This is a genomic window from Pseudomonas sp. AP42 (assembly GCF_001728935.1).
Taxonomy (GTDB): domain Bacteria; phylum Pseudomonadota; class Gammaproteobacteria; order Pseudomonadales; family Pseudomonadaceae; genus Aquipseudomonas; species Aquipseudomonas lactis.
The window spans coordinates 1-57,308 of the sequence record NZ_LYSO01000031.1 but is presented as its reverse complement, the minus strand read 5'-3'; the positions used below and the strand labels follow the sequence as shown (position 1 = coordinate 57,308).

At 60.1% G+C, this 57,308-nt stretch carries 52 protein-coding genes; 18 read left to right on the top strand and 34 right to left on the bottom strand.

The annotated features are described in order from the left end of the window. The first annotated feature begins 285 nt into the window (after positions 1-285). The 9 genes from A7K61_RS13925 to pdeM all read left to right on the top strand — a co-directional run bounded on the left by A7K61_RS13925 (position 286) and on the right by pdeM (position 10,615). Positions 286-1,290: a ligase-associated DNA damage response exonuclease gene (locus tag A7K61_RS13925; RefSeq protein WP_044272627.1), complete on the top strand. Its 1,005-nt coding sequence runs from the start codon at positions 286-288 to the stop codon at positions 1,288-1,290. Beyond that, complete coding sequence (locus A7K61_RS13920) at positions 1,287-2,921, top strand: ATP-dependent DNA ligase (RefSeq protein WP_069557788.1); 1,635 nt, start codon at positions 1,287-1,289, stop codon at positions 2,919-2,921. The genes A7K61_RS13925 and A7K61_RS13920 overlap by 4 nt, the downstream gene beginning before the upstream one ends. Before the next feature lie 227 nt (positions 2,922-3,148). Next, on the top strand, positions 3,149-3,928 hold the full coding sequence (locus tag A7K61_RS13915) for a transporter substrate-binding domain-containing protein (RefSeq protein WP_033902768.1): 780 nt from the start codon (positions 3,149-3,151) through the stop codon (positions 3,926-3,928). A gap of 57 nt (positions 3,929-3,985) precedes the next feature. Then, positions 3,986-4,714 carry an ABC transporter permease gene (locus A7K61_RS13910; protein WP_003189227.1) on the top strand — a complete coding sequence of 243 codons (729 nt, stop codon included), beginning with the start codon at positions 3,986-3,988 and terminating at the stop codon, positions 4,712-4,714. Further along, positions 4,711-5,421, top strand: a complete 711-nt coding sequence (locus A7K61_RS13905; RefSeq protein ID WP_069557787.1) for an ABC transporter permease — start codon at positions 4,711-4,713, stop codon at positions 5,419-5,421. The genes A7K61_RS13910 and A7K61_RS13905 overlap by 4 nt, the downstream gene beginning before the upstream one ends. A gap of 9 nt (positions 5,422-5,430) precedes the next feature. Continuing rightward, positions 5,431-6,549 (top strand): succinylglutamate desuccinylase/aspartoacylase family protein, encoded by a 1,119-nt coding sequence (locus A7K61_RS13900; RefSeq protein ID WP_069557786.1) that lies wholly within the window; start codon positions 5,431-5,433, stop codon positions 6,547-6,549. Between the two features lie 13 nt (positions 6,550-6,562). Then, positions 6,563-7,327: an ABC transporter ATP-binding protein gene (locus A7K61_RS13895; protein WP_069557785.1), complete on the top strand. Its 765-nt coding sequence runs from the start codon at positions 6,563-6,565 to the stop codon at positions 7,325-7,327. A gap of 157 nt (positions 7,328-7,484) precedes the next feature. Continuing rightward, on the top strand, positions 7,485-9,965 hold the full coding sequence (locus tag A7K61_RS13890; RefSeq protein ID WP_069557784.1) for a ligase-associated DNA damage response DEXH box helicase: 2,481 nt from the start codon (positions 7,485-7,487) through the stop codon (positions 9,963-9,965). Beyond that, positions 9,965-10,615, top strand: coding sequence for a ligase-associated DNA damage response endonuclease PdeM (gene pdeM, locus A7K61_RS13885; RefSeq protein ID WP_069557783.1), 651 nt, complete (start codon positions 9,965-9,967; stop codon positions 10,613-10,615). The genes A7K61_RS13890 and pdeM overlap by 1 nt, the downstream gene beginning before the upstream one ends. A gap of 23 nt (positions 10,616-10,638) precedes the next feature. Here the strand turns inward: pdeM and A7K61_RS13880 are convergent, their stop codons facing one another. Both A7K61_RS13880 and dcd read right to left on the bottom strand, forming a co-directional pair. Continuing rightward, entirely contained in the window at positions 10,639-10,836 is a 198-nt protein-coding gene (locus A7K61_RS13880) for a hypothetical protein (protein WP_005785769.1), read from the bottom strand. 108 nt (positions 10,837-10,944) lie between these two features. Beyond that, a complete protein-coding gene (gene dcd, locus A7K61_RS13875; RefSeq protein ID WP_003189215.1) occupies positions 10,945-11,511 on the bottom strand; it encodes a dCTP deaminase in 567 nt (188 codons plus the stop codon). A 388-nt stretch (positions 11,512-11,899) separates the two neighbouring features. Between dcd and A7K61_RS13870 the strand changes: the two genes are divergently transcribed. After that, positions 11,900-12,109: a cold-shock protein gene (locus A7K61_RS13870; protein ID WP_002554837.1), complete on the top strand. Its 210-nt coding sequence runs from the start codon at positions 11,900-11,902 to the stop codon at positions 12,107-12,109. A 211-nt stretch (positions 12,110-12,320) separates the two neighbouring features. Here the strand turns inward: A7K61_RS13870 and rpoS are convergent, their stop codons facing one another. The 8 genes from rpoS to A7K61_RS13830 form a co-directional block, all read right to left on the bottom strand. Further along, on the bottom strand, positions 12,321-13,328 hold the full coding sequence (gene rpoS / locus A7K61_RS13865) for an RNA polymerase sigma factor RpoS (protein ID WP_032893168.1): 1,008 nt from the start codon (positions 13,326-13,328) through the stop codon (positions 12,321-12,323). 106 nt (positions 13,329-13,434) lie between these two features. Beyond that, positions 13,435-14,271, bottom strand: coding sequence for a peptidoglycan DD-metalloendopeptidase family protein (locus A7K61_RS13860; RefSeq protein ID WP_044272608.1), 837 nt, complete (start codon positions 14,269-14,271; stop codon positions 13,435-13,437). A gap of 209 nt (positions 14,272-14,480) precedes the next feature. Further along, positions 14,481-15,116: a protein-L-isoaspartate(D-aspartate) O-methyltransferase gene (locus A7K61_RS13855; protein WP_169850588.1), complete on the bottom strand. Its 636-nt coding sequence runs from the start codon at positions 15,114-15,116 to the stop codon at positions 14,481-14,483. 41 nt (positions 15,117-15,157) lie between these two features. Then, positions 15,158-15,907 (bottom strand): 5'/3'-nucleotidase SurE, encoded by a 750-nt coding sequence (gene surE, locus A7K61_RS13850; RefSeq protein ID WP_069557782.1) that lies wholly within the window; start codon positions 15,905-15,907, stop codon positions 15,158-15,160. Continuing rightward, a complete protein-coding gene (gene truD / locus A7K61_RS13845; protein ID WP_032893171.1) occupies positions 15,895-16,953 on the bottom strand; it encodes a tRNA pseudouridine(13) synthase TruD in 1,059 nt (352 codons plus the stop codon). The genes surE and truD overlap by 13 nt, the downstream gene beginning before the upstream one ends. Then, positions 16,950-17,423 carry a 2-C-methyl-D-erythritol 2,4-cyclodiphosphate synthase gene (gene ispF / locus A7K61_RS13840; RefSeq protein WP_032893173.1) on the bottom strand — a complete coding sequence of 158 codons (474 nt, stop codon included), beginning with the start codon at positions 17,421-17,423 and terminating at the stop codon, positions 16,950-16,952. The genes truD and ispF overlap by 4 nt, the downstream gene beginning before the upstream one ends. Positions 17,424-17,478: 55 nt before the next feature. Then, entirely contained in the window at positions 17,479-18,324 is an 846-nt protein-coding gene (gene fghA, locus A7K61_RS13835) for an S-formylglutathione hydrolase (RefSeq protein ID WP_044272599.1), read from the bottom strand. An 8-nt stretch (positions 18,325-18,332) separates the two neighbouring features. Then, positions 18,333-19,445: an S-(hydroxymethyl)glutathione dehydrogenase/class III alcohol dehydrogenase gene (locus tag A7K61_RS13830; protein ID WP_003189203.1), complete on the bottom strand. Its 1,113-nt coding sequence runs from the start codon at positions 19,443-19,445 to the stop codon at positions 18,333-18,335. A gap of 109 nt (positions 19,446-19,554) precedes the next feature. Between A7K61_RS13830 and A7K61_RS13825 the strand changes: the two genes are divergently transcribed. After that, entirely contained in the window at positions 19,555-20,451 is an 897-nt protein-coding gene (locus A7K61_RS13825; protein ID WP_044272593.1) for a LysR substrate-binding domain-containing protein, read from the top strand. Positions 20,452-20,849: 398 nt separating this feature from the next. Here the strand turns inward: A7K61_RS13825 and ispD are convergent, their stop codons facing one another. From ispD to rpsB, 23 genes are all read right to left on the bottom strand, one after another. Beyond that, positions 20,850-21,557 (bottom strand): 2-C-methyl-D-erythritol 4-phosphate cytidylyltransferase, encoded by a 708-nt coding sequence (gene ispD, locus A7K61_RS13820; protein WP_044272541.1) that lies wholly within the window; start codon positions 21,555-21,557, stop codon positions 20,850-20,852. Beyond that, positions 21,554-21,832, bottom strand: a complete 279-nt coding sequence (ftsB, locus tag A7K61_RS13815) for a cell division protein FtsB (RefSeq protein WP_003189195.1) — start codon at positions 21,830-21,832, stop codon at positions 21,554-21,556. The genes ispD and ftsB overlap by 4 nt, the downstream gene beginning before the upstream one ends. 171 nt (positions 21,833-22,003) lie before the next feature. After that, entirely contained in the window at positions 22,004-23,293 is a 1,290-nt protein-coding gene (eno, locus tag A7K61_RS13810) for a phosphopyruvate hydratase (RefSeq protein ID WP_003189193.1), read from the bottom strand. A gap of 157 nt (positions 23,294-23,450) precedes the next feature. Further along, the gene (gene kdsA, locus A7K61_RS13805; RefSeq protein WP_003189190.1) at positions 23,451-24,296 is read right to left on the bottom strand and encodes a 3-deoxy-8-phosphooctulonate synthase; all 846 of its coding nucleotides are present in this window, start codon (positions 24,294-24,296) and stop codon (positions 23,451-23,453) included. Between the two features lie 5 nt (positions 24,297-24,301). Further along, positions 24,302-25,933 carry a CTP synthase gene (locus tag A7K61_RS13800; protein ID WP_047712743.1) on the bottom strand — a complete coding sequence of 544 codons (1,632 nt, stop codon included), beginning with the start codon at positions 25,931-25,933 and terminating at the stop codon, positions 24,302-24,304. Positions 25,934-26,206: 273 nt separating this feature from the next. Continuing rightward, entirely contained in the window at positions 26,207-27,526 is a 1,320-nt protein-coding gene (gene tilS / locus A7K61_RS13795) for a tRNA lysidine(34) synthetase TilS (RefSeq protein WP_069557781.1), read from the bottom strand. Between the two features lie 161 nt (positions 27,527-27,687). After that, positions 27,688-28,635 (bottom strand): acetyl-CoA carboxylase carboxyltransferase subunit alpha, encoded by a 948-nt coding sequence (locus A7K61_RS13790; protein WP_003189182.1) that lies wholly within the window; start codon positions 28,633-28,635, stop codon positions 27,688-27,690. A gap of 129 nt (positions 28,636-28,764) precedes the next feature. Next, entirely contained in the window at positions 28,765-32,286 is a 3,522-nt protein-coding gene (dnaE, locus tag A7K61_RS13785) for a DNA polymerase III subunit alpha (protein WP_032893179.1), read from the bottom strand. 76 nt (positions 32,287-32,362) lie between these two features. Further along, a complete protein-coding gene (rnhB, locus tag A7K61_RS13780) occupies positions 32,363-32,989 on the bottom strand; it encodes a ribonuclease HII (protein WP_161794314.1) in 627 nt (208 codons plus the stop codon). 2 nt (positions 32,990-32,991) lie between these two features. Further along, on the bottom strand, positions 32,992-34,131 hold the full coding sequence (gene lpxB, locus A7K61_RS13775) for a lipid-A-disaccharide synthase (protein ID WP_044272531.1): 1,140 nt from the start codon (positions 34,129-34,131) through the stop codon (positions 32,992-32,994). 2 nt (positions 34,132-34,133) lie between these two features. Continuing rightward, on the bottom strand, positions 34,134-34,910 hold the full coding sequence (lpxA, locus tag A7K61_RS13770) for an acyl-ACP--UDP-N-acetylglucosamine O-acyltransferase (RefSeq protein ID WP_032893181.1): 777 nt from the start codon (positions 34,908-34,910) through the stop codon (positions 34,134-34,136). After that, positions 34,907-35,347 (bottom strand): 3-hydroxyacyl-ACP dehydratase FabZ, encoded by a 441-nt coding sequence (gene fabZ / locus A7K61_RS13765; protein WP_003172281.1) that lies wholly within the window; start codon positions 35,345-35,347, stop codon positions 34,907-34,909. The genes lpxA and fabZ overlap by 4 nt, the downstream gene beginning before the upstream one ends. A gap of 111 nt (positions 35,348-35,458) precedes the next feature. Beyond that, on the bottom strand, positions 35,459-36,514 hold the full coding sequence (gene lpxD, locus A7K61_RS13760) for a UDP-3-O-(3-hydroxymyristoyl)glucosamine N-acyltransferase (protein ID WP_047712739.1): 1,056 nt from the start codon (positions 36,512-36,514) through the stop codon (positions 35,459-35,461). Positions 36,515-36,517: 3 nt separating this feature from the next. Next, positions 36,518-37,021 carry an OmpH family outer membrane protein gene (locus A7K61_RS13755; RefSeq protein WP_003189173.1) on the bottom strand — a complete coding sequence of 168 codons (504 nt, stop codon included), beginning with the start codon at positions 37,019-37,021 and terminating at the stop codon, positions 36,518-36,520. Between the two features lie 45 nt (positions 37,022-37,066). Next, positions 37,067-39,454, bottom strand: a complete 2,388-nt coding sequence (gene bamA, locus A7K61_RS13750) for an outer membrane protein assembly factor BamA (RefSeq protein WP_044272528.1) — start codon at positions 39,452-39,454, stop codon at positions 37,067-37,069. A gap of 74 nt (positions 39,455-39,528) precedes the next feature. Then, entirely contained in the window at positions 39,529-40,881 is a 1,353-nt protein-coding gene (gene rseP / locus A7K61_RS13745; protein ID WP_069557780.1) for a sigma E protease regulator RseP, read from the bottom strand. 53 nt (positions 40,882-40,934) lie between these two features. Continuing rightward, a complete protein-coding gene (gene ispC / locus A7K61_RS13740) occupies positions 40,935-42,125 on the bottom strand; it encodes a 1-deoxy-D-xylulose-5-phosphate reductoisomerase (RefSeq protein ID WP_069557779.1) in 1,191 nt (396 codons plus the stop codon). Further along, positions 42,122-42,928, bottom strand: coding sequence for a phosphatidate cytidylyltransferase (locus tag A7K61_RS13735; RefSeq protein WP_032903249.1), 807 nt, complete (start codon positions 42,926-42,928; stop codon positions 42,122-42,124). The genes ispC and A7K61_RS13735 overlap by 4 nt, the downstream gene beginning before the upstream one ends. After that, on the bottom strand, positions 42,929-43,684 hold the full coding sequence (gene uppS, locus A7K61_RS13730; RefSeq protein ID WP_003189167.1) for a polyprenyl diphosphate synthase: 756 nt from the start codon (positions 43,682-43,684) through the stop codon (positions 42,929-42,931). It lies immediately after the preceding gene. A 16-nt stretch (positions 43,685-43,700) separates the two neighbouring features. Then, positions 43,701-44,258 carry a ribosome recycling factor gene (frr, locus tag A7K61_RS13725; protein WP_044272521.1) on the bottom strand — a complete coding sequence of 186 codons (558 nt, stop codon included), beginning with the start codon at positions 44,256-44,258 and terminating at the stop codon, positions 43,701-43,703. Further along, complete coding sequence (gene pyrH / locus A7K61_RS13720; protein WP_003189161.1) at positions 44,255-44,998, bottom strand: UMP kinase; 744 nt, start codon at positions 44,996-44,998, stop codon at positions 44,255-44,257. Before pyrH ends, frr begins: the two co-directional genes overlap by 4 nt. Before the next feature lie 211 nt (positions 44,999-45,209). After that, positions 45,210-46,073: a translation elongation factor Ts gene (gene tsf / locus A7K61_RS13715; protein ID WP_003189160.1), complete on the bottom strand. Its 864-nt coding sequence runs from the start codon at positions 46,071-46,073 to the stop codon at positions 45,210-45,212. A gap of 191 nt (positions 46,074-46,264) precedes the next feature. Further along, positions 46,265-47,002 carry a 30S ribosomal protein S2 gene (gene rpsB / locus A7K61_RS13710; RefSeq protein WP_003189158.1) on the bottom strand — a complete coding sequence of 246 codons (738 nt, stop codon included), beginning with the start codon at positions 47,000-47,002 and terminating at the stop codon, positions 46,265-46,267. Positions 47,003-47,390: 388 nt separating this feature from the next. Between rpsB and map the strand changes: the two genes are divergently transcribed. The 3 genes from map (at position 47,391) to dapC (ending at position 52,283) form a co-directional block, all read left to right on the top strand. Then, positions 47,391-48,173, top strand: a complete 783-nt coding sequence (gene map, locus A7K61_RS13705) for a type I methionyl aminopeptidase (RefSeq protein ID WP_003189156.1) — start codon at positions 47,391-47,393, stop codon at positions 48,171-48,173. 64 nt (positions 48,174-48,237) lie between these two features. After that, positions 48,238-50,940 (top strand): [protein-PII] uridylyltransferase, encoded by a 2,703-nt coding sequence (locus tag A7K61_RS13700; RefSeq protein ID WP_034134914.1) that lies wholly within the window; start codon positions 48,238-48,240, stop codon positions 50,938-50,940. 143 nt (positions 50,941-51,083) lie between these two features. Further along, on the top strand, positions 51,084-52,283 hold the full coding sequence (gene dapC, locus A7K61_RS13695; RefSeq protein WP_069557778.1) for a succinyldiaminopimelate transaminase: 1,200 nt from the start codon (positions 51,084-51,086) through the stop codon (positions 52,281-52,283). Between the two features lie 11 nt (positions 52,284-52,294). Here dapC and A7K61_RS13690 read toward each other — a convergent pair whose 3' ends face one another. Beyond that, positions 52,295-53,938, bottom strand: a complete 1,644-nt coding sequence (locus A7K61_RS13690; protein ID WP_047712734.1) for a Na+/H+ antiporter — start codon at positions 53,936-53,938, stop codon at positions 52,295-52,297. Between the two features lie 188 nt (positions 53,939-54,126). Here A7K61_RS13690 and A7K61_RS13685 point away from each other — a divergent pair, with 188 nt between their 5' ends. The 4 genes from A7K61_RS13685 (at position 54,127) to A7K61_RS13670 (ending at position 57,256) form a co-directional block, all read left to right on the top strand. After that, entirely contained in the window at positions 54,127-54,513 is a 387-nt protein-coding gene (locus tag A7K61_RS13685; protein WP_171905475.1) for an ArsC family reductase, read from the top strand. Positions 54,514-54,544: 31 nt separating this feature from the next. Continuing rightward, a complete protein-coding gene (gene dapD, locus A7K61_RS13680) occupies positions 54,545-55,579 on the top strand; it encodes a 2,3,4,5-tetrahydropyridine-2,6-dicarboxylate N-succinyltransferase (protein ID WP_044272510.1) in 1,035 nt (344 codons plus the stop codon). A 67-nt stretch (positions 55,580-55,646) separates the two neighbouring features. After that, the gene (locus tag A7K61_RS13675; RefSeq protein WP_069557777.1) at positions 55,647-56,852 is read left to right on the top strand and encodes an aminotransferase class V-fold PLP-dependent enzyme; all 1,206 of its coding nucleotides are present in this window, start codon (positions 55,647-55,649) and stop codon (positions 56,850-56,852) included. Further along, positions 56,849-57,256, top strand: a complete 408-nt coding sequence (locus A7K61_RS13670) for a SufE family protein (RefSeq protein WP_069557776.1) — start codon at positions 56,849-56,851, stop codon at positions 57,254-57,256. Before A7K61_RS13675 ends, A7K61_RS13670 begins: the two co-directional genes overlap by 4 nt. Positions 57,257-57,308 lie beyond the last annotated feature (52 nt).

Here is a 57,308-nt window from a genome sequence, read left to right as displayed (position 1 = left end):
GGGCGGAACCCTAAGTGGCCGTTACCTAAATAACGGATATGTACCCGGTCCAACTGTGTTGACTGTTAGGCCGCCTTCGCGAGCAAGCCCGCACAGTTGGATTGTGGGGTATCAGGTAGATAGGTGTCGGCTGGGAGGCCGTCATCGCAGGCCCCCCCCCAGTTGGATCGCGGGACATCAGGCCAACATCGAAGGCAAACCCACCTTTGCACTGCCCGCATTCAAATAGAACTTCTAGACCCAGCCCCGCCTCATAAGTAACAAGCCCACCGCCCCGGCCACCCCATGGACCTCGTCATCGCCCGCCCCGAAGGCCTCTACTGCCCTGCCGGTGATTTTTACATCGACCCCTGGCGCCCAGTGGAACGCGCAGTCATCACCCACGCCCACGGCGACCACGCCCGCACCGGCAATCAACACTACCTGGCCGCCGCCCCCGGCGAAGGCATCCTGCGCTGGCGCCTGGGCCAGGACATCAACCTGCAAACCCTGGCCTACGGCGAACGGTTGGTGCATCACGGCGTGACCTTGAGTTTTCATCCGGCCGGGCATGTACTGGGTTCGGCCCAGGTACGCCTGGAATACCAGGGCGAAGTCTGGGTGGCGTCTGGCGACTACAAGGTCGAGCCCGATGGCACCTGTGCGCCTTTCGAACCGGTGCCCTGCCACACCTTTATCACCGAATCCACCTTCGGCCTGCCGATTTACCGCTGGCAGCCCCAGGCGCAGATTTTTGCCGGGATCAATGACTGGTGGCAGGCCAATATCGCCAACGGCAAAGCCAGCGTGCTGTTCTGTTACTCATTCGGCAAGGCTCAACGCATCCTCCATGGGCTGGACGCCAGCATCGGCCCGATCCTCAGCCACGGCGCGGTCGAGCCGTTGAACCGGGTGTATCGCGAAGCGGGCATCTACATCCCCGAGACCCTGTATGCCGGCGACTTCAAAAAAACCGACCCACTGCTGCGCCAAGCCCTGATCATCGCCCCGCCCTCTGCCGGAGGCAGTACCTGGATGCGTCGTTTTGGCGACTACAGCGACGCCTTCGCCAGCGGCTGGATGCGCCTGCGCGGTACACGGCGGCGGCGCGGTGTGGACCGTGGCTTCGTGCTCTCGGACCACGCCGACTGGCCTGGCTTGTTGTGGGCCATCGAACAAACCGGCGCACACCGGGTGATGGTCACCCATGGTTCGGTGGGTGTGTTGGTGCGTCACCTGCGGGAAAAGGGCTTGGATGCCCAAGGTTTCAGCACCGAATACGGCGATGACGAAGAAGAGGTCACGGCATGAAAGCCTTCGCCGAGCTGTACGCCAACCTCGACGCCACCACCTCCAGCAATGCCAAGCTCGCGGCCCTGCAAGCCTACTTCCTGCAGGCGCCACCGGCCGATGCGGCCTGGGCCGTGTACTTTCTCAGCGGTGGGCGGCCACGGCAATTAGTGCCGACACGTCTGCTACGGGACATGGCCACCGAAGCGGCCGGTATCGAACCCTGGCTGTTCGAAGAGAGCTACCAGTCGGTGGGTGACCTGGCCGAGACCATCTCCCTGCTCCTGCCAGAATCCACCTACACCTCCGAAGACGGCTTGGCCGTATGGCTGGAAGAAAAACTGCTGCCCCTGCGCAGCCTACCGCCCATGGACCTGGCAGAACGGCTGCCCGCGCTCTGGGCGCAATTGGACCAACCGAGCCTGATGGTGTGCATCAAGTTGATCACCGGCAGCTTCCGGGTCGGGGTGTCCAAACTGCTGGTGACCCGCGCCCTCGCTGCCATGGCCGACCTCGACAGCAAGCGCGTGGCGCAGCGGCTGGTGGGCTACACCGACCTGTCGAACCGTCCGACAGCCGAAGGCTACCTCAAGCTGATCGCCGCAGAATCATCCGACGAGCACGCGCAACGTGGCGGGCAACCCTATCCGTTTTTTCTGGCTCACGGGCTGGCGCAACCGGTGGAGCAATTCGACACCCTGCTCGGTCCGCCCGCCGACTGGCAGGTGGAATGGAAGTTTGATGGCATTCGCGCACAACTGGTCAAGCGCGAGGGGCGCCTGTGGGTCTGGTCTCGCGGTGAAGAGTTGCTGACTGAACGTTTCCCTGAACTCCACAGCCTGGTCAGTGGCCTGCCCGACGGTACGGTGATTGATGGCGAAATCGTGGTGTGGAAAGACTCGGTGCAACCCTTCGCGCTGCTGCAACAGCGCATTGGCCGCAAGACCTTGAGTAAAAAAGTGCTGGATGATGCGCCAGTGGCGGTGCTCGCCTACGACCTGCTGGAATATCAGGGCGACGACTGGCGCAACCACACCCAGGCCGAACGTCGTACCCAATTGGAACAGGTGATCGCGGGGTGCAACCAACCGGTGTTATTGCCCTCGCCCTTGCTGGAAGGCAAGACCTGGGCAGCCTTGGCCGCGCAGCGCGAAGCCTCTCGCAGCCTGGGGGTGGAAGGCATGATGCTCAAGGATCGAAAGGGCCTCTACGGCGTGGGCCGCACCAAGGACATGGGCCTGTGGTGGAAGTGGAAGGTCGACCCCTTCAGCGTCGACGCCGTGTTGATCTACGCCCAGCGCGGCCATGGTCGGCGCGCCAGCCTCTACAGTGACTACACCTTCGCCGTATGGGACGGCCCGCCGGGCAGCGAGCGCACCCTGGTGCCGTTCGCCAAGGCGTATTCCGGGCTGACCGACGAGGAAATGCGCAAGGTCGACGCCATTGTGCGCAAAACCACGGTGGAGAAATTCGGCCCGGTCAGCAGCGTGACGCCGAGCATGGTGTTTGAGCTGGGTTTCGAGGGGATTGCCCTGTCCAAGCGGCACAAGAGCGGGATTGCCGTGCGGTTTCCGCGGATGCTGCGCTGGCGCCAGGACAAGGCGGTGGAAGAAGCGGACAACCTGGCCACGCTACAAGACCTGCTGACCTGATATAGCCAGCTCCCACCTTTTGATCAGCGACCGATCCAGAATGGTGCACTGGAAATTCCATGCCCACTTTCGGGCACCGCCTACACTTGAAACTGCCTTATCCCACCTTTTAAAAAGCCCATCCGGAACTATGGTGCAGAAATTGCTACTTGTGATGGGTCTGACACCGTTCAGTAACAGTCCTAATCGCGCCACAAGCGCTTATCTTGGTTTCCAGGGATTACCTAATGAAAAAAGCATTGCTGACCCTTTCTGCACTGGCTCTGTGCATGGCTGCTGGTGTTGCTACAGCCAAGGAATACAAGGAATTGCGTTTTGGTGTCGACCCTTCCTACGCACCGTTCGAATCCAAGGCCGCCGACGGCAGCCTGGTGGGCTTCGATATCGACCTGGGCAATGCGATCTGCGCGGAGCTGAAGGTCAAGTGCAAGTGGGTCGAAAGTGACTTCGACGGCATGATCCCGGGCCTGAAAGCCAATAAATTCGATGGCGTGATTTCGTCAATGACCGTGACCCCAGTGCGCGAGAAGGCCATCGACTTCTCCTCCGAGCTGTTCTCCGGCCCGACTTCACTGGTGTTCAAGAAAGGCGCTGGCTATTCGACGCCAGAATCTCTCAAGGGCAAATCCGTCGGCTACGAGCAAGGCACCATCCAGGAAGCCTACGCCAAGGCTGTGCTGGATAAAGCCGGGGTGACCACCAAGGCTTACGCCAACCAGGACCAGGTGTACGCCGACCTGACCTCCGGGCGCCTCGACGCTTCCGTGCAGGACATGCTGCAAGCCGAACTGGGCTTCCTCAAGTCGCCAGCCGGTGCCGGCTATGAAGTGAGCGCCGCGATTGACGACCCGCTGCTGCCGTCGAAAACCGCGGTCGGTATCAAAAAAGGTAACACTGAACTCAAGGCGCTTTTGGATAAAGGTATCAAAGCGTTACACGATGATGGCACCTACGCCACTATCCAGAAGAAACACTTTGGCGATCTGAACCTGTACAGCGGCAAATAATGCCTGGGGCGCCCTGCTTCGGGCGGGGCGCTTTTTTATCGCCATAGGTCCTGATTTATGTTCGAAGATCTGTTGCAAACCCTCGGGCTGAGCGCATTCAGCCTGAAGGGTTTCGGCCCGCTGTTGCTGCAAGGTACCTGGATGACCATCAAGTTGTCGGTGCTGTCCCTGGCCGTCAGCGTCTTGCTGGGCCTGCTCGGCGCCAGCGCCAAACTGTCCAGCCTGGCCATTGTGCGTATCCCCGCCCAGCTCTACACCACCCTGATTCGCGGGGTGCCGGACCTGGTGCTGATGCTGCTGATTTTCTACAGCCTGCAAACCTGGCTCAGCGGCTTTACCGACTTTATGGAATGGGAATACATCGAGATCGACCCGTTCAGCGCCGGGGTGATCACCCTGGGCTTTATCTATGGGGCGTATTTCACCGAAACCTTTCGCGGCGCGATCCTCGCCGTGCCCCGTGGCCAACTCGAAGCCGCCACTGCCTACGGGCTCAAGCGCGGGCAGCGGTTTCGCTACGTGACCTTCCCGCAGATGATGCGCTTTGCGCTGCCGGGCATCGGCAATAACTGGATGGTGATGCTCAAGGCCACCGCGCTGGTGTCGATCATCGGCCTGGCAGACCTGGTGAAAGCCGCCCAGGATGCCGGCAAGAGCACCTATCAACTGTTTTATTTTCTGGTGCTGGCGGCGCTGATCTACCTGTTGATCACCAGCGCCTCCAACTTTGTCTTGCGCCGACTTGAACGTCGCTACTCCGCAGGCGCCCGGGAGGCAGTGCGATGATCGAGCTATTGCAGGAATACTGGCGCCCGTTTCTTTATAGCGACGGCCAGCACATCACCGGCCTGGCCATGACCTTGTGGTTGCTCAGTGGCTCACTGGTTATCGGCTTTCTGGTGTCGATCCCGCTGTCCATCGCCCGCGTCTCGCGCAAGCGCCTGGTGCGTTGGCCCGTGCAGTTCTACACCTACCTGTTTCGCGGTACGCCGCTCTATATCCAATTGCTGATCTGCTACACCGGCATCTACAGCCTTGCCGCCGTGCGGGCACAACCGGTGCTGGATGCGTTCTTTCGCGATGCGATGAACTGCACCCTGCTGGCCTTCGCCCTCAACACCTGCGCCTACACCACGGAGATTTTCGCCGGGGCGATCCGCAGCATGGCCCACGGCGAAGTCGAGGCGGCCAAGGCTTACGGCCTCAGCGGCTGGAAGCTGTACGCCTATGTGATCATGCCTTCGGCGTTGCGACGCTCGTTGCCCTACTACAGCAACGAAGTGATCCTGATGCTGCACTCAACCACTGTGGCCTTTACCGCAACGATCCCGGACATCCTCAAAGTGGCGCGGGATGCCAACTCCGCCACCTTCATGACCTTCCAGTCGTTCAGTATTGCCGCACTGATCTATCTGACGGTGACCTTTGCCCTGGTCGGCCTGTTTCGCCTGGCGGAACGTCGTTGGCTGGCCTTCCTCGGGCCGAGCCACTAAGGAGTTTGCATGCGCCACCAGCTACATGACCTGATCGCGCCCGTGCCCGGCACGGCGCGGCAGATCCACAGTTTTCACTTCGGCCCGCAGCAGCCCGATGGCAAGGTGTACATCCAGTCCTCTCTGCATGCCGATGAGTTGCCCGGCATGCTGGTGGCGTGGCATTTGAAGGCGCGCCTGGCAGAGCTTGAAGCGAACGGGCGCTTGCGCAGCGAAATCGTGCTGGTGCCGGTCGCCAACCCGGTGGGCCTCGAACAGGTGTTGATGGACATCCCCTTGGGCCGCTACGAACTGGAAAGCGGGCAGAACTTCAATCGCCTGTTCGTCGACCTCAGCGAAGACGTCGGCAACCAGGTCGAAGGCCTGCTGGGCGATGATCCTCAGCGCAATGCCCAATTGATCCGCAGCGCACTGTCCCACGCCCTGGCCGCGCACACCGCCCAGACCCAGTTGCACTCCCAACGCCTGGTGCTGCAACGCCTGGCCTGTGATGCCGACGTGGTGCTGGACCTGCATTGCGACTTCGAAGCCGTGGCGCACCTGTACACCACGCCCGACGCTTGGCCGCAGGTAGAACCCTTAGCGCGCTACCTGGGTTCGGAGGCCAACCTGCTGGCTACCGATTCCGGCGGGCAGTCTTTTGACGAATGTTTCACCTTGGTGTGGTGGCAGTTGCAGCAACGCTTCGGCGAACGCTACCCGATCCCCATGGGCAGCTTGTCAGTCACCGTCGAATTGCGCGGCCAGGGCGATGTCAACCACGGCCTCGCCGCGCTGGACTGCCAGGCCATCATTGATTATTTGATCCACTTTGGCGCCATTCACGGCGATACAGCCCCCTTGCCTGCCCTGGCCTACCCGGCTACGCCGCTGGCGGCGGTGGAGCCGGTGACCACCCCGGTGGGGGGCTTGCTGGTATTCAACGCTTTGCCAGGCGAATACCTGGAAGCCGGGCAATGGGTCGCCGACATCATCGACCCCATTACAGACCGCGTAACGCCTGTGCACTGCCAGCACGCCGGGCTGCTTTACGCCCGCTCGCTACGTCGCATGGCCACGGCCGGCATGGTGATCTGCCATGTCGCCGGCACACAGGCCTACCGCAGCGGTTATCTACTTTCGCCTTGAGGATGCACGCCCCATGTACAAACTGACCGTTGAAGGCCTGCACAAAAGCTATGGCGACAATCAAGTGCTCAAAGGTGTGTCGCTCAAGGCCAAGACCGGTGATGTGATCAGCCTGATCGGCGCCAGTGGCTCAGGCAAGAGTACCTTCCTGCGCTGTATCAACTTTTTGGAAACCCCCAACGATGGCGCCATGACCCTGGACGGCCAAGCGATCCGCATGGTCAGCGATCGCCATGGCATGCGCGTGGCCGACGACGCCGAGCTGCAACGCCTGCGCACACGGCTGGCGATGGTGTTCCAGCACTTCAACTTGTGGAGCCACATGAGCGTGCTGGAAAACATCACCATGGCCCCGCGCCGCGTGCTCGGTTGCAGCAAGAAGGACGCCGAAGACCGCGCCCGCCGCTACCTGGACAAAGTCGGGCTGCCGGCGCGCGTGGCTGATCAATACCCGGCGTTCCTCTCAGGTGGCCAGCAGCAGCGCGTCGCCATCGCCCGCGCCCTGGCGATGGAGCCGGAGGTGATGCTGTTCGATGAACCCACATCAGCCCTGGACCCGGAGCTGGTGGGCGAAGTGTTGAAGGTGATCCAAGGCCTGGCCGAGGAAGGCCGCACCATGATCATGGTGACCCACGAGATGAGCTTTGCACGCAAGGTCTCAAGCCAAGTGCTGTTCCTGCACCAAGGCCTGGTGGAGGAGCAAGGCCTGCCAGAGGATGTGCTGGGCAGTCCAAAGAGCGAACGCCTGCAACAATTTTTGAGCGGCAACTTGAAGTAGGAGCGAGCTTGCTCGCGAAAATCGTCAACGATAACGCGGGCATCCTGGATAAACGCGGTGCCTGAACCTTTTTCGCGGGCAAGCCCGCTCCTACAGTGGAACGTCAGCGCTGCCTCAGGGGTCTTTGAACTAACCCCTCCAGAGCGTCCGCTGCCGCATGGCAAAAAACCACGACTTCGCCAAGCAATGGTTTGCCACCCAAGGCTGGAAGCCATTCGCCTTTCAGAAAGAGGTATGGGCCGCGGTCAAGGCCGGCCAGTCGGGGTTGCTGCATGCCAGCACCGGGGCGGGTAAAACCTATGCCCTGTGGTTTGCCGCCCTCAACCGTTTCGCCATCACCCGCCCGCCCGCCACAGGCAAACGCAAACCGCCTGCCGAGCCGCTGAGCGTGCTGTGGATCACGCCGATGCGCGCGTTGGCCGCCGACTCCGCACGCGCCCTGCAAGCCCCACTGGAGGCGTTGCAGATCCCCTGGAGCGTGGGCCTGCGCACCGGTGACACCAGCAGCAGTGAACGCGCGCGCCAGACCCGTCGCCAACCCACCGCCCTGGTCACCACCCCGGAAAGCCTGACGTTGATGCTGGCCCGTGCCGACAGTGAGACCAGCCTGGCGCACCTGCGCATGGTCATCGTGGATGAATGGCATGAACTGATCGGCAATAAGCGCGGCGTGCAGTTGCAACTGGCGCTGGCACGCTTGCGGCGCTGGCATCCGCAATTGATGGTGTGGGGCATTTCAGCGACCTTGGGTAATCAGGCTCACGCGTTGGAGGTTTTGGTCCCACAGGGTGGCGGGGTCAATGTGCAGGGGCAAACGGCGAAGGCGCTGAAGGTCGACACCCTGTTGCCGGCGGTCACCGAGCGTTTCCCTTGGGCCGGGCATATCGGTTTGAAGATGTTGCCGCAGGTGGTCAATGAGGTGGAGGCCAGCAGCAGTTGCCTGGTGTTTACCAATACCCGGGCGCAGTCGGAGATCTGGTACCAGGCGATTCTGGACGCGCGTCCGGACTGGGCCAGCTTGATTGCCCTGCACCACGGTTCGTTATCGCGCGAGACCCGCGACTGGGTGGAGCGGGCGTTGAAAGACGGGCAGCTCAAGGCGGTGGTGTGCACCTCCAGCCTCGACCTGGGCGTGGACTTCCTGCCGGTGGAACGGGTGCTGCAAATCGGCTCCGCCAAGGGCGTAGCGCGGTTGATGCAACGCGCCGGGCGTTCCGGCCACGCGCCAGGGCGGCCCTCACGGGTAACCCTGGTGCCAACCCACAGCCTCGAGTTGGTGGAGGCGGCGGCCGCCCAGGATGCAATCGCCCAACGGCGCATCGAAGCGCGGGAATCACCTTACAAGCCGTTGGATGTGCTGGTACAACACCTGGTCAGCATGGCCTTGGGCGGCGGCTTTACCCCGGCGGCACTGTTGGACGAAGTGCGCGGCGCCTGGGCCTATCGCGACCTCACCGAAGCGGATTGGGCCTGGGCCCTGGGATTCGTGCGCCATGGTGGCCTGTCACTCACCGCTTATCCGGATTACCGCCGCGTGGAGCCCGATGAACAGGGCATCTGGCGTGTCCCGGATGCACGCCTCGCACGCCGCCATCGCATGAGTGTCGGCACCATCGTCAGTGATGCCAGTATCCAGCTCAAGTTCTGGAGCAAAGGCGGCGGCGGCAAGAACCTGGGCAGTGTCGAGGAAGGCTTTATTGCAAGGCTCAAGCCGGGGGATGGGTTTCTGTTTGCCGGACGCTTGCTGGAGCTGGTGCGTGTGGAAAACATGACCGCCTATGTACGCCGCAGCACCGCGAAAAAAGCCGCCGTGCCACGCTGGAACGGCGGGCGCATGCCGCTTTCCAACGAACTGGCCCAGGCGGTGGTCGAGCGTTTTGATGCCGCCGCGCATGGGCACTTCGACGGCCCGGAAATGCAGGCGGTGCAACCGCTGCTGCACACCCAATTGCGCTGGTCCGGCCTGCCGACCCGTGAGCATTTGCTGGCTGAAACCCTGCGGTCGCGGGAAGGCTGGCACCTGTTTCTGTACCCCTTCGCTGGCCGCCAGGTACACCTGGGCTTGGCCAGTTTGCTGGCCTGGCGGGTCAGCCAACAGCAGCCGCTGACCTTCTCGATTGCGGTGAATGATTATGGCCTGGAGCTGTTGAGCGCCACCGAGGTGCAGTGGCCACGACTGTTGAATACCCAGTTGTTGAGCCCCCAAGACCTGCTGGCTGACGTGATCGCCAGCCTCAATGCCGGCGAACTGGCCCTGCGCCGCTTTCGCGAGATTGCGCGAATCGCAGGGCTGGTATTTGCCGGGTATCCCGGCGCGCCAAAAAGCACGCGACAAGTGCAGGCCTCCAGCGGTTTGTTCTTTGAGGTGTTCAAGCAATATGACCCACGGAACCTGCTGCTGGCCCAGGCCGGTGAAGAAGTTCTGCGTGATGAATTGGATATTCGCCGGCTGGAACAGACGCTGAATCATCTGTCGACGTTGAAGTTGGACCTGCACACGATCCAGCGGCCCACGCCCTTGGCCTTTCCGCTGCTGGTAGAACGGATGCGCGAAAGCATGAGCTCGGAAAAACTCTCGGAGCGCATCGCGCGGATGGTCAAGGACCTGGAAAAAGTCGCCGACAAAGGGCAAGGCTGATGCATTACCCACTGATGCTGGAAGGCGAAGAGCTATGGCTATTGCCGGACAAGGCCGTTTATTGGCCCGCACGTCGATGCCTGTTGATTGCCGATGCGCATTTTGGCAAGGCGTCGGCCTATCGCAGCCTGGGGCAACCGGTGCCACAGGGCACGACTACGGCCAACCTGGAACGCCTGGACAGGCTGTTAACGGCCCTGCCCTGCGCGCAGTTGATCTTTCTCGGCGATTTCCTGCACGGCCCCGGCTCTCACGCCAGCGGCACCCTGAACGCAATCCGGGCCTGGCGTGAGCGCAATCGCCCACTGGCCCTGACCTTGATTCGCGGCAATCACGACAAACGCGCCGGCGACCCACCGCTGGATTTGGGCATCGAGGTGGTCGCGGAGCCTCTGCTGATGGGCCCTTTCGCCTTGCAACATGAGCCAGACGCACACGCCAGCCACCATGTACTGGCGGGGCATGTGCATCCGGTGTACCACCTGCGAGGCAAAGGGCGCCAACGGCTGCGCTTGCCGTGCTTCCAGATCGGCGCTCAGGTTAGCCTGCTGCCAGCCTTTGGCGCGTTTACAGGGGGTTATGCCGTGGAGCAGGCCCAGGACCACCGAATCTTTGTGATCGGCGATCACCAAGTCTGGCCGATTCAATGAATCGATAAAGGCCCACTCAGGTATCAGGCAACAGGCGCGGGTGGTGGCTCGTCCGGTAAGGTCGGCTCACCCGGCTCGGTAGGCTGCGGGTAATCAGGTTCGGGTTGACCGGGGATGCCACCCGCGTGCGCGGGGTTGGCCATCAAGGACCAGGCCAGAACACCAATCTGGTTGGGTTCAAGCCGGGCGAGTTCTGCGCTGATTCGCGGGTCGATCTTCATAGGGTACTCCTCAAGTATGGCCCGGCGCGTTTCACACGCGCCGAAGCAGTACACCTAGATAGAGTCACTTTCTGCAGACAAATTCCCTTTGCCCGTAGGAGCTTTAGATCAAGCGCGTGGGAGAGTGACGCCGCGTTGGCCCTGATACTTGCCCGCACGGTCTTTGTAGGACACTTCACAGGCCTCGTCGGACTGCAAGAACAGCATTTGTGCCACGCCTTCGTTGGCGTAGATTTTCGCCGGCAAGGTGGTGGTGTTGGAGAATTCCAGGGTCACGTGGCCTTCCCACTCAGGCTCAAGCGGCGTGACGTTGACGATAATGCCGCAGCGGGCGTAGGTGCTTTTACCCAGGCAGATGGTCAGCACGTCGCGAGGAATACGGAAGAACTCCACGGTGCGCGCCAGGGCGAAAGAGTTGGGCGGGATGATGCACACGTCGCTCTTGACGTCGACGAAGCTCTTTTCGTCGAAGTTTTTCGGATCGACGATCGCCGAATTGATGTTGGTGAACACCTTGAATTCATCGGCGCAACGCACGTCGTAGCCATAGCTGGAAACGCCGTACGAAATCACGCGCTCGTCGCCTTCACCACGAATCTGGCGTTCGACGAACGGCTCGATCATGCCGTGTTCCTGCGCCATGCGGCGAATCCACTTGTCCGATTTGATGCTCATGGCGGTGTCCTGAATAGCGAGGCGAAAAAAATCTGTGGGCCATCTTACCGGGGCCGGCGTTGGGGTTCAAAGGCCGCACGGGTTTTCTTGATGAATGCACCGCCAGCTATAAGCCGCAGCCAGCGTGGCCGGGGCCCGGATGGCCGGCGGCAATGACTGTAAATACCACCGCCAGTCACGAAAATAGAGAAACCTTCGGAAATACCATTGGCACGTTCCGGAAAAAGGGTTAAGGTGGCGCCACTGTGCTGCTTGTGTCACTGAGAATCTCTACACGATATGTTGAATTTCGATCCAACCATCTCCAAGAATTTTTCCTGCTCTTTGCACTCAGTCTCGGCCAGGGCTTTTCCTGAGTCGCAGTTAACTTTGTCCAAGGAGATACACCATGTCTAATCGCCAAACTGGTACTGTTAAGTGGTTCAACGATGAAAAAGGCTTCGGCTTCATCACTCCACAATCCGGTGACGACCTGTTCGTTCACTTCAAAGCTATCCAATCCGACGGCTTCAAAAGCCTGAAAGAAGGCCAACAGGTTTCTTTCATCGCTACCCGCGGTCAGAAAGGCATGCAAGCTGAAGAAGTTCAAGTTATCTAACTTGTACTGACTTAGTCGAAAAAACCCCGCCCTTAAAAGCGGGGTTTTTTTATGCCTGGAATTTGGTGCGCTACACCGATGAATGTCGGACACAAAAAAATGTGGGAGGGGGCTTGCTCCCGAATGCAGTGTGACAGTCGCTGATGTGTTGACTGATGCACCGCATTCGGGAGCAAGCCCCCTCCCACATTCAAACCTTCAAGCTGCGTTGTTACTGGAACAACGACTCACTCGACAAGCCATTCTTCTCCAGGATCTCGCGCAAGCGCTTAAGGCCCTCTACCTGGATCTGCCGCACCCGCTCACGGGTCAGGCCAATCTCCAGGCCTACATCCTCCAGGGTGCTGCTCTCATGGCCGCGCAGGCCGAAGCGGCGAATCACCACTTCACGCTGCTTGTCCGTGAGCTCTGACAGCCACTGGTCAATACTTTGGGAAAGATCATCGTCCTGCAACAGCTCGCAAGGGTCTGTTGGACGATCATCGGTCAGGGTGTCCAGCAGGGTCTTATCCGAATCCGGCCCCAGCGAGACATCCACCGAAGACACACGCTCGTTAAGGCCCAGCATGCGCTTGACCTCCCCTACCGGCTTTTCCAGCAGGTTGGCGATCTCTTCAGGCGAGGGTTCATGATCGAGTTTTTGCGTCAGCTCACGCGCTGCCCTCAGGTAGACGTTGAGCTCCTTGACCACATGGATCGGCAACCGGATCGTGCGGGTCTGATTCATGATCGCCCGTTCGATGGTCTGGCGAATCCACCAGGTGGCGTAGGTGGAGAAACGGAAGCCCCGCTCAGGGTCGAACTTCTCCACAGCCCGGATCAAGCCCAGGTTGCCCTCCTCGATCAGGTCCAGAAGGGACAGCCCACGATTGACGTAGCGTCGGGCGATTTTCACCACCAGGCGCAGGTTGCTTTCAATCATGCGCTTACGCCCGGCCGGATCACCCTTCTGCGACAAACGCGCAAAATGGACTTCTTCTTCGGGGGTCAACAGAGGGGAAAAGCCGATTTCATTGAGGTACAGCTGGGTCGCGTCGAGCGCCCGCGTGTAGTCAACGTACTTGTGCTGCTTCAACGCAGCAGCATTTTTGGATTTGGTGCGAACTGAAGGTGGTGATACCCCTTCATTATCTGACATCGTTTCCAAATCGATGCTGGCCTCCATAAGGAGAACCTCATCGTCGATGTCAAACTCCGGCACTTCTTTACTGAGAGCCATTGTTATAGTCCTTTGGTGAGTTCGACCTCAAGCTCAAGCGACGCCTCTATCCTTGGCAACGCTGGAGCCTGTTCCTTCTACGTGAGGGAACAGGCTGTGCAACACATCAACGACGGGGCAGGAATTGCAGCGGATCTACAGGCTTCCCTTGGCGGCGAATCTCAAAGTGCAGTTTCACCCGGTCTGTGCCCGTTGACCCCATTTCGGCAATCGTCTGTCCGACCTTGACCTGCTGCCCCTCCCGAACCAACAACCTGCGGTTATGACCGTAGGCACTGACGTAGGTATCGCTGTGCTTGATGATGACCAGCTCGCCGTAGCCCCGCAAACCACTCCCGGCGTACACCACTGTCCCATCAGACGCAGCTAAAACAGGCTGTCCCAAATCCCCGGCGATATCAATGCCTTTATTCAAACTACCGTTTGAAGAGAATTTTCCAATCAACACTCCGTTTGAAGGCCATCCCCAACCGGTCGGCGCAGGCCCGGCGGGTGGCAACGGCGCGGGTGCCGGCTTGCTCGCAACCGCAGGCGCGGCGCTGCCTGCAGGCCGGGTAATGATGGTGGTCTTGCTGGAGGACGATGGCGAAGATCCCGACTTTGTCACAACTGCCGTAGGTGCAGAACCTGAGCGGCCATCGAAACGAATGGTCTGCCCTGGATGGATCGTATACGGCACAGGAATGTTGTTACGGGCGGCCAGCGCTTTGTAATCCCAGCCATAACGGAAGGCAATCGAGAACAGGGTGTCGCCTTTGCGCACCACGTATTGGCCAGTGGTCACCGTGGGTCTTTGTGGGGTTGCGTTGGTACGGTCAACGACCCGCGCACCACCGGATGGCGTGCTCGAGCAGGCTGCCAATAAGGAACTCAAGACAAGGCCAAGCACCAGTCGCTGAAAGCTTGTTTTACTCATTCGCTGCGCAGGACCTGTGAGACTCACCCGCCGCTCCCTTTGTGGTGGCTGAACGTTAACGCCTGGATCAGGCTTGAAATATGACGCAAGTATAACTGGGCATTGGCTTTTTACTGGCACATGACTGAAAGGAAAAATTCATCATGTTTAATCGTGGCTGCCAGGCATGTTGATTCAATAGACCCCGCCGTAAGACACATCCCCGCTTACAGAATTCACTGCGCGCGAATAAATGATCAGGCCAGCGGGCCGTTGAGCAAAGGTACGAAACGCACGGCACCGAGTACATGCCGGGAAAAACCTTCGTCCTCACGGATAATAAGCATCAACTGTTGCACTTCGCCGGAGCCCACCGGGATGACCAACCGCCCGCCAGGTGCCAATTGATCCAGCAAGGCTTGCGGCACATCGGTGGCCACGGCGGTGACGATGATACCGTTGTAGGGCGCCAGCGCCGGCCAGCCCTCCCAGCCATCGCCCCAGCGGAATACCACGTTGCGCAGGTTCAGCTCCACCAGACGCTCTTTGGCCCGGTCCTGCAGCACCTTGATGCGCTCGACCGAAAACACCCGCTCTACCAATTGCGACAGCACGGCCGTCTGGTAACCGGAGCCGGTGCCAATCTCCAACACCTTGTCCAAAGGCCCCGCCGCCAGCAGCAGCTCGCTCATGCGCGCGACCATGTAGGGCTGGGAGATGGTCTGGTTGTGGCCGATGGGCAACGCCGTGTCTTCATAGGCGCGATGCGCCAGGGCCTCATCGACAAACAGGTGCCGCGGCGTGCGCCGGATCACTTCCAGCACCTGCGCGTTGGACAAGCCTTCTTCATACAGGCGCTGGATCAACCGCTCCCGGGTGCGCTGGGAGGTCATCCCGATGCCACGGCGCAACAAGTCGTCTTGTTCACGAGCCATCAACGCAGTCCCTCCAGCCAGCCATCAAGGCCACTGAAGGCATCACTGAAGGTGCGATCAAACAGCAACGGGGTAACGGAGACATAGCCTTGCATCACCGCATGAAAGTCCGTGCCCTCGCCGCCATCTTCGGCGTCGCCGGCCGCGGCGATCCAATAGCCTTCCTTGCCGCGTGGGTCGACCACCTTCAAGGGCGCGGCCGCACGGGCGCGATGGCCCAGGCGTGTGAGCTGGATACCGCGAATGTGGTCAAGGGGCAAGTTGGGGATATTGACGTTGAGCACTGTACGCGGCGGCAGGTCCAGGGAAGCATGGGCCTCCACTAACTTGCGCGCGTAGAAGGCCGCCGTCGCCAGGTTATCCAATTGCCGCGAGGCAAAGGAAAAGGCAAAGCCGGTGCGGCCCAGGAAGCGCCCTTCAAGGGCCGCCGCCACGGTACCGGAATACAGCACGTCATCGCCCAGGTTGGCGCCCAGGTTGATTCCCGAGACCACCAGGTCTGGCTGGTGCTCCAGCAAACTGTTGATTGCCAGGTGCACGCAGTCGGTGGGAGTGCCGTTGACACTGATAAAGCCATTGGCCAGGACCCGCGGGTGCAGCGGACGGTCGAGCGTCAGCGAACTGCTGGCGCCGCTCTTGTCCTGGTCGGGGGCAACCACCACGCACTCGGCGTAATCCTGCAGCGCAGCATGGAGCGCGGCAAGACCGGGTGCGGTGGCACCGTCATCGTTTGATATCAGAATACGCATGGGCTGTCCGTCTGCCCCACCGGCACCAGATCAACAAGCTCGCGCACCAAGACAGTGGCGAAGCATCCGGCCGGCAGGACGAATTCCAATTGCAGAATGTCAGGCCCGGGATAATGCCACGTCAACCCGCCAATGGGCAGTCGCAGAATGCGACGTTCCTGGCTCATTCCCGCCTTCACCAGCCAATCACGTAGGTCAGCTTCGCCAGCAGCGACAGATTGTTCCAGCTCATATGTAAGACCTTTCGCCGGCGAATCGCCTTCGCCCCACTGCGGGCCGGTGGGATGCAGGTCCAGGATCGCCAGGCGCGGGTCACTGCATTCAGCTTCCCCGGCCGGAAAAAAACTGCGACTGTCGGTAAATGCCAGCAGATCGCCGACTTGCGCTCGCTGCCATGAACCATCGGCGACGCGGGCCGCCAATACTTTGTTGAACAGGTAACTGCGAGCCGTGGACAGCAAGCGCGAGCGCACGTTGCGCTGCTCGGGCAGGGCCTTGCGAGCAGCCCACTCGCGAGCGTCTACTACGTTGCCGCCGTTGTGGCCAAAACGCTGGGTGCCGAAGTAATTGGGGATGCCGTGCCGGGCAATCAACTGCAGACGTGCGTCGATGGCAGCGGTGTCGCCGGCCAGTTGGGTCAGGCGCAGGGTGAAGCCGTTGGCCGAATGGGCACCACGCTGCAGCTTGCGCTTGTGACGGGCGGTTTTCAGGATCTTGAGGGTGTCGTTTTCTGCGCCGCTCATGTCCGGGTCGGCCTTGCCGGGCAATTGCACGCTGAACCACTGGCGGGTCAGGGCCTGACGGTCCTTGAGCCCGGCATAGCTGACGGTGCGCAACGGTACGCCAGCAGCCTTGGCGATACGCCGTGCGGCCTCCTCGGTGTTCAAGCCGCGCTTTTCCACCCACAACCACAGGTGCTCGCCATCGCCGGTCAGCGGGATGTCCAGCACCTCATCAACCTGGAAGTCTTCGGCCGTGGCCTTGAGTACCGCGCTGCCCAGGGCCTCGCCATAGGCCCGCGGGCCCAGCAGTTGCAGGTCGTTCATGCGCGCAGCAACAAGGCGACGGAGTGCACTGCGATGCCCTCTTCACGACCGGTAAACCCGAGTTTTTCGGTGGTGGTGGCTTTCACGTTGACTTGATCCAATTCAATTTGCAGGTCTGCGGCGATCGCTGCGCGCATCGCTTCGATATGGGGGGCCATTTTTGGCGCCTGGGCGACGATGGTGTTATCGACGTTGCCGACCTTCCAACCCTTGGCGTGGATCAGACCGACCACATGGCGCAGCAACACACGGCTGTCCGCGCCCTTGAAGGTGGGATCAGTGTCCGGAAAGTGCTTGCCGATATCGCCCAATGCCGCCGCGCCGAGCAAGGCATCGCTCAAGGCGTGCAAGACCACGTCGCCGTCGGAATGAGCCAGCAACCCATGGTGGTGTGCAATGCGCACGCCGCCCAGGGTGATGAAATCGCCTTCAGCGAAACGGTGCACATCGTAGCCGTGGCCAATACGCATAAAAAAAACGCCCCGATTTAATTCAGGGCGTGATTCTACCTACTTTTGCCTCGGATTAACCGAGCAAAGCACGACCATGATGCCGCAAATGGTCTTCGATGAAGCTGGCGATGAAGAAGTAGCTGTGGTCGTAGCCAGGCTGCAGGCGCAGTTCCAGCGGATGGTTGGCCGCCTTGGCCGCTTGCTGCAAGGCTTCGGGCTTGAGTTGAACCTCAAGGAAATCGTCGCGATCGCCTTGGTCCACCAAGAGCGGCAACTTTTCCGAGGCTTCGCTGATCAGCACGCAGGCATCCCATTCGCGCCATTTCGAACGCTCTTCCCCCAAATAACGGGAAAAGGCTTTCTGGCCCCACGGACAGTCCATCGGGTTGTTGATCGGCGAAAACGCCGACACCGACAGGTAACGTCCAGGATTGCGCAATGCACAGACCAGCGCACCGTGCCCCCCCATGGAGTGGCCGCTGATACCGCGCTTATCGGAGGCAGGGAAATGCGCCTCTACCAATGCCGGCAATTCCCGCACCACGTAGTCATGCATCCGATAGTGCTTGGCCCAGGGTTCCTGGGTGGCATTGAGGTAGAAGCCCGCGCCGAGGCCGAAGTCCCAGGCATTGTCCGGGTCGCCCGGCACGCCAGGGCCACGGGGGCTGGTATCTGGCGCGACGATGATCAAGCCCAGTTCGGCAGCCATGCGCTGGGCGCCGGCCTTGTGCATGAAGTTCTCGTCAGTACAGGTCAACCCGGACAGCCAATACAACACCGGCAGCTTGCCGCCCTGCTCCGCTTGCGGCGGCAGGTAGACGGCAAAGGTCATGTCGCAACCCAGCACATCGGAATGATGCTTGTAACGTTTATGCCAGCCGCCGAAGCTCTTCTGGCATGACAGGTTTTCCAGACTCATGGCCGACCTCAGAAGTGAATGACGGTACGAATGCTCTTGCCTTCATGCATCAGGTCAAACGCTTTGTTGATATCTTCCAGGCCCATGGTGTGGGTGATGAAGGTATCCAGCGGGATTTCACCGGTCTGGGCCATTTCCACGTAGCTTGGCAATTCGGTACGACCGCGCACGCCACCAAACGCCGAACCACGCCAGACGCGCCCGGTGACCAGTTGGAACGGACGTGTAGCGATTTCCTGGCCAGCACCGGCCACACCGATGATCACCGATTCGCCCCAGCCTTTGTGGCAGCACTCAAGGGCCGCACGCATCAGTTGCACATTGCCAATGCATTCAAAGGAAAAGTCCACGCCGCCATCAGTCAGGTCGACAATCACGTCCTGGATCGGGCGGTCGTAGTCTTTCGGGTTGATGCAATCAGTGGCGCCCAGTTGCTTGGCGATTTCGAACTTGGCCGGGTTGATATCAATGGCGATGATGCGACCGGCCTTGGCCTTGACCGCGCCGATAATCGCCGACAGACCAATGCCGCCCAGGCCGAAGACGGCCACGGTATCGCCCGGCTTGACCTTGGCGGTGTTGATCACCGCACCGATGCCGGTGGTGACACCGCAACCGAGCAGGCAGACTTTTTCCAGCGGCGCTTCTTTAGGAATCTTGGCCACGGAGATTTCCGGCAGCACGGTGTACTCGGAGAACGTCGAGGTGCCCATGTAGTGGAAAATCGGCTGGCCCTTGTAGGAGAAACGCGTGGTGCCATCCGGCATCAAGCCCTTGCCCTGCGTGGCGCGAATGGCCTGGCACAGGTTGGTCTTGCCACTCAGGCAGAACTTGCACTTGCCGCATTCCGGGGTGTACAGCGGGATCACATGATCGCCCACAGCCACCGAGGTCACGCCCTCGCCGATGGCTTCGACCACTGCGCCGCCTTCATGGCCCAGGATCGACGGAAAGATGCCTTCCGGATCAGCGCCCGACAAGGTGTAGGCGTCGGTGTGACACACGCCGGACGCGACCACCCGCAGCAACACCTCGCCAGCCTTGGGCATGGCGACATCCACTTCAACAATCTCAAGGGGCTTCTTGGCTTCGAAGGCTACGGCGGCGCGGGACTTGATCATCCGGGTTTCTCCATCGGGTTAAAAACTAAGGCTGTGAGTGTAAAACATCGCCCTTTGATGAATAATCCAGGCAAAAGCAAAACATTATTGCTGTACAGGGATAATCAACATGCTGGAGAACCGCTGGGAAGGCATTGACGAGTTCGTTGCGGTGGCCGAATGCAGCCAGTTCACGGCGGCGGCCGAGCGACTGGGGGTATCCTCCTCCCACGTCAGCCGGCAAGTGGCGCGCCTGGAAGAACGCCTGCAAACCCGATTGCTGTACCGCAGCACACGCAAGGTGACGCTGACCGAAGCCGGCCAGACCTTCCTGCAACACTGCCAACGCCTGCAGGACGGTCGCGAGGAGGCCTTGCGCGCGGTGGGCGACTTGACCAGCGAACCCAAGGGCATGTTGCGCATGACCTGCGCCGTGGCCTATGGCGAGCGTTTTATCGTGCCGCTGGTGACACGCTTTATGGCGCACTATCCGCAACTGCGCGTGGACATCGAGTTGACCAATCGCTCGCTGGACCTGGTCCACGAAGGCCTCGACCTGGCCATCCGCCTGGGACGTTTGCAAGACTCGCGCATGGTTGCCAGCCGCCTGGCGCCTCGGCGCATGTACCTGTGTGCGTCGCCCTCCTACCTCGAACGGTACGGTCGGCCACACAGCTTGTCGGAGTTGAGCCGGCACAACTGCCTGATTGGCAGCTCGGATATCTGGCAAATGGCCCAGGACGGGCGGGAATTTTCCCAGCGGGTACAAGGCAATTGGCGCTGCAACAGTGGGCAAGCGGTGCTGGATGCGGCATTGCAAGGCATGGGCTTGTGCCAGTTACCGGACTACTACGTGCTGGAGCATCTGCACAGCGGGGCGTTGGTGTCGTTGCTGGAGGCTCATCAACCGCCGAATACTGCGGTGTGGGCGTTGTATCCGCAGCAGCGGCATTTGTCGCCGAAGGTGAGGAAGCTGGTGGATTTCTTGAAGGTGGGATTGGCTGAAAGGCCGGAGTACAAGCATTGAATTGAGGTGGCATGCACCGGCCTCATCGCGGCATAGGTATCGACACAACTACGGCACAACGTTAAATCTGTGGCGAGGGACTGACAGCCGACGCTGATCTGGCTGAGGCACCGCGATCTAAATGTGGGAGCTGGCTTGTCTGCGATAGCGGTCTGACAGCCGATACCTATCTACCTGACACCCCAATGATCCCACTGTGGGGTGTCAGGTAGATGGGTGTCGGCTGGGAGGCCGTCATCGCAGGCAAGCCAGCTCCCACAGTTGGATCGTGGGGTGTCAGGTAGATAAGCGTCGGCAGTCAGGTCGTCACCAGAGCAAGCTCCCTCGCCACAGGTCCAGCGTCGGCTCTAAGTTGTGTCGATATCTATACTGCGATGAGGCCAACTCGGTCTGACAAGTTACCGCCGGTTAGCCCAGCGCAACTTCAACCACTCCAGATCTTCCGGCCGAGTCACCTTGATATTGTCCGACCGCCCTTCAACCAGGCGCGGCGCTTGCCCGGACCACTCCATGGCCGAGGCTTCATCGGTGATCAGCGCATCGGCCACCAGGCTGTCCGCCAAGGCGCGATGCAAGGCGCCCAGGCGGAACATCTGTGGTGTGTAGGCCTGCCAGATCAAGCTGCGATCGATGGTGTCCACCACACGGCCATGCTTGTCGACACGCTTGAGGGTGTCGCGCGCTGGCACTGCCAGCAGGCCGCCTACCGGATCATCGGCCAGTTCCGCCAGGAGCTTGTCGAGATCATCACGGCTCAGGTTAGGCCGCGCAGCATCATGCACCAAGACCCAGTCTTCATCACTGGCGCCCAGGGCATTGAGTTGCAGCAGCGCATTGAGAACCGAGCCGGAACGTTCCGAGCCGCCGTCGGCACGCTGGATACGCGGGTCGTTGGCGCACGCCAAGCTGGGCCAATAAGGATCATCAACTGCAAGACTGACCACCAGGCCCTTGAGGGAGGGATGGTCGAGAAAACAGCCGAGGCTGTGTTCGAGAATAGTGCGCCCGCCCAGTTGCAGGTACTGCTTGGGACGGTCCGCGGCCATACGGGCACCGACGCCCGCGGCAGGAATCACGGCCCAGAAGGCCGGTAAATCGTGGCTCATTGGGCCAACTGGTAGAGGGTTTCGCCCTCCTTGACCATGCCCAACTCATGACGAGCCCGCTCTTCAACGGTCTCCGTGCCTTTTTTCAGCTCAAGCACTTCAGCGTCGAGGACGCGGTTGCGCTCCAGCAGGCGTTCGTTTTCGGCACGCTGGTCGGCAATTTGCTGGGTCAACTCTTCTACCTGCGCAAAGCTGCCATTACCGACCCATAGGCGGTACTGCAGGCCAGCCAGCAACAAGAGCAAGACGAGGAACAACCAATTGGGACTGCGCATCGAAATCCGGGTATCCAGTGAAAAAAGACAGTCATGCAAACCTTTTGCAGCAACTGATAGCACAAAGCCTGGTAAAACCAGGCTTGCGCTTGTCAGTCAGCAGATTAGCGCCGAAATTCACACTTTCGTGAGATTTCTGACGTAATCCGCCGACTTTTTACCATTTACTGCTTAGCCGCGAAACTCGCCGCGACCGTTGTACTTAGCTTTACCTGCCAATTGCTCTTCGATGCGCAGCAATTGGTTGTACTTGGACACGCGATCGGAACGGCACAGGGAACCGGTCTTGATCTGGCCCGCCGAAGTACCCACGGCCAGGTCGGCAATGGTGGAATCTTCGGTTTCGCCGGAGCGATGGGAGATCACGGCAGTGTAGCCCGCAGCCTTGGCCATCTGGATGGCTTCCAGGGTTTCGGTCAGGGTGCCGATCTGGTTGAACTTGATCAGGATAGAGTTGGCGATCTTCTTGTCGATGCCTTCTTTCAGGATCTTGGTGTTGGTCACGAACAAGTCGTCGCCCACCAGCTGGATTTTCTCGCCGATCTTGTCGGTGAGGATTTTCCAGCCATCCCAGTCGGACTCGTCCAGGCCGTCTTCGATCGAGATGATCGGGTAGCGCTGGGTCAGGCCCTTGAGGTATTCAGCAAAACCTTCGGAGTTGAACACCTGGCCTTCGCCGGACAGGTTGTACTTGCCGTCTTCATAGAATTCGCTGGCAGCGCAGTCCAGGGCCAGGGTCACGTCGGTGCCCAGCTTGTAGCCAGCGTTGGCGACGGCTTCGGAGATGACTTTGAGTGCATCTTCGTTGGAGGCCAGGTTCGGCGCGAAACCACCTTCGTCACCCACGGCAGTGCTCAGGCCACGGGCCTTCAGTACAGCCTTGAGGTGATGGAAAATCTCGGTGCCCATGCGCAGGCCTTCGGAGAAGGACTTGGCGCCAACCGGCTGCACCATGAATTCCTGGATGTCGACGTTGTTATCCGCGTGCTCGCCACCGTTGATGATGTTCATCATCGGCACCGGCATCGAGTAGACGCCAGGGGTGCCGTTCAGGTTGGCAATGTGTGCGTACAACGGCAGGTCCTGGTCCTGCGCGGCCGCCTTGGCAGCTGCCAGGGACACCGCGAGGATGGCGTTGGCGCCGAGGCTGCCTTTGTTTTCAGTGCCGTCGAGCTTGATCATCGCGTGGTCCAGGGCTTTCTGGTCCAGCGGGTCCTTGCCCAGCAACAGGTCACGAATCGGACCGTTGATGTTGGCTACAGCCTTGAGTACACCCTTGCCCAGGTAACGGCTCTTGTCGCCATCACGCAGTTCCAGCGCTTCGCGCGAACCGGTGGAAGCACCGGACGGCGCGCAGGCGCTGCCGATGATGCCGTTATCGAGAAGCACGTCGGCTTCGACGGTGGGGTTGCCACGGGAGTCGAGAACTTCACGACCTTTGATGTCGACGATTTTTGCCATTGTTGTAAACACTCCAAAGTTGACGAAAACGACGCAGCTGAAGGAAATCTTTTGACCGACCGCAAGGGTGGAACAACGGGGCAGGCTTGCAGACGACAAGGCTCAGGCCCGGGGGCCTGAGCGTAAAGCGTGGGAAATTCTACCGGAGAAATGCCAGTTACGCGGTCTCTACCGTCGGAAAACTCTTGACCAGCTCGTCCAACTGCTTGAGCTGGGCCAGGAATGGCTCCAGCTTGTCCAGGCGCAGGGCGCATGGGCCATCACATTTGGCGTTGTCCGGGTCTGGGTGAGCTTCAAGGAACAGGCCCGCCAGCGACTGGCTCATGCCCGCCTTGGCCAGGTCCGTCACCTGGGCACGTCGCCCGCCAGCGGAGTCCGAACGACCACCGGGCATTTGCAGCGCGTGGGTCACGTCGAAGAACACTGGGTATTCGAACTGTTTCATGATGCCGAAACCGAGCATGTCCACCACGAGGTTGTTGTAGCCGAAGCTTGAACCCCGCTCGCAGAGGATCAACTGGTCGTTACCCGCTTCCACGCACTTGCTCAGGATGTGTTTCATCTCCTGGGGGGCGAGGAACTGGGCTTTCTTGATATTTATCACAGCGCCGGTCTTGGCCATGGCGACCACGAGGTCGGTCTGGCGCGACAGAAAGGCCGGCAACTGGATGATGTCGCACACCTCGGCGACCACGGCAGCCTGCTCAGGCTCGTGGACGTCGGTGATGATCGGCACGCCGAAGGCTTGCTTGATGTCCTGGAAGATCCGCATGCCTTCTTCAAGGCCCGGGCCGCGATAGGAGGTCACGGACGAACGGTTGGCCTTGTCGAAGCTGGCCTTGAAGACATAAGGGATACCCAGTTTCTGGGTGACCCGCACGTACTCCTCACACACCTGCATCGCCATGTCGCGGCTTTCCAGCACGTTCATGCCGCCAAACAGCACCATGGGCTTGTCGTTGGCAATCTCGATGTCGCCTACGCGAATGATCTTCTGGGCCATCTGATTTACGCCTTCTTCTGGTGTTGCGTCAGTGCTGCTTTGACGAAACCACTGAACAACGGGTGACCGTCGCGCGGCGTCGAGGTGAACTCAGGGTGGAACTGGCAGGCCACGAACCATGGATGATCCGGTGCTTCGACCACTTCAACCAGCTTGCCATCATCGGAGCGACCGGAAATCTTCAGGCCGGCTTCCTTGATCTGCGGCAGCAGGTTGTTGTTCACTTCATAACGGTGGCGGTGGCGCTCGACGATCACGTCCTTGCCGTAGCAGTCATGAACCAGCGAACCCGGCTCCAGCAAGCAGTTTTGTGCGCCAAGGCGCATAGTGCCACCCAGGTCGGAGCTTTCGGTACGGGTTTCAACGGCGCCAGTGGCGTCTTCCCACTCGGTGATCAGGCCCACGACTGGATGGCCGCTGCTGTGATCGAACTCGGTAGAGTTGGCGTCTTTCCAGCCCAGCACGTTACGGGCGAACTCGATAACGGCCACTTGCATGCCCAGGCAGATACCCAGGTACGGCACCTTGTTTTCACGGGCGTACTGCACGGCAGTGATCTTGCCTTCCACGCCACGCAGGCCGAAACCGCCGGGAACGAGGATCGCGTCAACACCTTCGAGCAGCGCGGTGCCCTGGTTCTCGATGTCTTCGGAGTCGATGTAGCGCAGGTTGACCTTGGTACGGTTGCTGATACCGGCGTGGCTCATGGCTTCGATCAGCGACTTGTACGCGTCCAGCAGCTCCATGTACTTACCGACCATGGCGATGGTGACTTCATGCTCAGGGTTGAGCTTGGCGTCGACAACCGCGTCCCACTCGGACAGGTCGGCGCCGCCGCACTGCAGGCCGAAACGCTCGACCACAAAATCATCCAGCCCTTGCGAATGCAGAATGCCTGGGATCTTGTAAATGGTGTCGGCGTCTTCCAGGGCAATTACCGCACGTTCTTCAACGTTGGTGAACTGCGCGATCTTGCGGCGCGAGGAAATGTCGATCGGGTGATCGGAGCGGCATACCAGCACGTCCGGCTGCAGGCCGATGGAGCGCAGTTCCTTGACCGAGTGCTGGGTAGGCTTGGTTTTGGTTTCGCCGGCAGTGGCGATGTAGGGCACCAGTGTCAGGTGCATCAGCATCGCGCGCTTGGCGCCAACTTCGAAACGCAACTGGCGGATGGCTTCGAGGAACGGTTGGGACTCGATGTCACCCACGGTGCCACCGATCTCGACCATCGCCACGTCGGCATCGCCTGCACCCTTGATGATGCGGCGCTTGATTTCGTCGGTGATGTGCGGGATCACCTGGATGGTTGCACCCAGGTAGTCACCACGGCGCTCTTTGCGCAGCACGTGCTCGTAGACACGGCCGGTGGTGAAGTTGTTGTTCTGGGTCATGGTCGTGCGGATGAACCGCTCGTAGTGGCCCAGGTCCAGGTCGGTCTCGGCGCCGTCGTGGGTGACGAACACTTCACCGTGCTGGAACGGGCTCATGGTGCCCGGGTCAACGTTGATGTACGGGTCCAGCTTGAGCATGGTGACCTTAAGTCCCCGCGCCTCCAGGATGGCCGCCAATGAAGCGGAGGCAATGCCTTTCCCCAATGAAGAAACAACACCGCCCGTGACGAATATGTAGCGCGTCATGAAAAACCCTAGAAGTCTGCGTTAAAGCGGTCCGAGCCGCCGGGGAAAGCGAAGGAAGGCCGAAGCCCCCGATCACCTGCATTAATCACAGTGCACCTTTCAAAAAAACCGCCGCGTTGTGACAGACCAGCAATGAAACACCGGTACGTTGATCGCTACACATTTTTTGGAATCGCCCAGCAAAGACTGCTTGGTAATCGGCAACGACTGCGATTCAGGCGAATCCACAGAAGTTGTATCAAGAAGGGAGCGTAGTCTACCGGAAAGACGCTATCAGCTCAAACCTTGATCGCAGGTCTGTGGCAACCAATCCAACTGCACCTCACCCACCGACCGGGCCCATGCCCCCGCAACGCTTGGCACAGCCAGCAATTGCTCGCCCCGATAGACCAGCGGCAATCTGCCACGGACGAAGCCCGGCATGCCGCTTTCATTCAGCAGACGCTTGAGATCACGCCGGCCTCGGCCCGGTACGTCGATGATTTCGCCACCTTGGCGATAACGAACCTGCAGCGGGCCTTCGGGCGCCTTGCCGATAAACTTCAGTTGACCATTGCCCGTTAACTCTAGTGGATTTTGCGCATCGGGCCAGCTCACCGATGCGTCGGAAAACTCCGACCATGTTGAGGGCAACCACCAGATGCGTTCACCGCTACGCTGCATTTGACCGTCGGCCAGCCGCCACAGGGGCTGTGCGTCACCCTTGGCATCGCGCAGGGCATGCCAACCGGCCCAGTGGTCGCTGTCGGGTAAACGGGTCAGTGGCATCAGCCAATGCCGCAGGGCGTTGCGCTGGCGGGCATCGGATAGTTCGCGCAATGGTTCAAGCGCCAGAGACGGCAGAGGCAACCAGGGAAACGTAGAAGGCTGATCGGCGCGCTGCAGGTCCATCAGCGCCAACTCGTCGAGCAGCCCTTGCGCCTCAGCCATATGCTCAGCCGTGCGAGCCAGGTGGGTGATCGCGTGGGGCCAGCGTTCCGTCAGGGTTGGGAATACGCGGTGACGCAGGTAATTGCGGGAAAACCGTGGATCAGCATTGGAGGGATCTTCGATCCACTGCAACTGATGCTGATGGGCGTAGGCTTCCAGTTCGCGACGGGAGAACGCCAGCAACGGCCGCACCAAGTGGCCCTGCGCTAAGGGACGATGCTCAGGCATAGCTGCCAACCCTCGCACGCCGGCACCACGCAGCAGGCGAAACAGCAGGGTTTCGGCTTGATCGTCGCGGTGTTGGCCGGTGAAAAGCACCTCCCCTGCCCCCATGACCTGCATGAATGCTTGGTAGCGCGCATCGCGGGCCGCACGTTCAAGACTGGCGCCAGGCTGCACCTGCACGCGCATGGTCCGCAGGGGCACGCCCAGGCTGTCGCAGACCGCTTGGCAATGAGCAGGCCATACCTCTGCGGCAGCCTGCAGGCCATGGTGAATATGGACAGCGCTGAGGGGAGGTAATGTTTCGGACTTTGCCAGAGTGACCAGAAGATGCAGCAGCACAGTGGAATCGAGGCCACCCGAGAACGCGACGTGCCAGGCCGGGGCGTTACGCCAAGGGGCTAGGGTTTGCAGGAGGTTGGCGGATAAGCTGGGCGTCATGACAAAGTACCGCCATTCATCTGGAATGAAATAAACCAGCTTACACAAAACAAATGTGGGAGCGGGCTTGCTCGCGAATACGGATTATCAGCCACTGTATATGTGTCTGATACACCGCTTTCGCGAGCAAGCCCGCTCCCACATTTGGGTACCGCGTCGGCTTAGAGGCCGTAGCTCATCAGGCGCTCATAACGACGAGCCAGCAGCGCTTCGTTATCCAGCTTCTTGAGCATCGCCAGTTGCGAACCCAACTCGGCACGGATGGTCGCAGCAGCCGCAGCCGGGTCACGGTGGGCACCGCCCAATGGCTCGGCGATGACTTTGTCGACGATACCCAGGCCTTTGAGGCGATCGGCGGTGATGCCCATGGCTTCGGCAGCGTCCGGCGCCTTTTCGGCGGTTTTCCACAGGATCGAGGCACAACCTTCCGGCGAGATCACTGCGTAGGTCGAGTACTGCAACATATTCAGTTGGTCGCAGACACCAATGGCCAGCGCACCGCCAGAACCACCTTCACCGATCACGGTGGCGATGATCGGGGTTTTCAGGCGGGCCATGACGCGCAGGTTCCAGGCAATCGCTTCGCTCTGGTTGCGCTCTTCGGCGTCGATACCTGGGTAGGCACCCGGCGTGTCGATGAAGGTCAGGATCGGCATCTTGAAACGCTCGGCCATTTCCATCAGGCGGCACGCCTTGCGGTAGCCTTCCGGGCGCGGCATGCCGAAGTTGCGGCGTACTTTCTCGCGCACTTCACGGCCTTTCTGGTGACCGATCACCATCACCGGCTGGTCGTCCAGGCGAGCGATGCCGCCCACGATGGCCGCGTCGTCGGAGAAGTGACGGTCGCCATGCAACTCGTCGAACTCGGTGAAAATGTGCTCGATGTAGTCCAGGGTGTAAGGACGGCGCGGGTGGCGAGCCAGGCGCGCGATCTGCCAGCTGGTCAGCTTGCCGAAGATGTCTTCGGTGAGCGTGCTGCTCTTGTCTTGCAGGCGAGCGATCTCATCGCCGATATTCAGCGAATTGTCATTGCCGACCAGGCGCAGCTCTTCGATCTTGGCTTGCAGGTCAGCGATCGGCTGTTCGAAATCAAGAAAATTCGGGTTCATAAGCGTCCGTCTTGGGTCGACGGCCAAGGGGTGCCTGGCCAGCCGGTTGTCTATTCGCGCCCTACCTTAAGGGAGAGGCGCGTTTAGGTCGAGATTAAATGTTTAGTCGAGATCAGACTCATCTGACCGTCAACGGTATTGGAGGAAGACGTTGTCTCGCCCGAACTGGTCACGCAAAGCTTGAATCAAGCCATCAGCGGGATCAATTCGCCACGTCTCACCAAACTGCAACATGGCCTTGGCATCGCTACCGGTGTACTCCATGGTCACCGGGCATGCGCCACGGTGGCGTTTGAGCAAGTCCCCCAACCAGCGTAGCTGATCGCCTTTAAGCGCTTCGGTCTTGACCTTCAGGCGCAGGCTCTCGGCCAGGTTGGTGCGGGCATCTTCCATGCTCATCACCCGCTTGATACGCAGGCGCAGACCACCGGAGAAGTCATCATTGCTGACCTCCCCTTCCACCACCACCATGGCGTCGGTTTGCAGCAGCGACTGGGCGGAGTGGAACGCGTCGGCAAACAATGACGCTTCGATGCGGCCCGAGCGGTCATCGAGGGTGATGAAGCCCATCTTGTCGCCCTTCTTATTTTTCATCACCCGCAGGGCGATGATCATGCCGGCGACGGTCTGGGTATCCCGCGCCGGTTTCAGGTCGATGATGCGCTGACGGGCGAAACGGCGGATTTCGCCTTCGTACTCGTCAATCGGGTGGCCGGTGAGGTAGAGGCCCAAGGTGTCTTTCTCACCTTTCAGACGTTCCTTGAGGGTCAGTTCCTTGGCCTTGCGGTGGTTGGCATAGACATCCGCATCCTCTTCGACGAACAGCCCACCAAACAGGTCGGCGTGGCCGCTGTCATGGGTACGGGCAGTCTGTTCGGCAGCCTTGATCGCCTCTTCCATGGCGGTCAGCAGCACCGCGCGGTTGCGGTCGATATTAGCCTGGTAAGCCTTCGGCTCATCATGGAAGTACGGGCCAAGACGGTCGAGTGCGCCGCTGCGGATCAGGCCATCGAGGGTACGCTTGTTGATGCGCTTGAGGTCCACCCGCGCACAGAAATCGAACAGGTCTTTGAACGGCCCGTCCTGACGCGCTTCGGTAATGGCCTCCACCGGGCCTTCGCCCACGCCCTTGATCGCGCCGAGGCCATAGATGATGCGGCCTTCGTCGTTCACCGTGAACTTGAACTCCGAAGCGTTCACGTCCGGCGCGTCGAGACGCAGCTTCATGGTGCGCACTTCCTCGATCAAGGTCACAACCTTGTCGGTGTTGTGCATATCCGCCGAGAGTACCGCCGCCATGAACGGCGCCGGGTAGTGGGCTTTCAGCCAGGCGGTCTGGTACGACACCAGGCCGTAGGCGGCGGAGTGGGATTTGTTGAAGCCATAACCGGCGAATTTTTCTACCAGGTCGAAGATGTTACCGGCCAGGTCGGCATCGATGTTGTTAGTCGCGCAGCCTTCAATGAAACCGCCGCGTTGCTTGGCCATTTCCTCGGGCTTTTTCTTACCCATGGCGCGACGCAGCATGTCCGCACCGCCGAGGGTGTAGCCGGCCATCACCTGGGCGATCTGCATCACCTGTTCCTGGTACAGGATGATGCCGTAGGTCGGCGCCAGTACGGGCTTGAGGCCCTCATACTGGTAGTCGGAGTGCGGATAAGCCAGCTCGGCGCGCCCGTGTTTACGGTTGATGAAGTCATCCACCATGCCCGATTGCAGCGGGCCCGGACGGAACAGGGCCACCAGTGCGATCAAGTCTTCCAGGCAGTCGGGCTTGAGCTTTTTGATCAGCTCTTTCATGCCCCGGGATTCAAGCTGGAACACCGCGGTGGTTTCGGCTTTTTGCAGCAGGCTGTAGGTCGGTTTATCGTCCAGCGGGATAAACGCGATATCCAGCGGTTCTTCGCCGACCTTGGCACGGTCGCGGTTGATGGTCTTGAGCGCCCAGTCGATGATCGTCAGGGTCCGCAGGCCGAGGAAGTCGAACTTCACCAGGCCGGCCGCCTCCACGTCGTCCTTGTCGAACTGAGTGACCAGGCCGTCGCCTTCTTCATCGCAATAGATCGGCGAAAAGTCGGTGAGCTTGGTCGGCGCGATAACCACACCGCCGGCGTGTTTACCGACGTTACGCACCACGCCTTCGAGCTTGCGCGCCATGTCCCAGATTTCGGCGGCTTCTTCATCGACCTTGATAAAGTCACGCAGGATTTCTTCCTGCTCGTAGGCTTTTTCCAGGGTCATGCCGACTTCGAACGGGATCATCTTCGACAGGCGGTCCGCCAAACCGTAGGACTTGCCCTGCACCCGCGCCACGTCGCGGATTACCGCTTTGGCGGCCATGGAACCGAAGGTGATGATCTGACTTACCGCGTTGCGGCCATATTTCTCGGCCACGTATTCAATCACGCGGTCTCGGCCATCCATGCAGAAGTCAACGTCGAAGTCGGGCATGGAAACCCGTTCCGGGTTCAGGAACCGTTCGAACAGCAGGTCATATTCCAGCGGGTCAAGGTCGGTGATCTTCTGTACATAGGCCACCAGCGAGCCAGCACCTGACCCCCGGCCCGGACCTACCGGTACGCCGTTGTTTTTGGCCCACTGGATAAAGTCCATTACGATCAGGAAGTAACCGGGGAATCCCATCTGGATGATGATATCCAGCTCGAAATTCAACCGATCGACATACACCTGGCGCTTGGCTTCGTAGTCCTCGGTGGTGTCCTTGGGCAGCAGGACGCTCAGGCGTTCTTCCAGGCCATCGAACGACACTTTTCGAAAATATTCGTCGATGGTCATGCCATCGGGAATCGGGAAGTTGGGCAGGAAGTGCTTGCCCAGCTTTACTTCAATGTTGCAGCGCTTGGCGATCTCGACGGAGTTCTCAAGGGCCTCGGGCAAATCGCTGAACAGCTCCGCCATTTCATCGGCGCTTTTGAGGTACTGCTCTTCGCTGTAGTTCTTCGAACGGCGCGGGTCGTCCAGGGCCCGGCCTTCGCCGATGCACACGCGGGTTTCGTGGGCTTCGAAATCTTCTTTCTTGATAAAGCGCACATCGTTGGTCGCCACCAGCGGCGCACCCAGCTTGTCGGCCAGGGCTACGGCAGCGTGCAGGTGCTCTTCATCATTGGGGCGATTGGTACGCTGCACTTCCAGGTAGAAACGGCCCGGGAATACCTGCATCCACTCGCGCGCCAGCACCTCGGCTTCCTGGGGGTTGCCGCCCAGCAGCGCGATACCGATTTCACCCTCTTTGGCCGCCGAGAGCATGATCAGGCCCTCGCTGGCTTCGGCCACCCACTCGCGTTCGATGATGATCGAGCCGTTGCGCTGGCCGTCGATAAAGCCACGGGAGATCAGTTCGGTGAGGTTGCGATAACCCACACCGTTCATCGCCAGCAGGCTGATGCGGCTCAGGGGGTTATCCGGGTCTTTGTTGGACAGCCACAGGTCGGCGCCGCAGATCGGCTTGATGCCGGCGCCCATGGCGTTCTTGTAGAACTTGACCAGGGAACACATGTTGTTCTGGTCGGTAACCGCGACCGCAGGCATGTTCATGCCCACCAGGGTTTTGACCAGCGGTTTGATCCGTACCAGGCCGTCGACCAGGGAGTACTCAGTGTGCAGGCGTAGATGAACGAATGAAGCCGGCATAGTGATCCTGTCTTGATACATGAAAACAACAAGGCCCGGATTGTACCGGGCCTGGGTAAAAACATCAGCCTTGCTGCTAAACCTCGATCAGGCTTTCACGGGCCTCATAAGCCTGGCGTACCGGGGCAAACGAGCGGCGATGGATCGGGGTGGGGCCGAGCCGAGCCAGGGCTTCCAGATGAACGGGCGTCGGGTAGCCCTTATGCCCGCCAATCCCGTAGCCGGGATAGATCAATTCGAACGCGGCCATTTCACGGTCGCGGCTGACCTTGGCCAGGATCGAGGCGGCGGCAATGGCGGGAACCTTGCTATCGCCCTTGACCACCGCTTCGGACGGCATCGTCAGCTTGGGGCAACGGTTGCCGTCGATCATCGCCATTTTCGGGGTGATGTGCAGCCCTTCCACTGCGCGCTGCATCGCCAGCATGGTGGCGTGCAGGATATTCAGCGCGTCGATTTCTTCGACTTCAGCCCGGGCGATATGCCAGCTCAGGGCCTTTTCACAGATCTCGTCATAGAGTTTTTCGCGGCGCGCTTCGGTGAGTTTCTTCGAATCGTTGAGCCCCAGGATCGGGCGGTTCGGATCAAGGATCACCGCCGCCGTGACCACAGCGCCACACAGCGGGCCGCGCCCGACTTCGTCAACACCCGCCACCAGTTCGTGGGCTTGGGCAACGAGGCTGAAATCCAGGCCCATTTGCATGGTCATAAGGCGTCCTGTTTATGGCCGATCAAGGTCAGTACGGCATCGGCCGCCTGGTTCGAGGCATCACGGCGCAACGTGCGGTGAATGTCGTCGAAACCACGGGTCTGCTCTTCGCCGCCCTCGATCAAGGGTAGTAGAGTTTGCGCAAGCGCTTCGGGCGTTGCATCGTCCTGCAACAACTCCGGCACCAGCAGGCGCTGTGCCAGCAGGTTGGGCAAGGAAATGTAAGGGCTCTTGACCATGCGCTTGAGAATCCAGAAGGTCAGTGGCGCCAGGCGATAGGCCACGACCATCGGCCGCTTGTACAGCAAGGCCTCCAGCGTGGCAGTGCCCGAGGCGATCAACACCGCATCGCAGGCTGCCAGCGCCAGGTGGGACTGGCCATCGAGCAGGGTCAACGGCAGGTTGCGACCTTCCAGCAGGGTTTCGATCTGCGCACGGCGTTGCGGGCTGGCACAGGGCAGCACAAAGCGAATCCCCGGCTTTTGCGCTTGCAGACGTTCGGCAGCATCAAAGAACAACGCACCCAAGCGCCCCACCTCGCCGCCACGACTCCCTGGCATCAACGCAACCAAGGGGCCATCGGGCAAACCCAGCTCAGCGCGCGCGGCAGCACGGTCAGCCTGCAAGGGAATGGCGTCAGCCAAGGTGTGGCCGACAAACCGCACCGGCACGCCCTTCTCTTCGTAGAACCGGGCTTCGAACGGCAGCAACGTCAACATCAGGTCGCAGCCTTCGCGGATTTTCAACACGCGCTTCTGGCGCCACGCCCATACGGATGGGCTGACGTAGTGCACGGTCTTGATCCCGGCCTGACGCAACTTGAGTTCGATATTGAGAGTGAAATCCGGCGCATCGATGCCGATAAAGACGTCAGGCTTTTCTTCGATCAGCGTCTTGATCAGCAGCTTGCGGCGAGCCAGCAGCTCACGCAGGCGTCCCAAGACTTCTACCAGCCCCATGACCGACAGGCGCTCCATGGGGAAGTAGGAGGTCAGGCCTTCGGCCTGCATCAACGGGCCGCCGACCCCGATAAATTCCACCGCCGGATGCTGGGCCTTGAGCGCCCGCATCAAGCCGGCACCCAGGATATCGCCGGAAGCTTCACCGGCCACGAGCGCAATACGCAGAGTGGCCATGATCAGCGGGTGATGCCGCGAGTCGAGGTCTGGATAGAGTCACGGAACACCGCGACTTCCGGAAACTGCGTGGCAGGCTCTGCCAGCTCGGCCAGGGCCTGCTCCACGGTCAACCCTTGGCGGTAAACCGTCTTGTAGGCACGGCGCAGGGCGTGGATGGCCTCTTCGCTGAAACCGCGGCGACGCATGCCTTCAAAATTCATGCTACGGGCTTCGGCAGGGTTGCCGAATACCGTCACGAACGCCGGGACATCCTTGCCAATGGCGGTGCCCATGCCGGAAAAGCTGTGGGCGCCGATATGGCAGTACTGATGCACCAGGGTAAAACCGGAGAGGATCGCCCAATCGTCAACGTGCACATGGCCTGCCAACGCGGTGTTGTTGACCAGGATGCAATGGTTGCCGATCACGCTGTCATGGCCGATATGCGCATAGGCCATCACCAGGTTGTGATCGCCCAACGTGGTTTCAGCGCGATCCTGCACGGTGCCGCGGTGAATGGTGACGCCTTCACGAATGATGTTGTGGTCACCGATGACCAGGCGTGTTTCTTCACCCTTGTACTTCATGTCCGGGGTGTCTTCGCCTACCGAGGAGAACTGGTAGATACGATTGTGTTTGCCAATACGGGTCGGACCTTTAAGGATCACGTGTGGCCCGATGACAGTCCCCTCGCCGATTTCCACACCTGCGCCGACGATCGACCAAGGGCCGACCTCAACGTCGGCGGCCAGTACGGCCGACGGATCGATGATTGCGCGAGGGTCAATCAAACTCATAGTTTGCGTTCCGCACAGATGATCTCGGCAGAGCACACCGGCTTGCCATCTACCGAGGCCTGGCATTCGAACTTCCAGATCTGGCGCTTGCAACTGATGAACTTGGCTTCCAGGATCAACTGGTCACCCGGGGTGACCGGGTTGCGAAAACGCAGCTTGTCGGAACCCACGAAATAGTAAAGCGTGCCGTCGGCAGGCTTGAGGTCGAGCATTTTGAAACCAAGGATACCGGCAGCCTGGGCCATGGCTTCGATGATCAACACACCCGGCATGATTGGATGCGCAGGAAAGTGACCGTTGAAGAATGGTTCGTTGATGCTGACATTCTTGTAGGCACGAATGCGCTTTTCCTCGACGTTGAGGTCCACTACGCGGTCCACCAGCAGGAACGGGTAACGGTGAGGCAGGTATTCGCGAATCTCGTTGATGTCCATCATTTCGGGGGGAAGCCTGTAATAAAGATTGGGGGCGGGCGCACCAGGCGCACGCCCCGCTAGCAAATCAAGGAGGCCGTCTAGCGGCTGCGCACACTTGATATGGAAATGGTATCAGCCTTCTGATGAAGCATTACCGCCGGGGGTCACGTCCCCGACACGCTTTTCAAGCTGTTTGATACGTCGTGCCATGTCGTCGATCTTCCTCAAACGCGCGGCACTCTTGCGCCATTCGGCCGCAGGTTGCATCGCGGTACCGGACGAATAGGCCCCTGGCTCTGTGATCGAGTGGGTCACCATGGTCATGCCGGTGATGAAGACGTTGTCGCAAATGTCGATATGCCCCACCAGCCCTACGCCACCGGCGAGCATGCAATGCTTGCCGATCTTGGTGCTGCCGGAAATACCCACGCAGGCGGCCATGGCGGTGTGATCGCCAATCTGCACGTTGTGGGCGATCTGGATCTGGTTATCGAGCTTCACACCGTTACCGATCACGGTATCGGCCAGGGCCCCGCGATCCACAGCAGTGTTCACGCCGATCTCCACATCATCGCCGATCAATACGCCACCGACCTGGGCGATCTTGTGCCAGATGCCCTTGGCATTGGCAAAGCCGAAGCCCTCACCGCCGATCACGGCGCCCGACTGGATGACCACACGCTGACCGATACGCACATCGTGGTACAGGGTTACGCGAGGAGCCAGCCAGCCATCGGCACCAATTTCGCAGCGCGCGCCGATGAAACAGTGGGCACCCACGGTGACGCCTGCACCAATACGCGCTCCACTCTCGATCACGGCAAACGCGCCGATGCTGGCCGTCGGGTCAACCTGGGCATCCTCGGCGATCACGGCAGACGGGTGAATACCGCCAGCCGCCTTCGGCTTGGGATCGAACAGGTGCGACGCCTTGGCGTACGACAGATACGGGTCGGCTACCACCAGCGCATCCCCAATAAACCCTTCGGCGTCAGCGGCCTTCAGCAACACGGCTGCGGCCTGGCAGTCGACCAGGTATTTACGGTATTGAGGATTTGCGAGGAAGCTCAACTGAGCTGGGCCAGCCTCCTGCAAGGTGGCTAGCCCAGTGATTTCTTTCTCCTTGGAGCCACGCAAGGTGGCCCCCAGGAACTCGGCCAACTCGCCGAGTTTGATAGTCGCTGTCATGGTTTACTTCAGCTGGTTCATGCGCTCGATCACCTGGCGGGTGATGTCGTATTGAGGCTTGACGTCGATCACGGCGCCACGCTCGAACACCAGGTCAAAGGCACCTTTCTTGATGACTTCTTCCACAGCGCTGTCCAATTTCGGCTTGAGCTGCTTGAGCATTTCGCGGTCGGCCACAGCCTTGGCTTCGTTCAGCTCCTTGGATTGGAACTGGTAGTCACGGGCCTTTTGCTTGAATTCAAGCTCCAGACGCTCGCGCTCGCCTTGCTGCATCTTGTCGCCACCGGCTACCAGGCGGTCCTGGATACCCTTGGCGCTGCTTTCCAGCGTCTTGAGCTTGGTCAGCTGCGGACCGAATTTCTTCTCGGCATCCACGGCGTATCGCTTGGCCGCATCGGACTCCAGCAGGGCCATCTGATAGTTCAGGACCGCGATTTTCATTTCGGCGAAGGCCGGGGTGGTGACCAGCACAGTGGCCAGCAAGACCAATTGAGTCAACTTACGCACGATGTACTCCTACAGAATCCGTTGTCGTTATCTTAGGTCAGACGCTTAGAACGTCTGGCCGAGGGAGAATTGGAAAATCTGGGTTTCAGCGTTATCCGGTTTCTTGATCGGCATGGCCAGAGCAAAGCTCAACGGGCCCAGCGCAGTCACCCAGGTCACACCCACGCCGACGGAGCTTGCCAGGTTGCTGAGGCTCACGTCGTTGCATTGGGTGTTGGACTTCACGCCACTCGGGTTGGTGATCTGATCGCACTTGGAGTCGAACACGTTACCCACGTCCCAGAAGACCGAAGTACGCAGGGAACGCTGGTCCTTGACGAACGGCAGCGGGAACAGAATCTCCGCACCACCCTGGATCAGCACGTTACCACCGAATGGCAGCGGGTCGTTGTCCGAATCAGCAGTTGTGCCTCGGTTACCCGTCACGCCAACACCACGGCTTGGGGTACCACGCGGGCCCAGGGTACTGTCCTTGAAGCCACGTACCGAGTTGAAGCCACCAGCATAGTAGTTTTCATAGAACGGCAAGCCATTGGTCGAACCATAACCGTCGCCATAGCCCAGCTCTGTGTGCAGGCGCATGGTGTAGTTATCGCTCAACGGTTGGAACAACTGGCCGCGGTAGTCGAGCTTGAAGAACGACAGGTCGCTGCCCGGCGTGGTGACTTCCGCAGTCAGGCTCTGGGAGTGGCCGCGGGTTGCCAGTACGCCTTTGTTCAGGGTCGACTCGGACCAGCCGGCAGACGCCTTGAAGTTCAGGAACTTGTCGCCTTCACGACGGGTGAAGTCAAAGATTTCGTCCACGGTGTACACACCGGTCTTGATCTCATCCTGCTGTGCGGTGAGGCCGAAGGTCAGGCGCGACGTCTCGCTGATCGGGTAACCCACGTTGACACCAGCACCCAGGCTGTCGATCGCATAGCTTGCAACGTCAACATCGAGGTCTTTGTAGTCGGTGGTGCGGTAGAAGGCGTTGTAGCCCAGGCTCACACCGTCTGCAGTCCAGTAGGGGTCGGTGTAGCCGAAGTTGTATCGGCTCTGGTATTCGCTGCGGGTCAGGCCGATGGACACACGGTTACCGGTACCCAGGAAGTTGTTCTGCGTGATGGAACCACCCAGGATCAAACCGGCGCTCTGAGCGAAACCGACGCTGGCGGTGATCGAACCCGAGGCTTGTTCTTCAACGGCGTAGTTCACGTCAACCTGGTCATCCACACCCGGTACAGCCGGGGTTTCGACGTTGACTTCCTTGAAGAAGCCCAGGCGCTCAAGACGGGTCTTGGACTGGTCGATCAGGTAGGTCGAAGCCCAGCCACCTTCCATCTGACGCATTTCACGACGCAGCACTTCGTCCGCAGACTTGGTGTTGCCACGGAAGTTGATGCGGTTGACGTAGGCACGCTTGCCTGGATCGACGACGAAGGTGATGTCCACCGTGTGGTCTTCATCATTCGGGGTCGGCACGCCGTTGACGTTGGCGAAGGTATAGCCTTCGTTACCCAGGCGACGGGTGATCAGTTCAGAGGTGGTGGTCATCAGCTTGCGCGAGAACACCTGGTCCTTCTGCACCAGCAGCAGGGACTTGACCTGGTCTTCAGGCACTTTCAGGTCGCCGCTGAGCTTGACGTCACGAACCTTGTACTTCTCGCCTTCGTTGACGTTGACGGTGATGTAGACGTGCTTCTTGTCCGGGGTGATGGACACCTGGGTCGAAGCGATGTCCATGTTGATGTAGCCACGGTCCAGGTAGTAGGAGCGCAGGCGTTCCAGGTCACCGGAGAGTTTTTCACGGGCGTACTTGTCATCGTTCTTGAAGAACGACAACCAGTTGGTGGTCTTGAGTTCGAACAGGTCAACCAGGTCTTCATCAGGGAACTTGGTGTTACCCACGACGTTGATGTGCTGGATGGCGGCCACGGTACCTTCGTTGATGTTGACCTTCAGGCCCACACGGTTACGAGGCTGGGGGATCACTTCGGTTTCCACCGTCGCGGAGTAGCGGCCCTGGGCAACGTACTGGCGTTGCAGCTCGTTACGCACACCCTCAAGGGTCGCGCGCTGGAAGATCTCGCCCTCGGCCAGGCCCGATTGCTTCAGGCCCTTCATCAGGTCTTCAGTGGAGATGGCCTTGTTACCTTCGATCGCGATACTCGCGACGGAAGGTCGCTCGACGACCGTGATGACCAGGACGTTGCCTTCGCGACCCAGTTGGATATCTTGAAAGAACCCGGTTTTGAACAGCGCACGAGTGGATTCCACCAGGCGACGATCATCCGCCTGTTCCCCGACGTTCAACGGCAAGGCACCAAAGACGCTACCCGCGGAAACCCGCTGGAGGCCGTTGACGCGAATATCGGAGATGGTGAAGGACTCGGCGTGAACTTCGGCGATCATCAATACGGTGAGAACCGCAGTTAGCAGCAGACGTTTCATGAAGTCCTTTCTTATTCCAACTGGCAATAAACAAACTGCCGCAAAATGCGGCAGATTCGCAATTCAGCGAAGCGTTACAGACGTCCCAGATCGTTGACCAGGGCTAACAACATCACCCCGACCACCAAACTGATACCGATCTGTATCCCCCAACCCTGCACCCGATCCGACAAGGGGCGACCACGCACCCACTCGACCAGATAAAACAGCAGATGCCCCCCATCCAATACTGGAATGGGCAGCAAATTCAGAACCCCAAGGCTAATACTCAGATAAGCCAGGAAATTCAGGAAATCCGCGACACCCGACTGGGCAGAAGCGCCCGCCACTTTAGCAATGGTTATCGGTCCACTCAAGTTTTTTACCGAGAGCTCACCGAACAACATTTTCTTGAGGGATTCGAGGGTCAGCACGCTCATGGTCCAGGTGCGTTTCGCACCCTCGCCAATCGCGGCCAAAGGCCCGTAGCTGACCTCTCGCACCATCGATGGCGGCCATTCGACACCCTTGACCCCGGCACCCAGGTAACCCCCGGCTGCCTTGGCTTCGCTTCGCACCGACAAGGTCACAGGGACGTCGATTTGAGCACCGTCGCGCTCAACTTTCAGCACAATTTTGGTATCAGGGCGCACACGCACCAGGTCGACCACCTGCTGCCAGTCACCCAGCGCCTGGCCATCGAGGGCCAGCAAGCGATCACCGGTTTTCAGGCCAGCAGCCTGGGCCGGGCCTTTCGGATCGAGCTCGGCCAGCACCGGCGGCAAGGCCGGACGCCAAGGGCGGATCCCCAGGGATTTGATCGGATCGGGCTCATCAGCGCCCTTGAGCCAATGGTCCAGAGCCAATGCCCGCGGGGTTTCGGCGCTGGAATCCTGGTCGCGCACCACCACATTGACGGTGCCGCTCTCGCCCAGGCGACGCACCAACTGCAAGTTGACCGCGCCCCAGCCCGTGGTGGGTTCGCCATCAATGGATACAATTTCCTGCCCAGCCGTCAGGCCAGCCTTGGCCGCGATGCTGTCCGCTTCGACCGCACCAATGACCGGGCGCACCTGCTGGCTGCCCAGCATGGCCAAGACCCAGAAGAACACCATCGCCAACAGAAAGTTGGCAATCGGCCCCGCCGCAACAATCGCAATACGCTGACGAACGGTCTTGCGATTGAAGGATAGGTCCAGCTGGTCTGCAGGCACTTCGCCTTCGCGCTCATCGAGCATCTTGACGTAGCCGCCCAACGGGATAGCAGCAATGACAAACTCGGTGCCGCGGCGGTCATGCCAGCGCAACAACGGCATGCCGAAACCGACGGAAAAGCGCAATACCTTGACGCCGCAACGACGCGCCACCCAGAAGTGGCCGAATTCGTGGAAGGTCACCAACACACCCAGAGCAACCAGGGTGCCGACAATCATGTAGAGCGCACTCATCTAATTTCTCCGCATTTCAATCCAATGCCTGAAGACTCAAACCTGCCCGCAGCCTAACCCGCGTTGCGATCCAACCATTGCCCGGCCAGGGCTCGGGCCTTGGCGTCGGCCTCAAACACCGCCTCCAGGTCATTTACCGCCACCACTGGCTCAAGCGCCAGGACGTCCTCGATGATACTCGCGATCTGCGGAAAGCGGATGCGCCGTTCAAGAAACGCCGCCACGGCCACTTCATTGGCCGCGTTGAGCATCGCCGGGGCGCTGTTACCCGCCTCGGCCGCTTGTCGCGCCAGGCGCAAACACGGGAAACGCTGCTCGTCCGGAGCTTCGAAGTCCAGGCGCGCAATTGCAAACAAGTCCAACGGTGCTACGCCGGAATCAATGCGCTCCGGCCACGCCAAGGCGTTGGCGATCGGTGTGCGCATGTCCGGGTTACCCAACTGCGCCAACACCGAACCATCCACGTAATCGACCAGGGAATGGATCACACTTTGTGGGTGAATCACCACCTCAACCTGGTCAGGCCGCGCATCGAACAACCAGCAGGCCTCGATCAACTCCAGGCCCTTGTTCATCATGCTCGCCGAATCCACCGAGATTTTGCGCCCCATGGACCAGTTCGGGTGTGCGCACGCCTGATCGGGCGACACATGCTCCAGCTCGGCCGACGGAGTCTGGCGGAAGGGTCCGCCAGATGCCGTCAGTAGAATCCGGCGCACGCCGACCTGGCTCAAGCCGCGGGCAAAATCACCGGGCATGCACTGGAAGATGGCGTTGTGCTCGCTGTCCAGAGGCAGCAACACCGCGCCGCTCTTGCGCACCGCTTGCATAAAGAGTGCGCCGGACATGACCAAGGCTTCTTTATTGGCCAGCAGGATTTTCTTGCCAGCATCAACCGCCGCCAAGGTCGGGCGCAAACCTGCTGCGCCCACAATCGCCGCCACCACGGTATCCACGTCCGCATCGGCCGAGACCTGGCACAACCCTGCCTCGCCTACCAACACCTGAGTGGCCAACCCGGCAGCCCGCAGATCATCCTGCAGACTGCGAGCCGCAGCCGCCTCTGGGACCACGGCAAAGCGCGGCGAGTGACGCACACACAATGCCAGCAGCTCGCGCAAACGCGTGAAGCCGGTCAGAGCGAAAACCTGATAGCGATCAGGGTGACGCGCAATGACGTCCAAGGTACTGAGCCCGACCGAGCCGGTCGCGCCCAGCACCGTAACCTGCTGCAGGCGGCTCACGAAGCGATCATCCACAACAGCACGGCGAAGATCGGTAGCGCAGCGGTAAGGCTGTCGATACGGTCAAGCACACCGCCATGACCTGGCAGCAGGTTACTGCTGTCCTTGATGCCAGCCTGGCGCTTGAACATGCTCTCGGTCAGGTCGCCCACCACCGAGATGAACACGACGATAGCCGTACCCAGCAAGGCCAAGAGCACTTCCTTTACCGACCAGTCGCGCACCACACCGACCACCAGCGTGATCAGCAGCGTCAAGGCCAGGCCGCCGTATACGCCCTCCCAGCTCTTGCCTGGGCTGACGGCCGGGGCCAGCTTGCGCTTGCCAAAGGCTCGGCCCGAGAAGTAGGCACCAATGTCAGCGCCCCATACCAACACCATCACCGCCAGGATCAACTCGTTGCCAAGAGGGTAACGCTTGATCTCCACCAACCCTTGCCAGGCCGGCAACAGGATTGCCAGGCCAATCACCAGCTTGCAGGCCACGCTGGACCATTGGCCACTGGTGCGCGGATAGGTGAGCACCAGGAAAGTCGCCAACGCCCACCACAACACTGCCGCACCCAGTACCCAAGGCGCGATATCCGGCAGGATGTACATGAAGAACAACAACAGCGCGACCACGGCGGCGTAGGCCACGCGCGGCAACTGGTTGACGAAGCCCGCCAGGCGCGCCCATTCCCAGGCACCAAGAGTCACGACCAGGCCGATGAACAGCGCAAAGCCGGAACCGTCGAGCAGGAAAAAACCGCACAAGGCAATCGGCAGCAGGATCAGCGCCGTGATGATTCGTTGTTTAAGCATTTAAACCCGGGCTCCAGCTTCGATCTGCTCGCTCGTTTTACCGAAGCGACGCTGACGGGAAGCGAAATCGGCCAGCGCATTACGCATGGCATCGTGTTTGAAGTCCGGCCAGAACAGGTCGGAGAAGTACAGCTCGGTGTAAGCCAGCTGCCACAGCAGGAAGTTGCTGATGCGATGCTCGCCACCGGTACGAATGCACAAGTCCGGCAACGGCAGGTCGCCGGTCACCAGGCAGGTTTGCAACAGTTCGGGCGTGATGTCATCCGGGCGCAGATGGCCGGCCTGCACTTCGCGGGCCAGCCGCTGTGCAGCCTGGGCGATATCCCACTGGCCGCCGTAGTTGGCTGCGATCTGCAGCACGAAACGGTTGCTGCCGGCAGTGATGGCCTCGGCTTCGCGCATGGCCGTTTGCAGTTCCGGATGGAACCGCGAGCGATCACCGATGATGCGCAGACTGATGTTGTTGTCGTTGAGGCGCTTGGCCTCACGACGCAGAGCCTTGAAGAACAGGTCCATCAAGGCACTGACCTCATCGGCGGGCCGCTGCCAGTTCTCACTGGAGAACGCGAACAAGGTCAGCACTTCGACCTTGGCCTCGGCGCACACCTCAATCACCGCCCTTACCGCGTCAACACCCGCTTTATGCCCGGCAACACCCGGCATAAAGCGTTTTTTCGCCCAGCGATTATTCCCATCCATGATGATCGCGACATGGCGCGGCACCACGGAGGGCACAGTCTGCTTGGTCTTTTCCATGAAGGCGTCCTGACCCTTATACGGCCATCAGGTCCGCTTCTTTTTGCTTAGTGGCAGTGTCGATTTCAGCCTCAAACTTGTCGGTCAGTTTCTGGATGTCGGCCGCAGCACGACGCTCTTCGTCCTCACTGATTTCCTTGTCCTTGACCAGCTTTTTCAGCTCGCTCAAAGCATCACGACGGATGTTACGCACGGCAACACGGGCATCTTCAGCGGCACTGCGCGCCTGCTTGGTGAAGCCCTTGCGGGTTTCTTCGGTCAGGGCAGGCATGGAGATCAGCAGCAACTCGCCCAGGTTGGTCGGGTTGAGGTTCAGGCCAGCGCTCTGGATCGCCTTGTCTACGGCAGCGAGCATGTTGCGCTCGAAGGCCACGACTTGCAGAGTGCGAGAGTCTTTTACGGTGATGTTAGCCACTTGGGTGATGGAGGTATCTGTGCCGTAATACGGGACCATCACGCTACCCAGGATGCTGGGGTGCGCCTTGCCTGTGCGAATCTGGCCAAATGCATGGGCCAGGGATTCCAGGGATTTCTGCATACGCTCTTGAGCGTCTTTCTTGATTTCGTTGATCATTGTTGGCCTTCCTCGATCAGAGTCCCTTCTGCGCCGCCGTGTACGATATTCAGCAGGGCGCCGGGCTTGTTCATGTTAAATACGCGCAGCGGCATCTTGTGGTCGCGGCACAGGCAGATAGCGGTCAGGTCCATGACACCCAGCTTGCGATCCAGTACTTCATCGTAGGTCAGATGATCGAACTTCTCGGCATGCGGGTCTTTGAATGGGTCTGCAGTGTATACGCCATCCACCTTGGTCGCCTTCAACACCACGTCGGCATCGATTTCGATAGCACGCAGGCATGCGGCCGAGTCGGTGGTGAAGAACGGGTTACCGGTGCCAGCGGCAAAGATCACCACTTCCTTGGAGTTGAGGTGGCGCATGGCTTTGCGGCGATCATAGTGATCGGTCACGCCAACCATGGAAATAGCCGACATCACGATGGCCGAGATGTTGGCGCGCTCCAGGGCGTCGCGCATGGCTAGGGCGTTCATCACAGTGGCCAGCATGCCCATGTGGTCGCCGGTAACCCGGTCCATACCGGCAGCACTCAGTGCCGCACCGCGGAACAGGTTGCCACCACCAATCACCAGGCCGACCTGCACGCCGATACCGACCAATTGGCCGACTTCCAGCGCCATGCGGTCAAGCACCTTGGGGTCGATCCCGAACTCTTCCGAGCCCATCAGGGCCTCGCCGCTGAGCTTGAGTAGAATGCGTTTATAGCGAGCCTGATAACCACTGCCCTGCTGAGCCATTGCGAATCTCTCCTGCGGCGTATTTTTTAAAAAATTCTTGGCGAGCCGTTTACGGCTTGCGTTCACTCTAGCTGGACGCTGTCACAGCGCCATCGGAACACGGCTTTGTAAGCCAGTTCCGAGAGGAAACCAAATAAAATTGGCCTTCCCATTTGAAAAGAGGCTGCGCGCGTGAGCGGGCAGCCTCTTTCGGCGACAGTTTGGAACTGTCTTATTGCTTGGCGGCAGCCAGCTGGGCAGCAACTTCTTCAGCGAAGTTGTCGACCGGCTTCTCGATGCCTTCGCCTACTTTGAAGTAAGTGAAGGAAACGATTTCAGCACCGGCTTTCTTGGCCAGTTCGCCAACCTTGATTTCAGGGTTCTTGACGAACGCCTGCTCAACCAGGCTTGCTTCAGCCAGGAACTTGCTGATGCGGCCTTTGATCATGTTTTCAACGATGTTCTCTGGCTTGCCGGCGATCTTGTCGGCGTTGAGGCTCAGGAACACAGCTTTTTCACGTTCGATTGCGTCGGCAGACACTTCCGAAGGCAGCAGGAACTCAGGGTTGCTTGCAGCAACGTGCATTGCGATGTCTTTAGCCAGCTCAACGTCGCCGCCTTTGAGAACAACTGCAACACCGATCTTGTTGCCGTGCAGGTAACCACCAACCACATCACCTTCAACGCGAACCAGGCGACGGATGTTGACGTTTTCGCCAACCTTGCCTACCAGTACCAGGCGATCAGCTTCTTGAGCTTCGATCAGCGGAGCGGCGTCAGTCATTTTCTCGGCGAACGCTTTTTCAACGCTGGCAGCTACGAATGCCTTGAAGTCGTCCTGCAGAGCCAGGAAGTCGGTCTGGGAGTTCACTTCCAGCAGAACGGCGGATTTGCCGTCTTCTTTCAGAGCGATAGCGCCTTCAGCAGCCACGTTGCCTGCTTTCTTGGCAGCCTTGATGGCGCCGGAAGCACGCATGTCATCAATGGCTTTTTCGATGTCGCCGCCGGCCTTGGTCAAGGCCTTTTTGCAATCCATCATGCCTTCGCCGGTACGCTCACGCAGTTCTTTAACCAACGCTGCAGTAATCTCTGCCATTTCAAAATCCTCTTGGATAGGTTTTCAACCATTCCACCCGATCAAACGGGCGATCAATTCTTCCCGAATCTCCGTTGTAGGCCGCTGCACGTTACAAATGATGTAGCTGCGCTGCCGACAAATGGTTTTCGAGGTGGCAAAAAGGGGGCCAAGCCCCCTTTTTGCTTACTGAGTCAACGCCAGGGCGTCAATTACTCAGCGGCAGCTACCGGAGCTTCTTCAACGAACTGCTCGGTACCACCAGCAACGTGGTTGCGACCACGGATTACAGCGTCAGCCATCGAACCCATGTACAGCTGGATAGCGCGGATTGCGTCATCGTTGCCTGGGATGATGTAGTCAACGCCTTCCGGGCTGCTGTTGGTATCGACTACGCCGATAACCGGGATGCCCAGCTTGTTGGCTTCGGTGATCGCGATGCGCTCGTGATCAACGTCGATAACGAACAGTGCGTCAGGCAGACCGCCCATGTCCTTGATACCACCCAGGGAACGATCGAGCTTTTCCAGGTCACGGGAGCGCATCAGCGCTTCTTTCTTGGTCAGCTTGGCGAAAGTACCGTCTTCGGCTTGTACTTCAAGGTCACGCAGACGCTTGATGGAAGCACGGATGGTTTTGAAGTTGGTCAGCATGCCGCCCAACCAGCGGTGATCCACGTACGGCGAACCGCAACGTGCTGCTTCTTCAGCAACGATCTTGCCAGCGGAACGCTTGGTGCCAACGAACAGGATCTTGTTTTTGCCCTGGGCCAGACGCTCTACGAAAGTCAGCGCTTCGTTGAACATTGGCAGGGTTTTTTCAAGGTTGATAATGTGAATCTTGTTACGCGCGCCGAAAATGTACTTACCCATTTTCGGGTTCCAGTAACGGGTCTGGTGACCGAAGTGCACACCGGCCTTCAGCATATCGCGCATGTTGACTTGGGACATGATAGTTCCTTAATAAGTCGGGTTTGGCCTCCACGTATCCCAATGACCAACCAGCGGCATCAAGGCCTCCGGCACCCAGGTCATCGTGTCGACACGTGTGTGGATTTAAGCTTTGCGGGGTATCCCCGGAAAGCGGCGCATTTTATACCACAGCATCGGCAAAAACGAAACCCGCAATCACACTTGCCGGTCGTCGTCTTTGCGTAAGCCCTTGAATACAGCCAACATGCCTCTACCTCATAGAGAGAAGCGATCAGCAGATGCGCATGATTTGCCAGCATCGTCTGTTAGAATCGCGTTTTTTGGGACTTGCGCGAATGCTGTAACCCTTTGTCGCGCCCCCCGTGAACCGTATTGATTTCAGCGCGTCGCGCTAGAGAGAGCCTGTATGACCGTTACCTTGAAAACCGCCGAAGACATCGCAGGCATGCGCGTTGCCGGCAAACTGGCTGCCGACGTGCTGGAAATGATCGCCGAACACGTCAAGCCCGGCGTCACCACCGAAGCGCTGGACCGCATTTGCCACGACTATATAGTCGACGTGCAAAAAGCCATCCCTGCCCCGCTGAATTACAAAGGCTTCCCCAAGTCGATCTGCACCTCGATCAACCATGTGGTGTGCCACGGCATTCCCGGTGACAAGCCATTGAAGGACGGCGACACCCTGAACATCGACGTCACGGTGATCAAGGATGGCTACCACGGCGACACCAGCCGCATGTTCCACGTCGGCAATGTACCGGTGTGGGCCGAGCGCCTGTCCCAGGTCACCCAGGAATGCATGTACAAGGCCATCGAGATCGTCAAGCCAGGCTGCCGCCTGGGTGACATCGGTGAAGTGATCCAGAAGCACGCCGAAAAGAACGGTTTCTCGGTGGTGCGCGAATTCTGCGGCCACGGTATCGGCAAAGTGTTCCACGAAGAGCCGCAGATTCTGCACTACGGCCGCGCCGGCACCGGCATGGAACTCAAGGCCGGCATGACCTTCACCATCGAACCGATGATCAATCAGGGCAAGGCCGACACCAAGGTGCTGGGCGACGGCTGGACTGCGATCACCAAGGACCGCAAGCTCTCGGCCCAGTGGGAACACACCCTGCTGGTCACCGACACCGGCTACGAGATCTTCACCCTGCGCGCCGACGACACCATCCCACGCGTTTCGGCCTGAAGGTTGCCCAGGTTTTCCCACAGCGTGTTGTGACTGACTGATAGATAGAAAGGAAAGCCGATCGATGCCCCAGGTGGATCCCGAACTCTTCGACCGTGGCCAGTTCCAGGCCGAGCTGGCATTGAAGGCAAGCCCTATCGCGGCCTTCAAGAAGGCTATCCGCCAAGCCCGCGAGGTTCTGGATGCGCGCTTTCGCAGCGGCCGGGATATTCGCCGCCTGATCGAAGACCGCGCCTGGTTCGTCGATAACATCCTGCAAAAGGCCTGGGAGCAGTTCAACTGGAGTTTCGACGCCGATATCGCCTTGGTGGCGGTCGGCGGCTACGGTCGCGGCGAACTGCACCCCTACTCCGACATCGACCTGCTGATCCTGCTGGACCAGGCCGATCATGAGACCTTTCGCGATTCCATCGAGCGCTTTCTGACGCTGCTGTGGGACATCGGCCTGGAAGTCGGCCAGAGCGTACGCTCGGTGGACGAATGCGCCGAAGAGGCCCGTGCCGACCTCACGGTGGTCACCAACCTGATGGAAAGCCGCACCATCTGTGGCCCCGAGCGCCTGCGCCAGCGCATGCTCGAAGTCACCAGCACCGCACACATGTGGCCGAGCAAGGAGTTCTTCCTGGCCAAGCGCGCCGAGCAAAAAGCCCGGCACCACAAGTACAACGACACCGAATACAACCTGGAACCCAACGTCAAAGGCTCACCGGGCGGGCTGCGGGATATCCAGACGATTTTGTGGGTGGCCCGCCGCCAATACGGCACGCTGAACCTGCGTGCCCTGGCCGGCGAAGGTTTCCTGGTGGAGAGCGAAAATACCCTGCTGGCCTCGTCCCAGGAATTTTTGTGGAAGGTGCGCTACGCCCTGCACATGCTGGCCGGGCGTTCAGAAGACCGCCTGCTGTTCGATCACCAGCGCTCAATCGCCACCCTGCTGGGCTTTGAGGGCGAAGATGCGAAGACCAGCATTGAAAGCTTCATGCAGCAGTACTACCGGGTGGTCATGAGCATTGCCCAGCTCAGCGACCTGATCATCCAGCATTTCGAAGAAGTGATCCTGGCCCCCGAAGACGAAGCGCCGCCGCAGCCGATCAATGCGCGCTTCCAGCTGCATGACGGCTATATCGAAGCGCGCAACGACAACGTGTTCCGCCGCACGCCGTTCGCCATGCTGGAAATCTTCGTGTTGATGGCCCAGCAGCCGGAAATCAAAGGCGTGCGCGCCGACACCATCCGCCTGCTGCGGGAAAACCGTCACCTGATCGATGACGACTTTCGCAACGATATCCGCAATACCAGCCTGTTTATCGAACTGTTCAAGTGCCGCATCGGCATCCACCGCAACCTGCGGCGCATGAACCGTTACGGCATTCTCGGGCGCTACCTGCCGGAGTTCGGTTTTATCGTCGGGCAGATGCAGCACGACCTGTTCCACATCTACACCGTCGATGCCCACACCCTGAACCTGATCAAACATCTGCGTAAGTTGCAGTACACCCAGGTGTCAGAGAAATTCCCGCTGGCCAGTAAGCTGATGGCCAAGCTGCCCAAGCCCGAGCTGATTTATCTGGCTGGCCTGTATCACGACATCGGCAAGGGCCGGCATGGCGACCACTCTGAGATCGGCGCGGTGGATGCCGAAGCCTTCTGCCAGCGCCACCAGTTGCCGTTGTGGGACAGCCGCCTGATTGTCTGGCTGGTGCAGAACCACCTGGTGATGTCGACAACGGCCCAGCGCAAAGACTTGTCCGACCCGCAGGTGATCCACGACTTTGCCGGCATCGTTGGCGATGAGACCCGTCTGGATTACCTGTATGTGCTGACTGTTTCCGACATCAACGCCACCAACCCGACGCTGTGGAACTCCTGGCGCGCCAGCCTGTTGCGCCAGTTGTACACCGAGACCAAGCGCGCCCTGCGCCGTGGCCTGGAGAACCCGGTGGACCGCGAAGAGCAGATCCGCCGCACCCAAAGCGCAGCCCTGGATATCCTGGTGCGCGGCGGTAATGACCCGGACGACGTCGAGCAACTCTGGTCGCAACTGGGTGACGATTATTTCCTGCGCCACACCGCCGGCGACGTGGCCTGGCACAGTGACGCGATCCTGCAGCAGCCCGCCGATGGCGGCCCACTGGTCTTGATCAAGGAAACCACCCAGCGCGAATTCGAAGGCGGCACGCAGATCTTCATCTACGCGCCCGACCAGCACGACTTCTTCGCCGTGACCGTGGCGGCCATGGACCAGCTCAACCTGAACATCCATGACGCCCGGGTCATCACCTCCAGCAGCCAGTTCACCCTCGACACCTACATCGTGCTCGACACCGACGGCGACTCGATTGGCGACAACCCGGCGCGGGTGAAAAAGATCCGCGAGGGCCTCACCGAAGCCCTACGCAACCCCGACGACTACCCCACCATCATCCAGCGCCGGGTACCGCGCCAGCTCAAGCATTTTGCCTTTGCGCCCCAGGTGACCATTTCCAACGACGCCCAGCGACCGGTAACGGTGCTGGAGCTCAGCGCACCGGATCGCCCGGGCCTGCTGGCGCGTATCGGCGGGATTTTCCTGGAGTTCGATCTGTCGTTGCAGAACGCCAAGATTGCGACCCTGGGCGAGCGCGTGGAAGACGTGTTCTTTATCACCGACGCCGACAACCAGCCACTGTCCGACCCAGAGCTGTGCCTGCGTTTACAAGCGGCGATCGTGGAGCAATTGAGCGTGAGCCAGGAACCCGGTGTCGAGCTGACCCGACTGACCATTTGAATTCTTAACTTTGTGAACAGGAGCCCTGTGGGAGCTGGCTTGCCTGCGATGCAGACACCTTGGTCCGTCAGGTAGACCGCAGTGATGCCATCGCAGGCAAGCCAGCTCCCACAGGTTCCGTGCTCACCGTGATAGAGGCTTATATGAACAACGCCCTTAACCAGTTGCAGCCCTACCCCTTCGAGAAACTGCGCGCCCTGCTCGGCAGCGTGACGCCGAACCCGGACAAACGCCCGATCGCCCTGTCCATCGGCGAGCCCAAGCACACCTCACCGGCCTTCGTTGCCGAGGCCTTGAGCAATAACCTCGATCAAATGGCGGTGTACCCCACCACGTTGGGTATCCCGGCACTGCGCGAAGCCATCGGCGCCTGGTGCGAACGCCGCTTCAATGTGCCAAAGGGCTGGCTGGACCCGGCGCGCAACATCCTGCCGGTCAACGGTACGCGCGAGGCGCTGTTTGCCTTCACCCAGACCGTGGTCAACCGTGGCGACGACGCGCTGGTAGTGAGCCCCAACCCGTTCTATCAGATCTACGAAGGCGCCGCGCTCCTGGCCGGGGCCAAGCCGCATTACCTGCCGTGCCTGGACAGCAATGGCTTCAACCCGGACTTCGACGCCGTCTCCCCAGATATCTGGAAACGTTGCCAGATCCTGTTCCTGTGCTCCCCCGGCAACCCGACTGGCGCGCTGATCCCGGTTCACACCCTGAAAAAACTCATCGCCCTGGCCGACCAATACGATTTCGTCATCGCCGCCGACGAGTGCTACAGCGAGCTGTACTTCGACGAGCAAACCCCGCCACCAGGCCTGCTCAGCGCCTGCGTCGAGCTGGGCCGCGAAGACTTCAAGCGTTGCGTGGTATTCCACAGCCTGTCCAAGCGCTCCAACCTGCCAGGGCTGCGCTCAGGCTTTGTGGCTGGCGATGCCGAGATCCTCAAGGCCTTTTTGCTGTATCGCACCTACCACGGCTGCGCGATGCCCGTGCAAACCCAGCTGGCCAGCATCGCCGCCTGGCAGGACGAGGCCCACGTACTGGCCAACCGCGACCTGTACCGCGAGAAATTCGACGCCGTGCTGGCGATCCTCAAGCCGGTGCTGGACGTGCAAAGCCCCGACGGCGGCTTTTACCTGTGGCCGAATGTGCAAGGCGACGACGCTGCTTTCTGCCGGGATTTGTTCGTGCAAGAGCATGTGACGGTGGTGCCGGGCTCTTACCTGTCGCGGGAAGTGGACGGCTTCAACCCTGGCGCGGGGCGTGTGCGCCTGGCGTTGGTGGCGCCGTTGGCGGAATGTGTGGAAGCGGCTGAACGGATTCGCGACTTCATCCAGCGTCGTCGGTAAGGGCTTATGGGTCACTTCATGTGACCCAAATTCGCCTCGCTCATATCCAGCTCCGCCAACACCTCCCTCAAGACGTCGTCACCAATCTGGTGATGACGGCTCAAGCTGTACAACTCCAACCGCTGCGCACGCAGGGCCTTGAGCCGCAATTTGCGCTCCAATTGATCCATTTGCAGCGCCAGCGCCTGGGCTTCGGCCGAATCATTGAATACGTCCAACTGGTGACGATACTCCGCCATCAGCCGCGCCTTGAGCTCGGTGGCCAGTGCCGCTTGAGCGGCGTCCGGGGTTTCGGCTTCGGCGGGCTCCTGGGCCTCCAACGCATGAATCGCCGCTACGGCGGTCTTTTTCCAGGCCTCGCGCACTTCGTTGTGGCGTTTTTCATCCGGGCCTTTTTCAACGCCACGCAGCAGTAACGGCAGCGCGATGCAGGCCGCGACCAGCGACAGCAGGATCACCCCGGCAGCGATAAAGATCAGCAGGTCACGCTCGGGAAAATCCTGGCCCGGCGCCAGCAGCAAGGGCACCGACATGACGCCCGCCAGAGTCACCGCACCGCGCACACCGCCGACGGTCAACAACCAGCAGGAGCGGGCCGTCGGCACCAGGGTCAATGCGCTTTTGCCTCGCAGACGGCGCAGCAACCCCGACAGCCGCCAGATGCTTTGCACCCAGATAAAGCGCAATACCACCAGCACCAAGAAGATCGCCACCACATCCAGGCAGCGATACATCAAGGTGGGCCACAACGTGGTTTCATGGCTGACCACGGCCTTGATGATGTCTGGTAGTTGCAGGCCGAGCAGCAGGAAGATCAAGCCGTTGAAGGCAAACTCCAGTAACGACCATACGCTGCGGTTGAGCAAGCGCGTGCTGGTCTGGCGCGGCAGCAAGTCGAGCCAGCTTTGCATCATGCCCGCTGCCACCGCCGAGAGGATGCCGGACGCGCCCAGGCGCTCAGCCAGTACGTACGCAGCAAAAGGCAGCAACAACATGAACACCACATGAGTCGCCGGGTCATCCCAGCCGCGCGCGATCATCCAGGCGCGCAGGCGGCCGACCAGCCAGCTCAACGCCACACCGATCGCCAGCCCACCCACCGCCACCAACACGAACGTCAGGCTGGCATCTGCCAGGGAAAAGACCCCGGTCAACGCTGCGGCCAGGGCAAATTTGAACGTCACCAGGCCCGACGCGTCATTCATCAAGGCTTCGCCTTGGAGCATGTGCATCAGCGGCTTGGGCAAACGGTTCTGGGAAATGGCCGACACCGCCACGGCGTCCGTCGGGGATAAAACCGCCGCCAGGGCGAAGGCCACCGGCAACGGGATGGTTGGCAATAACCAATGAATGAAATAGCCGGCGCCCACCACGGTAAACAGCACCAACCCCACCGCCAACGTCAGGATAGGGCCACGCAGGCGCCACAACTCGCGCTTGGGCATGCGCCAACCATCGGAAAACAACAGCGGCGGCAGGAACAGAAACAGGAACAGCTCCGGGTCCAGCGCCACATGTAGCCCCAACGTGGGCCAGGCCAGCAAGGCGCCGGCGGCGATCTGCACCAGGGGCAACGGCAGTGGGATGATACGCCCGACCAGGCGCGAAAAGCTGACCAGCATCAGCAGGATAAGAACGGTGTAGGCGGTTTGCATAACGCGGGTTTCCCGGACAATCGACTTGCAACGACACATCAGGCAACAACTGGCCGTTGAAGTGCCATATTACCTGGCTATGTTACTCGCCTAGGCCGCGCACCGGCTTTTGCACAAAAGTCGCACGCTGTTGACGAGCGGCGCCGAAACCCGCCGGTCGTGGCATAATCCGCGATCTTTCATTTTTCATGCGTCCAAAGGGGGGCAATTCCTTGACTGCTTCAAGCAAAACCTTGCACCTTTTCGGCATTAAAGCCTGCGACACCATGAAAAAGGCGCGCACCTGGCTCGATGAGCACGGGGTGAGCTATGAGTTCCATGACTACAAAACGGCCGGTATCGACCGCGAACACTTGACCCAATGGTGCAACGAGCACGGTTGGCAGGTGGTTTTGAACCGTGCGGGCACCACCTTTCGCAAACTCGAAGACGAACGCAAAGCCGATCTCGATCAGTCGAAAGCCATTGAATTGATGCTCGCACAACCCTCGATGATCAAGCGCCCGGTGCTCGATCTCGGTGACAGAACCCTGATTGGCTTCAAGCCAGATAGTTATTCGGCGGCCCTCAAGTAGGCCAGCCTTCCATTTTTGTAGAGGTAACAGCATGTCCAATTCCCTGTTCAGCCTGGGCTTCGGCGTCGGCACTCAGAACCGCCAAGGTGCTTGGCTGGAAGTGTTTTACGCACAACCCTTGCTCAACCCATCGGCTGAAATCGTTGCCGCCATCGCACCGATCCTCGGTTACACCGAAGGCAACCAGGCGATCACCTTCACCGTGAGCCAGGCCCTGCAACTGGCCGACGCACTCAAAGGCGTCGATGCCGCCCAGGCCGCCCTGCTCAGCCGCCTGGCAGAAAGCCACACGCCGCTGGTCGCGACCCTGCTGGCCGAAGACGCCGCACTGACGTCCACGCCTGAGGCCTACCTCAAGCTGCACCTGCTGTCCCATCGCCTGGTCAAGCCTCACGGCCTGAGCCTGGCCGGTGTGTTCCCGCAGTTGCCGAACGTGGCCTGGACCAGCCAGGGCGCCATCGACATCAACGAGCTGGCCGAGCGCCAACTGGAAGCGCGCCTGCGTGGCGACCTGCTGGAAGTGTTCTCGGTGGACAAGTTCCCGAAAATGACCGACTACGTCGTACCGGCCGGCGTGCGTATCGCTGACGCGGCACGTATCCGCCTGGGCGCGTACGTGGGCGAAGGCACCACCGTGATGCACGAAGGTTTCGTCAACTTCAACGCCGGCACCGAAGGCCCGGGCATGATCGAAGGCCGCGTATCGGCGGGCGTATTCGTCGGCAAGGGCTCGGACCTGGGCGGCGGCTGCTCCACCATGGGCACCCTGTCGGGCGGCGGCAATATCGTGATCAAGGTGGGTGAAGACTGCCTGATCGGCGCCAACGCCGGTACCGGTATCCCATTGGGCGACCGCAACACCGTGGAGTCGGGCCTGTACATTACCGCCGGCACCAAGGTGGCCCTGCTGGACGAGCAGAACCAAGTGGTCAAGGTGGTCAAGGCGCGCGAGTTGGCTGGCCAGCCAGACCTGCTGTTCCGTCGTAACTCCGAGACCGGTGCCGTGGAGTGCAAAACCCACAAATCGGCCATCGAACTGAACGAAGCGCTGCACGCTCACAACTAAGCAGCCACTCGATGCCACTAGCGGGCCGCACCTTCGGGGCGGCTCGCTTATACGAGTCTTGATCACCATGCTTGTGCCCTCCCCCTGGCGCGCCGACTTCCCGGCCATCGCCACCCTGCAACGGCAAGACCAGACCTATCTGGACAGCGCCGCCACCACGCAAAAACCCCAAGCCCTGCTGGATGCCATAAGTCATTACTACGCCAATGGCGCAGCCAATGTGCACCGTGCCCAGCATTTGCCCGGGGCCCATGCGACCCAGGCCTTTGAAGACAGCCGCAGCAAGGTCGCGCAGTGGTTGAACGCAGGTGACAGCGGGCAGGTCGTGTTTACCCACGGCGCAACCTCTGCGCTGAACCTCCTGGCCTATGGCCTGGAGCACTTATTCAATGCGGGCGATGAGATTGCCCTCAGCGCCCTGGAACACCACGCCAACTTGCTGCCCTGGCAGCAATTGGCCAAACGTCGCGCGCTCACGCTGGTGGTCTTGCCTCTGGACGATGACGGCGTGATCGACCTGGACGCCGCCGCCAGCTTGATTGGCCCACGCACGCGCCTGCTGGCGGTGAGCCAGTTGTCCAACGTGCTCGGCGCCTGGCAGCCGCTGCAAGCCTTGCTGAAGCTGGCCCAGGCACACGGCGCCCTCACGGTGGTGGACGGAGCCCAAGGCATCGTCCATGGCCGCCATGACATGCAGGCCCTGGGCTGCGACTTCTACGTGTTTTCCAGCCACAAACTCTACGGCCCGGACGGCGTCGGTGTGCTGTATGGCCGTAATGAGGCCCTGCATCATCTGCGTCACTGGCAGTTCGGCGGTGAGATGGTGCAACAGGCCGACTACCACAGCGCCAGCTTCCGTCCTGCACCACTGGGTTTCGAAGCCGGCACTCCACCGATTGCCAGCGTGATCGGCCTGGGCGCGAGCCTGGATTACCTGAGTTCGCTGGATGCTTCGGCGGTGCTCGCCCACGAAGCCGCCCTGCATGACTACCTGCTGCGTGGGCTCAAGGCACGCAATGGCGTGCGCGTGCTGGGCTCGCCACAAGTGGCGCTGGTGAGTTTTGTGGTGGAGGGCGTGCACAACGCCGACCTCGCCCACCTGCTGACCGAGCAAGGCATTGCCGTGCGTGCCGGTCATCACTGCGCAATGCCGCTGTTGAAGGCGATGACTCTGTCAGGCGCAATCCGGGTGTCCCTGGCGCTCTACAACGATTCCGACGACCTGGAGCGCTTTTTTGAAGCGCTGGACCAGGCGCTGGACATGCTGCGATGAGCTTGCCGCTGGAGGCACACGCCGCACTGGAAGCTTTCCAGGCCGTAGGCAGTTGGGAACAGCGCGCGCGGATGCTGATGCAATGGGGTGAACGCTTGCCCGCCCTGGCTGATAACGAAAAGGTCGACGCCAACCTGGTGCACGGTTGCGAAAGCCTAGTGTGGCTGGTGGGGCGTTTGCAGGACGGCCATTGGCAGTTTGCTGCGAGCAGTGAGGCGCGGATGATTCGGGGGTTGGTGGCGTTGCTGCTGGCGCGGGTCAATGGGTTGTCGGCTGATGAATTGCAAGCAGTTGACCTGCCTGACTGGTTCAATCAACTGGGCTTGTCGCGCCAGCTATCGCCGTCGCGCAGTAATGGTTTGAATGCCGTACTGCAACGCATGCGAGACCTGACGCGTACATAGAAATTAATGTGGAAGCCTGGCTTACCTGCGATGGCCATAGGTAACCGACGGT

Excerpts from the sequence above, each read along its gene's own strand:
- A7K61_RS13925 (WP_044272627.1), top strand. The coding sequence starts at position 286 with ATGGACCTCGTCATCGCCCGCCCCGAAGGCCTCTACTGCCCTGCCGGT.
- A7K61_RS13920 (WP_069557788.1), top strand. The coding sequence starts at position 1,287 with ATGAAAGCCTTCGCCGAGCTGTACGCCAACCTCGACGCCACCACCTCC.
- A7K61_RS13915 (WP_033902768.1), top strand. The coding sequence starts at position 3,149 with ATGAAAAAAGCATTGCTGACCCTTTCTGCACTGGCTCTGTGCATGGCT.
- A7K61_RS13910 (WP_003189227.1), top strand. The coding sequence starts at position 3,986 with ATGTTCGAAGATCTGTTGCAAACCCTCGGGCTGAGCGCATTCAGCCTG.
- A7K61_RS13905 (WP_069557787.1), top strand. The coding sequence starts at position 4,711 with ATGATCGAGCTATTGCAGGAATACTGGCGCCCGTTTCTTTATAGCGAC.
- A7K61_RS13900 (WP_069557786.1), top strand. The coding sequence starts at position 5,431 with ATGCGCCACCAGCTACATGACCTGATCGCGCCCGTGCCCGGCACGGCG.
- A7K61_RS13895 (WP_069557785.1), top strand. The coding sequence starts at position 6,563 with ATGTACAAACTGACCGTTGAAGGCCTGCACAAAAGCTATGGCGACAAT.
- A7K61_RS13890 (WP_069557784.1), top strand. The coding sequence starts at position 7,485 with ATGGCAAAAAACCACGACTTCGCCAAGCAATGGTTTGCCACCCAAGGC.
- pdeM (WP_069557783.1), top strand. The coding sequence starts at position 9,965 with ATGCATTACCCACTGATGCTGGAAGGCGAAGAGCTATGGCTATTGCCG.
- A7K61_RS13880 (WP_005785769.1), bottom strand. The coding sequence starts at position 10,836 with ATGAAGATCGACCCGCGAATCAGCGCAGAACTCGCCCGGCTTGAACCC.
- dcd (WP_003189215.1), bottom strand. The coding sequence starts at position 11,511 with ATGAGCATCAAATCGGACAAGTGGATTCGCCGCATGGCGCAGGAACAC.
- A7K61_RS13870 (WP_002554837.1), top strand. The coding sequence starts at position 11,900 with ATGTCTAATCGCCAAACTGGTACTGTTAAGTGGTTCAACGATGAAAAA.
- rpoS (WP_032893168.1), bottom strand. The coding sequence starts at position 13,328 with ATGGCTCTCAGTAAAGAAGTGCCGGAGTTTGACATCGACGATGAGGTT.
- A7K61_RS13855 (WP_169850588.1), bottom strand. The coding sequence starts at position 15,116 with ATGACCTCCCAGCGCACCCGGGAGCGGTTGATCCAGCGCCTGTATGAA.
- surE (WP_069557782.1), bottom strand. The coding sequence starts at position 15,907 with ATGCGTATTCTGATATCAAACGATGACGGTGCCACCGCACCCGGTCTT.
- truD (WP_032893171.1), bottom strand. The coding sequence starts at position 16,953 with ATGAACGACCTGCAACTGCTGGGCCCGCGGGCCTATGGCGAGGCCCTG.
- ispF (WP_032893173.1), bottom strand. The coding sequence starts at position 17,423 with ATGCGTATTGGCCACGGCTACGATGTGCACCGTTTCGCTGAAGGCGAT.
- fghA (WP_044272599.1), bottom strand. The coding sequence starts at position 18,324 with ATGAGTCTGGAAAACCTGTCATGCCAGAAGAGCTTCGGCGGCTGGCAT.
- A7K61_RS13830 (WP_003189203.1), bottom strand. The coding sequence starts at position 19,445 with ATGATCAAGTCCCGCGCCGCCGTAGCCTTCGAAGCCAAGAAGCCCCTT.
- A7K61_RS13825 (WP_044272593.1), top strand. The coding sequence starts at position 19,555 with ATGCTGGAGAACCGCTGGGAAGGCATTGACGAGTTCGTTGCGGTGGCC.
- ispD (WP_044272541.1), bottom strand. The coding sequence starts at position 21,557 with ATGAGCCACGATTTACCGGCCTTCTGGGCCGTGATTCCTGCCGCGGGC.
- ftsB (WP_003189195.1), bottom strand. The coding sequence starts at position 21,832 with ATGCGCAGTCCCAATTGGTTGTTCCTCGTCTTGCTCTTGTTGCTGGCT.
- eno (WP_003189193.1), bottom strand. The coding sequence starts at position 23,293 with ATGGCAAAAATCGTCGACATCAAAGGTCGTGAAGTTCTCGACTCCCGT.
- kdsA (WP_003189190.1), bottom strand. The coding sequence starts at position 24,296 with ATGGCCCAGAAGATCATTCGCGTAGGCGACATCGAGATTGCCAACGAC.
- A7K61_RS13800 (WP_047712743.1), bottom strand. The coding sequence starts at position 25,933 with ATGACGCGCTACATATTCGTCACGGGCGGTGTTGTTTCTTCATTGGGG.
- tilS (WP_069557781.1), bottom strand. The coding sequence starts at position 27,526 with ATGACGCCCAGCTTATCCGCCAACCTCCTGCAAACCCTAGCCCCTTGG.
- A7K61_RS13790 (WP_003189182.1), bottom strand. The coding sequence starts at position 28,635 with ATGAACCCGAATTTTCTTGATTTCGAACAGCCGATCGCTGACCTGCAA.
- dnaE (WP_032893179.1), bottom strand. The coding sequence starts at position 32,286 with ATGCCGGCTTCATTCGTTCATCTACGCCTGCACACTGAGTACTCCCTG.
- rnhB (WP_161794314.1), bottom strand. The coding sequence starts at position 32,989 with ATGCAAATGGGCCTGGATTTCAGCCTCGTTGCCCAAGCCCACGAACTG.
- lpxB (WP_044272531.1), bottom strand. The coding sequence starts at position 34,131 with ATGGCCACTCTGCGTATTGCGCTCGTGGCCGGTGAAGCTTCCGGCGAT.
- lpxA (WP_032893181.1), bottom strand. The coding sequence starts at position 34,910 with ATGAGTTTGATTGACCCTCGCGCAATCATCGATCCGTCGGCCGTACTG.
- fabZ (WP_003172281.1), bottom strand. The coding sequence starts at position 35,347 with ATGATGGACATCAACGAGATTCGCGAATACCTGCCTCACCGTTACCCG.
- lpxD (WP_047712739.1), bottom strand. The coding sequence starts at position 36,514 with ATGACAGCGACTATCAAACTCGGCGAGTTGGCCGAGTTCCTGGGGGCC.
- bamA (WP_044272528.1), bottom strand. The coding sequence starts at position 39,454 with ATGAAACGTCTGCTGCTAACTGCGGTTCTCACCGTATTGATGATCGCC.
- rseP (WP_069557780.1), bottom strand. The coding sequence starts at position 40,881 with ATGAGTGCGCTCTACATGATTGTCGGCACCCTGGTTGCTCTGGGTGTG.
- A7K61_RS13735 (WP_032903249.1), bottom strand. The coding sequence starts at position 42,928 with ATGCTTAAACAACGAATCATCACGGCGCTGATCCTGCTGCCGATTGCC.
- uppS (WP_003189167.1), bottom strand. The coding sequence starts at position 43,684 with ATGGAAAAGACCAAGCAGACTGTGCCCTCCGTGGTGCCGCGCCATGTC.
- frr (WP_044272521.1), bottom strand. The coding sequence starts at position 44,258 with ATGATCAACGAAATCAAGAAAGACGCTCAAGAGCGTATGCAGAAATCC.
- pyrH (WP_003189161.1), bottom strand. The coding sequence starts at position 44,998 with ATGGCTCAGCAGGGCAGTGGTTATCAGGCTCGCTATAAACGCATTCTA.
- tsf (WP_003189160.1), bottom strand. The coding sequence starts at position 46,073 with ATGGCAGAGATTACTGCAGCGTTGGTTAAAGAACTGCGTGAGCGTACC.
- rpsB (WP_003189158.1), bottom strand. The coding sequence starts at position 47,002 with ATGTCCCAAGTCAACATGCGCGATATGCTGAAGGCCGGTGTGCACTTC.
- map (WP_003189156.1), top strand. The coding sequence starts at position 47,391 with ATGACCGTTACCTTGAAAACCGCCGAAGACATCGCAGGCATGCGCGTT.
- A7K61_RS13700 (WP_034134914.1), top strand. The coding sequence starts at position 48,238 with ATGCCCCAGGTGGATCCCGAACTCTTCGACCGTGGCCAGTTCCAGGCC.
- dapC (WP_069557778.1), top strand. The coding sequence starts at position 51,084 with ATGAACAACGCCCTTAACCAGTTGCAGCCCTACCCCTTCGAGAAACTG.
- A7K61_RS13690 (WP_047712734.1), bottom strand. The coding sequence starts at position 53,938 with ATGCAAACCGCCTACACCGTTCTTATCCTGCTGATGCTGGTCAGCTTT.
- A7K61_RS13685 (WP_171905475.1), top strand. The coding sequence starts at position 54,127 with ATGCGTCCAAAGGGGGGCAATTCCTTGACTGCTTCAAGCAAAACCTTG.
- dapD (WP_044272510.1), top strand. The coding sequence starts at position 54,545 with ATGTCCAATTCCCTGTTCAGCCTGGGCTTCGGCGTCGGCACTCAGAAC.
- A7K61_RS13675 (WP_069557777.1), top strand. The coding sequence starts at position 55,647 with ATGCTTGTGCCCTCCCCCTGGCGCGCCGACTTCCCGGCCATCGCCACC.
- A7K61_RS13670 (WP_069557776.1), top strand. The coding sequence starts at position 56,849 with ATGAGCTTGCCGCTGGAGGCACACGCCGCACTGGAAGCTTTCCAGGCC.